The organism is Vibrio sp. S457-15 (assembly GCF_000960545.1).
GTDB classification, from domain to species: Bacteria; Pseudomonadota; Gammaproteobacteria; order Enterobacterales; family Vibrionaceae; genus Vibrio; species Vibrio parahaemolyticus.
Genome location: NZ_JYOQ01000177.1, coordinates 57672 through 115342 on the forward strand (window position 1 = coordinate 57672; position 57671 = coordinate 115342).

55 protein-coding genes (2 of these 55 cut by a window edge) are annotated in these 57671 nt (G+C 46.9%); 37 read left to right on the plus strand and 18 right to left on the minus strand.

Annotated features, from left to right (window positions below; all coding sequences use genetic code 11):
- Window positions 1-79, minus strand: the beginning of a protein-coding gene (locus UF05_RS19865; RefSeq protein ID WP_045544775.1) for a hypothetical protein. Its footprint begins 320 nt before the window's first position; only the first 79 of its 399 coding nucleotides appear in the window; its start codon is at window positions 77-79; the stop codon falls past the left edge of the window.
- Between the two features lie 116 nt (window positions 80-195).
- Window positions 196-627 (minus strand): ferritin-like domain-containing protein, encoded by a 432-nt coding sequence (locus UF05_RS19870; protein ID WP_005466482.1) that lies wholly within the window; start codon window positions 625-627, stop codon window positions 196-198.
- A gap of 445 nt (window positions 628-1072) precedes the next feature.
- Between UF05_RS19870 and UF05_RS26385 the strand changes: the two genes are divergently transcribed.
- Genes UF05_RS26385 through UF05_RS19890 form a run of 4 tightly spaced genes read left to right on the plus strand, consistent with a single transcriptional unit; the run spans window position 1073 to window position 3210 of the window.
- Window positions 1073-1321: a hypothetical protein gene (locus UF05_RS26385; RefSeq protein WP_005466481.1), complete on the plus strand. Its 249-nt coding sequence runs from the start codon at window positions 1073-1075 to the stop codon at window positions 1319-1321.
- A gap of 43 nt (window positions 1322-1364) precedes the next feature.
- Window positions 1365-1877 carry a phage holin family protein gene (locus UF05_RS19880; RefSeq protein ID WP_045544776.1) on the plus strand — a complete coding sequence of 171 codons (513 nt, stop codon included), beginning with the start codon at window positions 1365-1367 and terminating at the stop codon, window positions 1875-1877.
- Window positions 1822-2172, plus strand: coding sequence for a hypothetical protein (locus tag UF05_RS19885; protein ID WP_075111088.1), 351 nt, complete (start codon window positions 1822-1824; stop codon window positions 2170-2172). The genes UF05_RS19880 and UF05_RS19885 overlap by 56 nt, the downstream gene beginning before the upstream one ends.
- Before the next feature lie 9 nt (window positions 2173-2181).
- Window positions 2182-3210, plus strand: a complete 1029-nt coding sequence (locus UF05_RS19890) for an AI-2E family transporter (protein ID WP_031849955.1) — start codon at window positions 2182-2184, stop codon at window positions 3208-3210.
- 32 nt (window positions 3211-3242) lie between these two features.
- Here UF05_RS19890 and UF05_RS19895 read toward each other — a convergent pair whose 3' ends face one another.
- Complete coding sequence (locus UF05_RS19895; RefSeq protein ID WP_045544777.1) at window positions 3243-5678, minus strand: sensor domain-containing protein; 2436 nt, start codon at window positions 5676-5678, stop codon at window positions 3243-3245.
- A gap of 213 nt (window positions 5679-5891) precedes the next feature.
- A complete protein-coding gene (locus UF05_RS19900; protein ID WP_045544778.1) occupies window positions 5892-6800 on the minus strand; it encodes a DMT family transporter in 909 nt (302 codons plus the stop codon).
- A gap of 169 nt (window positions 6801-6969) precedes the next feature.
- On the opposite strand from UF05_RS19900, the gene rmuC reads away from it, so the two are divergent.
- The 7 genes from rmuC to tatC all read left to right on the plus strand — a co-directional run bounded on the left by rmuC (window position 6970) and on the right by tatC (window position 13155).
- A complete protein-coding gene (gene rmuC / locus UF05_RS19905) occupies window positions 6970-8514 on the plus strand; it encodes a DNA recombination protein RmuC (RefSeq protein ID WP_005487477.1) in 1545 nt (514 codons plus the stop codon).
- A gap of 78 nt (window positions 8515-8592) precedes the next feature.
- Complete coding sequence (gene ubiE / locus UF05_RS19910; protein WP_005456853.1) at window positions 8593-9372, plus strand: bifunctional demethylmenaquinone methyltransferase/2-methoxy-6-polyprenyl-1,4-benzoquinol methylase UbiE; 780 nt, start codon at window positions 8593-8595, stop codon at window positions 9370-9372.
- Window positions 9373-9383: 11 nt separating this feature from the next.
- A complete protein-coding gene (locus UF05_RS19915; RefSeq protein WP_045544779.1) occupies window positions 9384-10019 on the plus strand; it encodes a ubiquinone biosynthesis accessory factor UbiJ in 636 nt (211 codons plus the stop codon).
- A complete protein-coding gene (ubiB, locus tag UF05_RS19920) occupies window positions 10016-11650 on the plus strand; it encodes a ubiquinone biosynthesis regulatory protein kinase UbiB (RefSeq protein ID WP_015296064.1) in 1635 nt (544 codons plus the stop codon). The genes UF05_RS19915 and ubiB overlap by 4 nt, the downstream gene beginning before the upstream one ends.
- Window positions 11651-11698: 48 nt before the next feature.
- Window positions 11699-11944 carry a Sec-independent protein translocase subunit TatA gene (gene tatA, locus UF05_RS19925; RefSeq protein WP_005456852.1) on the plus strand — a complete coding sequence of 82 codons (246 nt, stop codon included), beginning with the start codon at window positions 11699-11701 and terminating at the stop codon, window positions 11942-11944.
- A 3-nt stretch (window positions 11945-11947) separates the two neighbouring features.
- Window positions 11948-12346: a Sec-independent protein translocase protein TatB gene (gene tatB, locus UF05_RS19930; protein WP_025633132.1), complete on the plus strand. Its 399-nt coding sequence runs from the start codon at window positions 11948-11950 to the stop codon at window positions 12344-12346.
- Window positions 12347-12414: 68 nt separating this feature from the next.
- Window positions 12415-13155 (plus strand): twin-arginine translocase subunit TatC, encoded by a 741-nt coding sequence (gene tatC, locus UF05_RS19935; protein WP_005459771.1) that lies wholly within the window; start codon window positions 12415-12417, stop codon window positions 13153-13155.
- Between the two features lie 78 nt (window positions 13156-13233).
- On the opposite strand, the gene UF05_RS26690 is transcribed toward tatC, so the two are convergent.
- Window positions 13234-13368, minus strand: a complete 135-nt coding sequence (locus UF05_RS26690; RefSeq protein WP_005478679.1) for a hypothetical protein — start codon at window positions 13366-13368, stop codon at window positions 13234-13236.
- A 254-nt stretch (window positions 13369-13622) separates the two neighbouring features.
- The gene (locus tag UF05_RS19940; RefSeq protein WP_045544780.1) at window positions 13623-14384 is read right to left on the minus strand and encodes a TatD family hydrolase; all 762 of its coding nucleotides are present in this window, start codon (window positions 14382-14384) and stop codon (window positions 13623-13625) included.
- Between the two features lie 181 nt (window positions 14385-14565).
- On the opposite strand from UF05_RS19940, the gene hemB reads away from it, so the two are divergent.
- The 4 genes from hemB to UF05_RS26845 all read left to right on the plus strand — a co-directional run bounded on the left by hemB (window position 14566) and on the right by UF05_RS26845 (window position 19853).
- Window positions 14566-15627, plus strand: a complete 1062-nt coding sequence (gene hemB / locus UF05_RS19945; RefSeq protein ID WP_005489689.1) for a porphobilinogen synthase — start codon at window positions 14566-14568, stop codon at window positions 15625-15627.
- 141 nt (window positions 15628-15768) lie between these two features.
- A complete protein-coding gene (locus tag UF05_RS19950) occupies window positions 15769-16203 on the plus strand; it encodes a GNAT family N-acetyltransferase (protein ID WP_005459779.1) in 435 nt (144 codons plus the stop codon).
- A gap of 616 nt (window positions 16204-16819) precedes the next feature.
- Window positions 16820-19612 (plus strand): DNA polymerase I, encoded by a 2793-nt coding sequence (polA, locus tag UF05_RS19955; RefSeq protein ID WP_020904383.1) that lies wholly within the window; start codon window positions 16820-16822, stop codon window positions 19610-19612.
- A 193-nt stretch (window positions 19613-19805) separates the two neighbouring features.
- Window positions 19806-19853 (plus strand): hypothetical protein, encoded by a 48-nt coding sequence (locus tag UF05_RS26845; protein WP_438356636.1) that lies wholly within the window; start codon window positions 19806-19808, stop codon window positions 19851-19853.
- A gap of 516 nt (window positions 19854-20369) precedes the next feature.
- Here the strand turns inward: UF05_RS26845 and yihA are convergent.
- The gene (yihA, locus tag UF05_RS19960) at window positions 20370-21029 is read right to left on the minus strand and encodes a ribosome biogenesis GTP-binding protein YihA/YsxC (protein WP_005456829.1); all 660 of its coding nucleotides are present in this window, start codon (window positions 21027-21029) and stop codon (window positions 20370-20372) included.
- 159 nt (window positions 21030-21188) lie between these two features.
- Between yihA and UF05_RS19965 the strand changes: the two genes are divergently transcribed.
- The 5 genes from UF05_RS19965 (at window position 21189) to hemN (ending at window position 25858) form a co-directional block, all read left to right on the plus strand.
- Window positions 21189-21806, plus strand: a complete 618-nt coding sequence (locus UF05_RS19965; protein ID WP_005478649.1) for a c-type cytochrome — start codon at window positions 21189-21191, stop codon at window positions 21804-21806.
- A 798-nt stretch (window positions 21807-22604) separates the two neighbouring features.
- Entirely contained in the window at window positions 22605-23243 is a 639-nt protein-coding gene (locus UF05_RS19975; RefSeq protein ID WP_005456816.1) for a class I SAM-dependent methyltransferase, read from the plus strand.
- Window positions 23243-23785, plus strand: a complete 543-nt coding sequence (gene yihI / locus UF05_RS19980) for a Der GTPase-activating protein YihI (RefSeq protein ID WP_005496687.1) — start codon at window positions 23243-23245, stop codon at window positions 23783-23785. Before UF05_RS19975 ends, yihI begins: the two co-directional genes overlap by 1 nt.
- Before the next feature lie 7 nt (window positions 23786-23792).
- A complete protein-coding gene (locus tag UF05_RS19985; RefSeq protein ID WP_005456843.1) occupies window positions 23793-24281 on the plus strand; it encodes a DUF2489 domain-containing protein in 489 nt (162 codons plus the stop codon).
- A 185-nt stretch (window positions 24282-24466) separates the two neighbouring features.
- Window positions 24467-25858, plus strand: coding sequence for an oxygen-independent coproporphyrinogen III oxidase (hemN, locus tag UF05_RS19990; protein WP_020839924.1), 1392 nt, complete (start codon window positions 24467-24469; stop codon window positions 25856-25858).
- A 69-nt stretch (window positions 25859-25927) separates the two neighbouring features.
- On the opposite strand, the gene add is transcribed toward hemN, so the two are convergent.
- From add to glnA, 6 genes are all read right to left on the minus strand, one after another.
- The gene (gene add / locus UF05_RS19995) at window positions 25928-26932 is read right to left on the minus strand and encodes an adenosine deaminase (RefSeq protein WP_015296070.1); all 1005 of its coding nucleotides are present in this window, start codon (window positions 26930-26932) and stop codon (window positions 25928-25930) included.
- A 147-nt stretch (window positions 26933-27079) separates the two neighbouring features.
- Window positions 27080-29626, minus strand: coding sequence for a bifunctional diguanylate cyclase/phosphodiesterase (locus UF05_RS20000; RefSeq protein ID WP_045544781.1), 2547 nt, complete (start codon window positions 29624-29626; stop codon window positions 27080-27082).
- 101 nt (window positions 29627-29727) lie between these two features.
- The gene (gene glnG / locus UF05_RS20005) at window positions 29728-31131 is read right to left on the minus strand and encodes a nitrogen regulation protein NR(I) (RefSeq protein ID WP_015296072.1); all 1404 of its coding nucleotides are present in this window, start codon (window positions 31129-31131) and stop codon (window positions 29728-29730) included.
- Between the two features lie 58 nt (window positions 31132-31189).
- Window positions 31190-32269: a nitrogen regulation protein NR(II) gene (gene glnL / locus UF05_RS20010; RefSeq protein WP_031779598.1), complete on the minus strand. Its 1080-nt coding sequence runs from the start codon at window positions 32267-32269 to the stop codon at window positions 31190-31192.
- A gap of 98 nt (window positions 32270-32367) precedes the next feature.
- Complete coding sequence (locus UF05_RS20015; protein WP_020904379.1) at window positions 32368-32949, minus strand: DUF4124 domain-containing protein; 582 nt, start codon at window positions 32947-32949, stop codon at window positions 32368-32370.
- Window positions 32950-33147: 198 nt separating this feature from the next.
- Complete coding sequence (glnA, locus tag UF05_RS20020) at window positions 33148-34557, minus strand: glutamate--ammonia ligase (RefSeq protein ID WP_005456818.1); 1410 nt, start codon at window positions 34555-34557, stop codon at window positions 33148-33150.
- Window positions 34558-35086: 529 nt separating this feature from the next.
- Here glnA and typA point away from each other — a divergent pair.
- Both typA and UF05_RS20030 read left to right on the plus strand, forming a co-directional pair.
- Window positions 35087-36916 carry a translational GTPase TypA gene (typA, locus tag UF05_RS20025; protein WP_005456840.1) on the plus strand — a complete coding sequence of 610 codons (1830 nt, stop codon included), beginning with the start codon at window positions 35087-35089 and terminating at the stop codon, window positions 36914-36916.
- 72 nt (window positions 36917-36988) lie between these two features.
- On the plus strand, window positions 36989-37531 hold the full coding sequence (locus UF05_RS20030) for an AAA family ATPase (protein WP_045544782.1): 543 nt from the start codon (window positions 36989-36991) through the stop codon (window positions 37529-37531).
- A gap of 31 nt (window positions 37532-37562) precedes the next feature.
- Here UF05_RS20030 and UF05_RS20035 read toward each other — a convergent pair whose 3' ends face one another.
- Window positions 37563-38204 (minus strand): DUF2959 domain-containing protein, encoded by a 642-nt coding sequence (locus UF05_RS20035; protein WP_005456820.1) that lies wholly within the window; start codon window positions 38202-38204, stop codon window positions 37563-37565.
- A gap of 34 nt (window positions 38205-38238) precedes the next feature.
- On the opposite strand from UF05_RS20035, the gene UF05_RS20040 reads away from it, so the two are divergent.
- The 3 genes from UF05_RS20040 (at window position 38239) to UF05_RS20050 (ending at window position 40615) form a co-directional block, all read left to right on the plus strand.
- On the plus strand, window positions 38239-39183 hold the full coding sequence (locus tag UF05_RS20040) for a virulence factor BrkB family protein (RefSeq protein WP_005456793.1): 945 nt from the start codon (window positions 38239-38241) through the stop codon (window positions 39181-39183).
- Window positions 39155-39589 carry a D-aminoacyl-tRNA deacylase gene (gene dtd, locus UF05_RS20045; protein WP_020839930.1) on the plus strand — a complete coding sequence of 145 codons (435 nt, stop codon included), beginning with the start codon at window positions 39155-39157 and terminating at the stop codon, window positions 39587-39589. The genes UF05_RS20040 and dtd overlap by 29 nt, the downstream gene beginning before the upstream one ends.
- A gap of 108 nt (window positions 39590-39697) precedes the next feature.
- Window positions 39698-40615, plus strand: coding sequence for a bifunctional GNAT family N-acetyltransferase/hotdog fold thioesterase (locus UF05_RS20050; RefSeq protein WP_005456791.1), 918 nt, complete (start codon window positions 39698-39700; stop codon window positions 40613-40615).
- Here UF05_RS20050 and UF05_RS20055 read toward each other — a convergent pair.
- From UF05_RS20055 to hslR, 4 genes are all read right to left on the minus strand, one after another.
- Window positions 40601-42655 (minus strand): AsmA family protein, encoded by a 2055-nt coding sequence (locus UF05_RS20055; RefSeq protein WP_045544783.1) that lies wholly within the window; start codon window positions 42653-42655, stop codon window positions 40601-40603. The genes UF05_RS20050 and UF05_RS20055 overlap by 15 nt on opposite strands.
- A 195-nt stretch (window positions 42656-42850) precedes the next feature.
- Window positions 42851-44479, minus strand: coding sequence for a phosphoenolpyruvate carboxykinase (ATP) (gene pckA / locus UF05_RS20060; protein ID WP_045544784.1), 1629 nt, complete (start codon window positions 44477-44479; stop codon window positions 42851-42853).
- Window positions 44480-44815: 336 nt separating this feature from the next.
- Window positions 44816-45691, minus strand: a complete 876-nt coding sequence (gene hslO, locus UF05_RS20065; protein ID WP_005465326.1) for an Hsp33 family molecular chaperone HslO — start codon at window positions 45689-45691, stop codon at window positions 44816-44818.
- A gap of 31 nt (window positions 45692-45722) precedes the next feature.
- Window positions 45723-46109, minus strand: a complete 387-nt coding sequence (hslR, locus tag UF05_RS20070; RefSeq protein ID WP_005465328.1) for a ribosome-associated heat shock protein Hsp15 — start codon at window positions 46107-46109, stop codon at window positions 45723-45725.
- 255 nt (window positions 46110-46364) lie between these two features.
- Between hslR and gspC the strand changes: the two genes are divergently transcribed.
- The 12 genes from gspC to UF05_RS20130 all read left to right on the plus strand — a co-directional run.
- The gene (gene gspC / locus UF05_RS20075; protein ID WP_005465330.1) at window positions 46365-47288 is read left to right on the plus strand and encodes a type II secretion system protein GspC; all 924 of its coding nucleotides are present in this window, start codon (window positions 46365-46367) and stop codon (window positions 47286-47288) included.
- A 36-nt stretch (window positions 47289-47324) separates the two neighbouring features.
- Window positions 47325-49349: a type II secretion system secretin GspD gene (gene gspD, locus UF05_RS20080; RefSeq protein WP_020839932.1), complete on the plus strand. Its 2025-nt coding sequence runs from the start codon at window positions 47325-47327 to the stop codon at window positions 49347-49349.
- On the plus strand, window positions 49349-50851 hold the full coding sequence (gspE, locus tag UF05_RS20085) for a type II secretion system ATPase GspE (protein WP_005478662.1): 1503 nt from the start codon (window positions 49349-49351) through the stop codon (window positions 50849-50851). Before gspD ends, gspE begins: the two co-directional genes overlap by 1 nt.
- Window positions 50851-52068, plus strand: coding sequence for a type II secretion system inner membrane protein GspF (gene gspF, locus UF05_RS20090; protein WP_005465194.1), 1218 nt, complete (start codon window positions 50851-50853; stop codon window positions 52066-52068). The genes gspE and gspF overlap by 1 nt, the downstream gene beginning before the upstream one ends.
- Before the next feature lie 61 nt (window positions 52069-52129).
- Complete coding sequence (gene gspG, locus UF05_RS20095) at window positions 52130-52573, plus strand: type II secretion system major pseudopilin GspG (protein ID WP_005465191.1); 444 nt, start codon at window positions 52130-52132, stop codon at window positions 52571-52573.
- Between the two features lie 30 nt (window positions 52574-52603).
- Complete coding sequence (gspH, locus tag UF05_RS20100) at window positions 52604-53200, plus strand: type II secretion system minor pseudopilin GspH (RefSeq protein ID WP_023624183.1); 597 nt, start codon at window positions 52604-52606, stop codon at window positions 53198-53200.
- Window positions 53187-53576, plus strand: coding sequence for a type II secretion system minor pseudopilin GspI (gspI, locus tag UF05_RS20105; protein WP_025622193.1), 390 nt, complete (start codon window positions 53187-53189; stop codon window positions 53574-53576). The genes gspH and gspI overlap by 14 nt, the downstream gene beginning before the upstream one ends.
- Window positions 53563-54246 (plus strand): type II secretion system minor pseudopilin GspJ, encoded by a 684-nt coding sequence (gene gspJ, locus UF05_RS20110; protein WP_020839934.1) that lies wholly within the window; start codon window positions 53563-53565, stop codon window positions 54244-54246. Before gspI ends, gspJ begins: the two co-directional genes overlap by 14 nt.
- Window positions 54239-55249: a type II secretion system minor pseudopilin GspK gene (gspK, locus tag UF05_RS20115; protein WP_045544785.1), complete on the plus strand. Its 1011-nt coding sequence runs from the start codon at window positions 54239-54241 to the stop codon at window positions 55247-55249. Before gspJ ends, gspK begins: the two co-directional genes overlap by 8 nt.
- Entirely contained in the window at window positions 55218-56420 is a 1203-nt protein-coding gene (gene gspL, locus UF05_RS20120) for a type II secretion system protein GspL (protein ID WP_025523023.1), read from the plus strand. The genes gspK and gspL overlap by 32 nt, the downstream gene beginning before the upstream one ends.
- A 7-nt stretch (window positions 56421-56427) precedes the next feature.
- Complete coding sequence (locus tag UF05_RS20125) at window positions 56428-56919, plus strand: type II secretion system protein M (RefSeq protein ID WP_005458943.1); 492 nt, start codon at window positions 56428-56430, stop codon at window positions 56917-56919.
- Window position 56920: 1 nt separating this feature from the next.
- Window positions 56921-57671, plus strand: the 5' portion of a protein-coding gene (locus UF05_RS20130) for a type II secretion system protein N (RefSeq protein WP_021486905.1). 11 nt of this gene lie beyond the right edge of the window; 751 of the gene's 762 nt are visible here — the first part of the coding sequence; it begins with the start codon at window positions 56921-56923; the stop codon falls past the right edge of the window.

Below are 57671 nucleotides of genomic sequence, written 5' to 3' on the forward strand. Positions count from 1 at the left end.
CGACAAGCGGTAAACACGTTTGGCGATGGTGCTCCATTTTAATGAGTAATTCCCTTACTCGCGTATTATTCAATGTCATACTGACCTCTTTTTCAGTATTTCAGCATTATGCTTTGGTATGTGTGAATATTCATCAATGGTTCTGAATAAGAATGGCCAATAATGTTGACCATTCTTTTTAGGGTTATTTATCGATTAGCTGATCAGGCTAATATTGCTGAGTTTTTCTTTACAGCTTTTGATGTCACTGCGCACTTTGAGTAGCACGGCGTTATCTGCTTGCTCTGGCTGCGCGGTGATGACGTTTTCGATCTCTTTCAATACCTTACTTTCCACGCCTTCGAGCTGTTCCAAGTACATCGATTCTTTGTCTGACGACACTTCTTTCATTACATCACTGTACACTTCGCGTGCCTTGATGGTGTAAGACACGGGCGTGTCGTCGGCAGTTTGAGGATTCGCAATCGCATAAGGTTTCAACTCTAATGCGGCGTGTTCTCGTACATGAACCAGATCCTGCAATACATGGTTTAGCGATGTGTTGTCGATGTTATCAATCGCTTTCTTGTAAATATCATTACCGCTGTGAATAAGCTCAATGATTGAGGCGATGTTTTCATTTCTCATATCTTCTCCTTTATTTTACTGCGGTTACTTTATTGCAGTGCTTAAGCGCAACTTATATTGCGATGCCTTAGCCATTAAATATGAACAATATTTTTCATGTGGCATTTTATATCTAGCATTTTGTATGCCATGAATATTGAGTGTGAGAGATGCCAGATAATATAAGGAGTAAGCATGGTGGTGGTTATTAATTGCGCGTGATTGCTTGTGGGGAATAAGAAAAAATTACAAATAAGAATCCATTCAAAGGAAATAATTACAGGTCATTTTGCAACGATTGGAGCTATTTAAATTCTATTTCAATAAAAACAATGACTTATTAAGTTGGCACAGTAATCGCAATACCACTCACGAGGAAACGAAAAGAATTCACTTTTATCAGATTACTTCTCAGCGGAATCACAACCGTTTAATCCAAGGTAATCTCAATCAACGGAGGCTAGTTATGGCTAATACAAAAGAAAGCGCAGTTAAACCTCAAGAGCAATTTGAAGAGGCGTACCACCTTGCAGAGCAAGCCACTTCAGAAGCGGTTGGCGCCATGAAAGAACATGCCAAAGAGAAGCTGGAAGTCGGCGCAGAGAACATTCAGCAAGCGACCAAATCCGCAGAAAACGTCATTAAAGAGCGCCCGCTGTTGAGTATCGGTTGTGCATTCCTGGCAGGTTGGGCGGTCTCTAAGCTCATCAAATAAGCCTGTTCCTTACATTTCGCTCTAATCATGAAGGAAGAGTTTTATGAATGACTCCGAGCATACCATCAATGAGCGCCAAGGCTCGGCTACTGCAGACAGTAGCCGAGCCCTAAATGGGGCTAAAAATCAGGAAGTTGAACAAGCCATTAATGGGCTGCGAGCCATTTTGTCGCAGATTGACGACCTTTCGACGTCATTGCGAACGTGGTCGGGCTCGACGTTGGATTTGTTTCTGCTAGAGATGAAAGTCAACGTAGCGGCTGCGCGCCAAATCGTGATGTTCAGTATCATTTTTACGCTGCTGTCGGTGCTGTTTATCTTCAGTGTGTGCTTGGTTGCGGGTGTAGTGACGTACCACTTTACCGCTCAACTACTGCTAAGTGTTAGCGTGTTTATTGTGTCGTTAGGTCTAGCGTTAGTTGGGTTAGCGTGGTGGCAGAAGCGGCTGACACACTTCCTTGGTTTCAAAAATACAACCGACCAATTGCAGGAGGGCTGGCATGCGTTCTCTAACCAAACTCGACCGAGCCATGCAGATAAAACGCATCGAGGGTAAAGCGGCTTTGGAGCAATGCTTGCTGGATAAGCAAACCCTCAAATTTACCTCGAACCGATTCGTGCAAGAAAACCCGTGGACTGCGCTTGGGTTGAGCGCTTTTGCCGCGATTGCTGTTGCGAAAGCTGGGCGACTTTCTCGCGTCACGTCATCTCTCTCCTCCATCAGTTTGCTGCTCAATGGCGCGATGGATTTGAGTGGCCAGCTAGCCAAATCTTCTTCATCGTCTGCTGTATCCTCAAAAGAAGCAGGTGAAGAAGCGGCTCAACCATCCGATTTACCACCCCATCAGTAGAGGACGCGCATGAATGGAAAATTAAACCTTCCCATCAATACCGTGATTGGTGCATCTCTGCTGGTGTTATTGCTTGTTCCTGCGCTCTACTTCGCCAAACCGGTGCTGTTACCTATGGTGATAAGTACGTTCGTGGCACTGCTGTTTAGCCCGCTGATCAATTATTTTGAAGATAAAGGCCTGCCACGCACGATAACCGTGGTGGTGACGTTGACGTTATTGGTGAGTGTTTCAATACTCGGTTTAGCGGCGATATCAGAACCCGCGAAACAATGGTGGGCTGAGTTGCCAAGCATCGTCCAAAACGTTTCGCAAGAAGTGAATGAAGTGACCAAAGCGTCGTCAGAGCACATGAGCGCGCCGCTTGAGATCGCCAGTGACATGAACATTGACGAGATGGGCAACAACACGGTGTTTTCTCTGCTGAAAGCGCTCGCGACCACTACACCAACGCTGTTAACTCAGGCGATGATTGTGCTGTTTATGGTGTATTTCATGCTTAATCATGGTCGAAGTCTGTTTCGTAAATCGGTATCGCGTTTGCGTGGTTTTTCGAAACAACGTCAGGCGGTGGAGTTGGTGCAGGCTCTGCAGAAAGATTTATCGCGCTACATCGGCACCATTACTTTGGTCAATGCGGGTTTAGGCTTGTGTGTTGGATTGGTGTTTTTTGTCCTCGGCCTTGAAGACCCATTTCTATGGGGTGCGTTTGCTGGGGTAATGAATTTCGCACCGTATTTGGGGCCAGTGATTTCGATGGTGAGCTTTGGTTTTGTCGCGTATCTGCAGTTAGATTCGGTCAGTTTTATGCTGACAGTGGTGTCGATATATCTGTTGCTGAATTTAATCGAGAGTCAGTTTGTCACCCCAACTTTGCTAGGGAGGCGGTTTAACCTCAACCCGTTAGTTATCTTTATGTGGCTGGTCTTTTGGGGTTGGTTGTGGGGCGGAATGGGGCTGTTGATTGGCGTGCCGCTGTTGGTGTGCATCAACATTTTAGCGGATCGTTTGGCGCTTTGCGGTTCGACGAACATCTAACCGCAAAGTTGCCTGTGTATTGAACGTTGTGCTTAGTTAAATAACTTTTCCGCCGCAACGGGTGGGCTGAATAAATATCCCTGACCGTAGATACAACCTTTGTCGACCAAGTAAGCCACTTGTTCTGGCGTTTCGATGCCTTCCGCTACGACTTTGAGTGAAAGCGTCGTGCCCATCGCAATGATGGCGTTCACTATGGCGTTGCTGTCGTTGTCGTTAGGCACATCACTGACAAACGAGCGGTCGATTTTCAGTTTGTTGATTGGCAAACCTTTGAGGTACGACAGCGAAGAATAGCCTGTGCCGAAGTCATCCAACGAAATCTCGATTCCGAGTTCACACAGCTGATTTAGCGATGCGATGGCCAGTTTTGGATCGATAAGCAAAAAGCTTTCGGTAATTTCCAGCTCCAAGTGATGCGCCGGGAATCCCGTTTCACGAAGGATGGTTTTGAGCTTGTTGATGAAGCGTGACTGTTGCAGTTGAAGTGCCGATACATTGACTGCAATTTTGCCAAATTGAACGCCTCTCGCCAGCCAGTCAGTCCCTTGTAAACAGGCGTCTTTGAGTACCCATTCGCCGATGCTTTGAATCAAGCCAGTCTTCTCTGCGATAGGAATAAAATCCGCAGGTGGCACTAAGCCAAATTCTGGGTGTTCCCAACGTACCAAGGCTTCCACACCAATAATTGCGTTTTGCGCGAGGTTGTATTGCGGCTGATACACCAAATGCAGTTGTTCTTTTTCTATTGCTTCATGCAGCGCAGATTGAATACGGACGTGCGATACCGATTTGTCAGTTAAATCCGGAGAGTAGAACGCGTAGCCGTTACGGCCATTTTTCTTCGCCAGATACATTGCGGTGTCGGCGTTTTTTAGCAGCGTTTCACTGTCTTGACCGTCGTTCGGGTAGAGTGCGATACCGATGCTGGTGGAGATCCGCAGCGAATCGTGATTTGCCAGATCGAACGGGCGGCGGAACACACCCAAAATTGAGCCTAACGTTTCGAGTAACGGAGAATCGCCGTCAATGTCTGGCAGTACGATGACAAATTCATCGCCACCGATGCGAGCCACATGCGCGTTCAGGTGCAAAATGTCTTGCAGGCGAACCGCCAGTTTCGACAACAGTTGGTCACCACAGAAATGGCCCATGCTGTCGTTAATGTGCTTAAAGTGGTCGATATCAAGAAACAACGTAGCAAAAGGTTGTTCCATCTCGATGTGCTGTTCCAGCAAGCTGATCAAATGGGTTCGGTTGGGCAAGTTGGTCAGCGGATCATAAAACGCCATGCGTTGCAGTTTCTCTTCGTGCGCTTTGCGCACTGAGATGTCCTCAAACACACAGATGTAGTTAATTAGGTGGTTTTTGTCATCCATTACCGCGCTAATAGTGGCTAATTGCGGGTAAATGCTGCCATCACGTTTGCGGTTGATAAACTCGCCTTTCCATTGGCCTTTGGTTTCAAGCTGCTGCCAAAGTTGTTGGTAAAAAGCATCATCATGGTGCCCAGAGCGGAGAATGTTGGGGTTCTTCCCAATCACTTCTTCGGCGCTGAATCCGGTGATCTGTGAGAACGCGTTGTTGACATCAATGATATTGGCATTGCTGTCGGTAATGACCATGCCTTCTTGCGAGTTGTTGAAGATTTTCGACGCTAACGACAATTGCGTTTCCACCATCTTGCGACGGGTGATGTTGCGCGTCATGCCCAAAATGCCGATCAGGTCGCCGGCCTGATTTCGTACCGGTGATTTGATGGTTTCCAGCCAAGTTGGGTTGTTGTTTTCATCAATTTGGCGACACTCTTCAACGATGTTCTGTGTGCCAGTAGCGACCACTAATCGGTCGGCATCAATGAATTTTTCCGCGCGTTCGGCGCTGAAAAGGTCAAAGTCGTTCTTCCCGACGATGTCATCGTTAGACTTTTTCCACGCCTGTTCCACGCTGCGGTTAGTCATGGCGTACAGACCATCGGTGGTTTTGATCCAGATGTGGTCATCCAGACAATCGATGAATTCTTGCAGTGTTGGTAGTGGCTTGTTGGCGTGTGAGTGATGACGTTTGAGCTCTTGATGATAATGCTGGCTAACATCAAAACTGATGCGGCCTGCCAGTGCGCTCAGCCACGCAGAAACGGTTTGCTTTTGCTGCGTTGAGTGCGTCAACGTCACAACGGCAAACAGCTCCTCATTCGGTAGCCATACTGGGCAAAGACTCAGGTTTTCATCATCAAATTGTGAGCAAACTACGTCAAAGTACGGCGCGGAAAATTGCGCGCAGTTTTGCTCAATCATCGCCACGATGGCGCGGTGATTTTGTGGCGAGGTGGATACCTCACTGGATAGCCATTGTTTGGTGTAGCTCAGGGTATAAAGTTGTCCCTGAGCTTGAGTGGCATCACAGCATTGCTGCAGAGCGTGTTGCCAGTCAGTCATCAACGGTGAAGGAATAGCGAAGCGAAACATAATTAGTAAAGTATCCTGAAGTGCCCACAAATATTTATAGGAATGTCGCCGTGTTAGGCGGCTGGGCTTTGGTTATATCGTATCCAACGCTTGAACAATTCCAAGCGACTGAAGGCACTTTCGAACAATAAAATGTTAGCGAGCTCTCTTTTTTATCCAACTCGTTTCATTTCTCCGTTTTCATATTGTCCTAGGTTTTTCGGGCATGACCAACTATTGCGACGCGTTCGCCGCCTTGGCTTTTTGACCCCAAGTCACCTGTTGGATGACCAAACCACTGATGATTAAGACAAGTCCAATCAACGTCGATGGGTGGATTTTTTCACCAATAATGGTGGCCAGTAACATCAACGAGATAAATGGCGAAGCAAATATCAGGTTGCTGATGCGCGCCGTGTTTTGGGTTAACTTTAAGGCGCTCAACCACAGCACAAACGTCACTCCCATCTCAAACAAGCCGACGTATGTCACCGCCGCCCAGCCTTTGATGGAGATAGATTGCCAGCTTGCGCCTTCGTACCAACTCAATGCGATAGTGAATGGGATGGCAACCAAAAAGCCCAGCAAAACACCCACCACCGGATCGGCTTTGTTTTTGGTGTTGAGAATCCAGTAACCCGCCCAAAGTAACGTCGACAGCAGTGCCAAGCCAACGCCAAGCGGACTCTCAAACTGCATGCCAAGCACATTGCCTTGCGTTGCAATCACGATCACGCCGAGGTAACTGAATCCACACGCTATCCAATCTTTGCCACGAATCTTTTGCCCCAAAAACACCGCTGCCATCAGGGTGAGCGTAATGGCCCAGCTGTAGTTGATGGCCTGCGCTTGAGAAGCGGGCAGCAAATCGTACGCTTTAAATAGGATCAAGTAATACGCCAACGGGTTGATCAAACCAAGCAGCAAGTAGTACCAAGGATTAGAGAGAAAAGTAGCACTTAGCTGGTTTAATTTACCTTGCACACCGCACACAATCGTAAGCGCGATGGCAGAAACCATACTGGCGATACACAGCATTTGGATCGGCGTAAATTCCGCTAATGTCAGTTTAAATGCGGTTGCAACCGTTGACCAAAGTAATACTGCTGAGAGCCCAAATCCTAGGGCACGACGCTCGTTCATGATGCCTCTGTGTGATGATGTGCCGCTCTTTGCTGAAAGAGTGAGCGGGAGTGAGTATGTTGTACGGAGTGCCTAGTGTATGCGAGGATTTTTCATCCAACAAACTGGACATTTATCCAGTGTCTAAATACCATTGATAAAGATATAAAACATAGGCTAACTCGCTATTATGCAATGGATTCTTGAGCATCAATCTCTCATTCTTTCTTCTCTTTTTGCCGCGACAGCGAGCGGTGTCGCCGTGGGTTGGTGGGTAAAGCAGCGCTTTATTACCCAGACTCAACTACTCGAACAGCAGTTGGTGTCAGAAAAACAGCTTCACCAACAACAGCTTGAACAAGTAAAGCAAAGCCTTGCCGATGCGCAGCAAGAGTTGGATGAACTCGACAACGAGCGCGATAAAGCGGCCTTTGAAGTGCGACAATCGCACGGCAAGTTGATGGCGGCCATGGAGAAATTGCGTTACTTCGAAGCCGTCAAACAAGAACGTCAGCAGTACTTTGATGAGCTGGGCCAAATGCGTGAACAAAAATCCCGTTTGGAAACGCAGCTTCGTGAGCAGCAGGCGCGCCACGAGCAAATGAATCAGGCTAATGCGGAAAAACTGCAAATTCTAGAGCAGGCCGAAGTGCGTCTGAAACAACAGTTTGAGCACCTTGCCAATCAACTGTTTGAAGAGAAAACCGCGAAAGTCGATTTGCAAAACCGTCAAAGTTTAGAAGGGTTGTTGTCACCGTTAAAAGAGCAGTTAGAAGGTTTCAAAAAGCAAGTCAACGACAGCTTTAGCCAAGAAGCTAAAGAGCGTCATACGCTGGTGCATGAGCTGAAAAATCTGCAACGCCTTAATGAACAAATGACTCGAGAAGCCGTGAACCTGACCCAAGCGCTCAAAGGCGATAACAAACAGCAAGGTAACTGGGGTGAAGTGGTGTTGGCGCGCGTTTTAGCCGAATCGGGGCTGCGCGAAGGGCATGAGTACGAAACGCAAGTGAACCTACAGAGCGAAGCGGGTAAGCGTTACCAACCGGATGTGATTGTGCATTTGCCACAAAACAAGCAAGTGGTGGTCGATTCGAAAATGGCATTGGTGGCGTACGAGCGCTACTTCAATGCCGAAACGGATGCTGAACGCGACCGCGCGTTAAGTGCTCACCTCACCGCACTGCGTGCGCACATCAAAGGTTTGAGCATGAAGGATTACCACAAGCTCAAAGGCATCCAAAGTCTCGATTATGTGCTGATGTTTATTCCGGTAGAGCCGGCGTTCCAAGTGGCGATTCAAGCTGATCCAAGCTTGATCAAAGACGCGATGGAGCAAAACATTATCTTGGTTAGCCCAACCACGTTGTTGGTGGCACTGCGCACCATCGACAATTTATGGCGCAACGAACGTCAGAATGAAAACGCCAAACTGATCGCCCAGCGCGCCACCAAACTGTACGACAAGCTGCGTTTATTCATCGATGACATGGAAGGGTTGGGCGGCGCATTAGACCGAGCGAACCAAACCTATCAAGGCGCTATGAACAAGCTGGCGACAGGTCGTGGCAACGTGATTCGTCAAGCAGAAAGCTTTAGGCAGTTGGGGGTTGAAATCAAACGACCGATTTCTTCTGACCTTGCGCAGTTGGCGCAAAGTGATGCATTTTCAGAAAATGAATCACCAAATGAATCGTTAGTAGAAAGACATCCGGCTGAGGATAAAGTAAACTAATCGCCCGCAGTACAGAGGGCGACTTTCATTGTCAGCAAACGCCCTGTAGTGAACAAGTGCTGCCCAAGAGGAATTAGAATGACGGACACAAGCTTGCAATCCAATACAGCGTTAGAGAACGAAACGACCCACTTTGGTTTCACCACAGTGGCGAAAGAAGAAAAAGTGACCAAAGTTGCCGAAGTTTTCCACTCAGTGGCAGCGAAATACGACATCATGAACGACCTGATGTCAGGTGGTATTCACCGCCTTTGGAAGCGTTTTACGATCGATTGCAGTGGCGCTCGTCCTGGTCAGCGCATTCTGGATCTAGGTGGTGGTACGGGAGACCTAACCGCGAAATTCTCGCGTATTGTGGGTGACCAAGGCCACGTTGTTCTGGCAGATATTAACAACTCAATGCTGAATGTTGGCCGCGACAAACTGCGCGATAACGGCATTGTGGGTAATGTACACTACGTACAAGCTAACGCAGAAGAACTGCCTTTCCCAGATGATTACTTCGATGTGATCACCATCAGCTTCTGTCTTCGTAACGTAACCGACAAAGACAAAGCACTGCGTTCAATGTTCCGCGTCCTCAAGCCAGGTGGTCGTCTATTGGTTTTGGAATTCTCTAAACCAGTTCTCGAACCACTATCAAAAGTGTACGACGCGTACTCATTCCACCTATTGCCAAAAATGGGCGAATTGGTCGCGAATGACGCAGAAAGCTACCGCTACCTTGCTGAATCTATTCGCATGCACCCAGACCAAGAAACACTGGAAGGCATGATGCAAGACGCTGGCTTCGAAAACACCAAATACTACAACCTAACGGGTGGTATTGTGGCGTTGCACCGCGGTTACAAATTCTAAGGGTTAACGGCATGCCATTTGAACCTCTTATCACTGCTGTCATTGAAACTTCGCTGAACACACTGATTAAAGACGATCCTGAATTGGGTCGTCGTTTAGCGCGTCTCAAGGGCCAAGTTATCCAAGTTCACCTCAAAGAAATCGACAAGACGCTGACGTTTGTTTTCAGTCAGCAGATTGATGTGCTGGGTAACTACGAAGGTCAGCCTGACTGCTATCTCTCGTTGAACTTGAGCGCGCTGCCTGAGCTGCGTGACCAAGCCAACATCACTCGCTTGATTAAGCAAGACAAGCTTGAGCTTGAAGGTGATATTCAACTGGCGCAGAAATTTTCTCAGTTGATGACCGATTGCAAACCGGACATTGAAGAGTGGCTATCTCGCGTAACAGGCGATGTAGTTGCACACACTTTGGTACAAGGCACCAAAAACGTGGGTGGTTTCTTCGTTTCTCAAGCGGAAAAACATCAGCGTCACCTTGCTCAAGTGGTCACAGAAGAGTGGAAATTGGCACCCGCACCATTGGAAGTCGCGTATTTTTGCGATCAAGTGGATGAGGTACGCAGCCAAGCTTCTCGCGTTGAAGCGCGTCTCAATGCTCTATTGAGCAAAGTTGGTTCGGATAAGCCAGCGCTGGAGAAACCATGACGCCAGCAGAATTAAAGCGCTTATACCACATCATCAAAGTGCAGCTGGAATACGGCTTGGATGAGTTGTTGCCCGATCATCAACTGACCAAAGCGCCATTATTGATGCGCAAGAGCCTATTCTGGATAAAGAACCAACACCCAGAAAAACCGCTTGGCGAACGCTTACGTCTTGCGCTGCAAGAGCTTGGCCCTGTGTGGATTAAGTTCGGTCAGATGATGTCAACGCGCCGCGACTTATTTCCTCCGCATATCGCCGATCCACTGGCGCTGTTGCAAGACCAAGTTGCACCGTTTGACGGCGAGCTGGCCAAGCAGCAGATGGAAAAAGCGTTAGGCGGGCCGTTAGAGAACTGGTTTACCGAGTTTGACATCAAACCGCTGGCGTCAGCGTCCATCGCGCAGGTGCATACTGCGCGATTAAAAGACACTAACCAAGAAGTGGTATTAAAGGTTATCCGTCCAGATATTCGCCCGGTCATTGATTCAGATCTAAAACTGATGCACCGAATGGCGCGTATAGTCGCCGGAGCGATGCCTGAAGCACGTCGTTTAAAACCCGTTGAAGTCGTACGCGAGTACGAAAAAACCTTGCTCGACGAGCTCGATTTACGTCGTGAAGCGGCGAATGCCATTCAACTGCGTCGTAACTTCGAAGGCAGTGAAGAATTGTATGTTCCTGAAGTTTTTCCTGACTTCAGTAATGAAACTGTCATGGTTTCTGAGCGAATATATGGCATCCAAGTCTCTGATATTGAAGGCTTGGAAGCAAATGGCACCAATATGAAGTTGCTGGCGGAACGTGGTGTGAGTGTGTTCTTCACTCAGGTGTTCCGAGACAGTTTCTTTCATGCCGATATGCATCCCGGGAATGTGTTCGTTAAACCTGAACACCCAGAGAACCCAATGTGGATCGGGCTAGATTGCGGGATCGTTGGTACACTTAATAGTGAAGACAAGCGTTATCTGGCGGAAAACTTCCTCGCGTTTTTCAATCGTGACTATCGCCGAGTAGCGGAGTTGCACGTTGATTCAGGCTGGGTTCCGGCAGATACCAATGTCGATGAATTTGAGTTCGCGATTCGCATTGTGTGTGAGCCAATTTTTGCTAAGCCACTGTGTGAGATCTCCTTTGGCCATGTGCTGTTGAACCTGTTCAACACCGCACGTCGCTTTAATATGGAAGTGCAACCTCAATTAGTGCTGCTGCAAAAAACGCTGCTGTACGTTGAGGGGCTTGGTAGACAATTATATCCGCAGCTCGATTTGTGGGAGACCGCAAAGCCATTCCTTGAAGAATGGATGATGAATCAAGTGGGCCCGCAAGCTTTGGTTAATTCAATCAAAGATCGCGCGCCATTTTGGGCGGAGAAATTGCCGGAACTGCCGGAGCTACTTTACGATAGCCTCAAACAGGGTAAAGCGATGAACCAGCGTATGGATCAGCTTTATCAAGGTTATCGCCAAAGTAAGCGCCAGCAGGCGACAGGAAAGTTTTTATTTGGCGTTGGCGCCACTTTAGTCGTATGCTCGGCAATATTGGTGGATAACGCTTATGAGCAGCTTTCGATGGCCAGCGGTATCGCAGGTGTCACATTTTGGCTGCTTAGTTGGCGAGCTTATCGTCAATAGACGTTAAACTCTTGAAATAATTTTGTTTAAAGACCCGAGGTAAAAAGAATGGGTGGTATCAGTGTTTGGCAACTTCTAATCATTGCTGTAATTGTTGTATTGCTATTCGGAACTAAGAAACTACGTGGCATCGGTGGCGATCTAGGTAGTGCCGTTAAGGGCTTCAAAAAAGCAATGAGCGATGAAGATTCTGCGAAAAATGAAAAAGACGCAGACTTCGAGCCAAAAAGTTTAGAAAAACAGCAGCAAAAAGAAGCTGCACCTGAAACTAAAAAAGACAAAGAGCAGGCATAAAACGTGTTTGATATCGGTTTTTGGGAACTGGTATTAATATCTGTTGTTGGTCTGGTCGTTCTTGGACCGGAGCGTTTGCCTCATGCTATTCGAAGCGTGTCTCGCTTTATCGGTGCTGCTAAGAATATGGCAAATAGCGTTAAAGACGAATTGTCGCACGAGCTAAAAGTCCAAGAGCTGCAAGAAAACTTGCGCAAAGCTGAGCAAATGGGGATGGAAGATTTATCTCCTGAGCTCAAATCTTCGGTCGAAGAACTGAAGAAAGCGGCGCAATCTGTAAACCGCCCTTACGCTGATAAGGCGCAATCAGAAACGGAAACTGCAAAAGCAGAACCAGTGGCTGAAAGTGCAGAAAAAGTGGAAGAGATTAAGGTTTCAGCGGCAGATAAGAAAGCCGAATAGTCTCATTAGGAGGAGCTACTAGTGACTGGTAGCTCCTTTTTGATCTGATTTTTAATAAGAGGTTTGCCATGTCTACCGTCGAGCAGACACAGCCTTTAATTAGTCATTTGTTGGAGCTTCGCAACCGACTACTGCGTTCAATTTTGGCAGTGTTGGTGGTGTTTGTCGGGCTAATTTATTTCTCTAACCACATTTATGAGTTTATCTCCGCACCTTTGGTTGAACGTTTACCAGAAGGCGCGACGATGATCGCAACCGATGTGGCATCACCATTTTTCACCCCTCTAAAACTGACGCTTATCGCTTCAGTATTTGTTGCGGTGCCGTTTATTTTGTATCAGGTTTGGGCTTTTGTTGCGCCAGGTCTGTACAAGCACGAACGTCGTTTGATCATGCCATTGCTGTTTTCTAGCTCGTTGCTGTTTTACTGTGGCGTGGCCTTTGCGTATTATGTGGTATTTCCACTGGTATTTGGCTTCTTTACTGCGATTTCTCTCGGTGGGGTTGAGTTTGCGACCGATATTTCGAGCTACCTAGATTTTGTGCTGGCGCTGTTTATGGCGTTTGGTATTGCGTTCGAAGTGCCAGTGGCGATTATCCTACTTTGTTGGACTGGGGCGACCACGCCGCAAGACCTAAAAGAAAAGCGTCCATACATTATTGTGGCTGCGTTCGTTGTCGGCATGCTGCTGACGCCGCCAGACATGATTTCGCAGACGTTACTTGCGATCCCAATGTGTTTACTGTTTGAGGTTGGTCTGTTCTTTGCTCGTTTTTACACTCGTAAAGATGAGGAAGAAGAGGAGTAATCCTTCAGTTTTTAGACAGTAAAAAGCGGCTCAAATGAGCCGCTTTTTTGTTGCGGTTGGTTTGCTATTTTGGGCTAACTACTTAACTTTCAACACGTAACCACATTTAGTACAAACATAAACTTCTTTGATGCCTAGCAGCTTTTGAAAAAAGTTGCGTGGTACGCGTTGCAAGTAAGCACCATGTGTACACATTTCAATATCCGTATTCATGTTGTTTTACACCTGTGCTAAGACGTAGGCGAATAGCAGTATAAGAAAAGAATGTGTCGAGTTGTCGACAGTCACAAGAAGCGTACTGATGGAATACGCATGATGCGAAGTGAGTAGGGTTACAAGTTAATAGTTATGTCTATCAACACTACAGTATTGCTGGTTGAGTCGTTTCAGGTTTGGTCTGTTCACCCAACCATTTAGGCAATAAAAAAGCGACCTAGTGTGGCCGCTTGTTGCGTTTGTTGTCTTGCTTAAATCTTGAATAAGTTTTTTGCATTTTCCGTGGTGATAGCATCTATGATGGCGACCTCTTCACCACGCAAGTCTGCCACTCGCTGCGCGACGAGCGACGTGTAAGCAGGTTCATTGCGTTTACCGCGATGCGGCACTGGCGCCAAATATGGGCAGTCTGTTTCTAAGATGATCCATTGCATGTCTAAGTGTGGAATGACTTGGTCCATGCCGCCGTTTTTAAATGTCGATACACCGCCTAAACCAAGGTGGAAGCCCAACTCGTTAATTGCTCGCGCCTCTTCTAAGCTGCCACCAAAACAATGGAACACGCCACGCAGGCGACCGTCTTGCTCTTGACGAAGCAGAGTCAGCGTTTCTTCGGTGGAATCACGGGTGTGGATCACCACAGGTAAATCCATCTCTTTTGCCCAATTGAGTTGGGTTACGAAAGCCATCTCTTGCTCTGCTTGGTGGGTTTTATCCCAATACAGGTCGATGCCGATTTCGCCTACGGCGATAAAGTTGTGTTTTTCGAACCAGCCTCGGATAATTTCTAGCGTTTGATCAACGTTGCTATCAACGTAACATGGGTGCAAACCCATCATTGAGTGGCACACTTCCGGATACGCTGCTTCGGTCTGCAGCATCGGTTCAATCGAGTCCAGATCGATATTCGGCAGCAAAATTTTAGTGATGCCTTGAGTTAAGGCGCGCTCAACCACTTCATCGCGGTCGTTATCAAATTCGCTCGCGTATATGTGCGCGTGGGTATCGATCATGGTCTTTCTCTGTACTTTGTCCGTTTGGTACGAGAAGTATACTTGAGTGTGAGTGCTGGGTCATTTTCAGTTTTTTTCATCGCCTTTTTCCAGATTGTCACTCGCAAGGTGCATCAAGAGTGATATGATTTTGTTCACCAGATGATTTGATCATCATAACCGTCCAGACAAGGAGAAAATGGTGTCTGTATCAATTCAAGGTCCATTCCCTGCACGCCGTATGCGTCGTTTACGTAAACACGATTTTAGTCGTCGTTTGATGGCTGAGAACCAACTTTCCGTGAATGATCTGATTTACCCAATGTTCATCCTTATGGGTAAAGATCGTCGTGAGAGCGTGGAATCCATGCCGGGTGTAGAGCGTTTGTCGATTGATTTAATGCTAGAAGAAGCACAATACCTCGCAAATCTAGGCGTTCCTGCCATCGCGCTTTTCCCTGTCGTAAACCAAGACGCTAAAAGCTTATGCGCTACCGAAGCTTACAATCCAGAAGGTTTGGTTCAGCGCGCAGTACGTGCACTAAAAGAGCACGTGCCTCAAATTGGTGTGATTACAGACGTCGCACTAGATCCGTTCACCACACATGGCCAAGACGGCATCATTGATGAAGATGGCTATGTGATGAACGATGAAACCACCGAAGTGCTAGTTAAGCAGGCATTGTCTCATGCCGAAGCGGGCGCAGATGTGGTTGCACCATCAGACATGATGGATGGTCGTATCGGTGCAATCCGAGTTGCGCTAGAAGAAGCGGGCTACATTCATACTCAAATCATGGCTTACTCGGCTAAATACGCATCAAACTACTACGGCCCATTCCGAGATGCCGTCGGTTCTTCGTCTAATCTAAAAGGTGGTAACAAGAAAAACTACCAAATGGACCCAGCAAACATTGATGAAGCAATGCATGAAGTCGCAATGGACATCAATGAAGGGGCAGACATGGTGATGGTTAAGCCAGGTATGCCATACTTAGATGTAGTTCGCCGAGTGAAAACCGAGCTGCAAGTTCCGACATTTGCTTACCAAGTATCGGGCGAGTACGCGATGCACAAAGCGGCGATTCTTAATGGCTGGTTAAAAGAGCGCGAGACAGTAATGGAATCACTACTGTGCTTTAAGCGTGCGGGCGCCGATGGCATCCTGACTTACTTTGCAAAAGACGTAGCAGAGTGGTTAGCGGAAGAGAATGCACAAGCCGCTCAGCACCTAAAGATGGCTCGAGAAGCGACAGAAGAGTAATTATCGCTCAGTGAGAAAAACCAGACCGACAATAGTTGTTCGTCTGCATATACCCAAGTAACCTCAGGCGGATTACAAAAGGCTTGTATATCCCAAAAAATCCAAGGTGCTTGGGTATATTTATTTCTGGAGAAGAGAACAATGACAATGCTGATTCGTGAAGGCACGTTGGAAGAGGCACTTCAAGTGGTCACTCGAGTGAAAGAGTTTGCCAACGGAGAAACCTTAGATTCGATGTCACAGCGTCTTGGAGACAAAAACAGCCTAATCCTAGTGGCTGAGAAAAACGGTGCTATTGTCGGTTTTAAAATCGGCTACGAACTGGATGAAGACACCTTCTATAGTTGGTTTGGTGGTGTTGCGCCGCAAGCTCGAAATGAGGGAGTCGCGCAGATGTTGTTAGAGGCTCAAGAAGAATGGGTCGCAGAACAAGGCTATAAAACACTAAAAGTGAAATCTCGAAACCAATTTCCTGCCATGCTCAGATTGTTGTTGAGGAATGGGTATCTTATTGAAAAGTTTGAAGAAAAAATAAATCTTCGTGAATCGAGAGTGCATTTCATTAAAGCAATGTGAAAATAAATGAGATTTTTTCTCATTTAACTGTTGACTGTTAAATGAGAATCATTATTATTAATCCTGTCTTAGGGAATGAGGAAAGTTCACAAGGACGTTGAATTACTGATTAACAGAAGTTGATTAACTGGTGTTGAGAAGGTGATGAAACATTTATCCAAGAACTTGCACGAATTCTTTTTGACACGACATTGCTCACATTGCTTCCAGTGTAATTTATAGCTTCTTGGTTAAGCTGCCATGATATGGAACTGGCTTTACCACTTCTGCTAGGCGACCCAATTGGGTCGCTTTTTTCTTTTCTACGATTTCCATTTGACGTCACTATCCGTAACTTTTCCACATGACATGATCATTTTAAGATCGTTGATCTTCTCGCCTTGTTTAAAAATAATCCTTTAAAAACAATAATATAGATTTGTATTTTTTTGTCTTTTCTATCATTGCACAATCTGTGGATAAGTTATATAAACAGAGTTATCCACAGGTGGTGGTGGTTTTCTTGAATAAATCGGAAAATTTCCGCGATCTGGATCGAACGAACAAGATAGATTCGGATCAGCAGTCATGGCATCCTAGGCAGATCTATTAAGTACTGATTTGGATACAGACAATTATGGCAAGTATTCCTGAAAATCCGCTGATTCTTATCGACGGTTCTTCTTACCTATATCGCGCTTTTCACGCTTACCCGGGCACGATGAGTAATGGTGAAATCCCAACCAACGCAGTTTACGGTGTGGTGAACATGCTACGCAGTATGATGCGTCAATTTGCGTCTGAACGTATTGCGGTGGTGTTTGATGCGAAGGGTAAAACCTTCCGTGATGAGATGTATTCAGAATACAAAGCGAATCGTCCACCAATGCCGGACGATCTGCGTTGCCAAATTGAACCTTTGCACAACGTTATTCGTGCGATGGGGTTGCCGTTGATCTGCGTTCCTGGCGTGGAAGCAGATGACGTCATCGGTACGTTGGCTTACCAAGCCTCGCAACAAGGCATGCCTGTTTTAATCAGTACTGGCGATAAAGATATGGCTCAGCTGGTGGATGACAACATTACCTTGATCAACACCATGACGAACGTCGTGATGGATCGTGAAGGGGTGGTGGAAAAATTTGGTATTCCGCCAGAGTTGATCATCGACTATCTAGCGTTGATGGGCGATAAAGTCGATAACATCCCTGGTGTTCCGGGTGTGGGCGACAAAACGGCGACTGCTTTGCTGCAGGGCATTGGTGGCCTTACTAAGTTGTACGAAAATCTGGATGATATCGCGGCACTTGGTTTCCGCGGTTCGAAAACCATGGCGAAGAAGCTGGTCGACAACAAAGACAACGCTATGCTGTCTTATGAGCTGGCTACCATCAAGCTGGATGTGGAACTGGAAGAAACACCAGAGTCGCTACTGAAAGCAGAGCCAAACAAAGACGAATTGATCAAACTGTATGGTCAGTTGACGTTTAAGTCTTGGCTGAACGAATTGCTTGAAGGCGGCTCAGGCACTGTCGAAGCGGTTGAGCTTGCAGGCTCTGCGCAAGCATCATCATCTTCTTCGCATGCTGAAATGGAAACCTCAGCGGTAACGATTGATCGCAGTCAGTACGAAACCATTTTGGACGAAGCTTCTTTCAATGCGTGGCTAGAAAAACTCAAAGCGGCAGAGCTGTTTGCCTTTGATACCGAAACGGACAGCCTTGATTACATGGTGGCGAATCTCGTCGGTTTGTCATTTGCCATCGATGAAGGTATGGCGGCTTATGTTCCTGTCGCACACGATTATTTGGATGCGCCAGAGCAACTGGATCGCGATTGGGTTCTTGAGCAGCTGAAACCGATTCTTGAAGACGACGCTCAAGCGAAAGTCGGTCAGAACCTAAAATACGACGCGTCTGTGCTGGCACGTTACGGCATCGAGATGAAAGGCATCAAATACGACACCATGTTGGCGTCTTACGTTTACAACAGCGTAGGCGGCAAACACGACATGGACAGCTTGGCACTTCGTTTCCTGCAACACAGCTGCATTTCATTCGAGCAAATCGCGGGTAAAGGTAAAAACCAACTGACCTTCAACCAAATCGAGCTTGAGCAAGCATCGCCATACGCAGCTGAAGATGCAGACGTCACGCTTCGTCTGCACAATCGTCTGTTTGCTAACATCGAACAAGATGAAAAGCTAAAATCGGTTTACGAAGAAATCGAAATGCCGCTAGTCCCTGTTTTGTCTCGCATTGAGCGCACTGGTGTTCTGATTGATGACATGAAGCTGAGCGCTCAATCGGTAGAAATCGCGGCCCGTTTAGAAGAGCTTGAACAAAAAGCTTACGAAATCGCAGAACAAGAGTTCAACATGAACTCGCCGAAGCAGCTGCAAGCTATCCTATTTGAAAAAATGGGCCTACCTGTTGTGAAGAAGACACCATCTGGCACACCTTCAACCAATGAAGAGGTGTTGCAAGAGCTTGCGTTGGATTACCCACTGCCAAAACTGATCCTAGAATACCGTGGTTTAGCGAAGCTGAAGTCGACATACACAGACAAGCTGCCGAAGATGATCAACCCTTCAACTGGTCGTGTACACACCTCTTACCATCAAGCGGTGACTGCGACAGGTCGTTTGTCGTCTACCGATCCAAACTTGCAGAACATTCCAATCCGTAACGAAGAAGGTCGTCGTATTCGTCAGGCGTTTGTAGCTCCTGCTGGTTACAAGGTTCTGGCTGTCGACTACTCGCAAATCGAGCTGCGTATTATGGCGCACCTTTCTGGCGACCAAGCGCTGCTTGATGCCTTCCGTGACGGTAAAGACATTCACGCCGCAACCGCAGCAGAAATCATGGGAGTGTCTATTGATCAGGTATCAAGTGAGCAGCGTCGCCGTGCAAAAGCGGTGAACTTTGGTCTGATTTACGGCATGAGCGCATTCGGCTTGGCAAAACAGCTGGGCATTCCTCGTGGTGAAGCGCAAGCTTACATGGACAAATACTTCGAGCGTTACCCAGGTGTAATGCAGTACATGGAAGACACGCGCAGCGCAGCAGCTGATAAAGGTTATGTAGAAACCATTTTTGGTCGACGTTTGCATCTGCCAGAAATCAAATCGCGTAATGGTATGCGTCGTAAAGCAGCAGAACGAGCGGCGATCAATGCGCCAATGCAAGGCACTGCAGCGGACATTATTAAGAAAGCGATGCTGCTAGTGGATCAATGGATTCAAGAAGAAGGCAATGGTCGCGTAAAACTTTTGATGCAAGTACACGATGAACTGGTATTTGAAGTCGAAGAGTCGTCTTTGTCCGAAATTGAAAGTAAAGTACAAAAATTGATGGAATCTGCAGCAGAGTTGAAAGTGCCTTTAGTGGCAGAAGCTGGTCACGGTGACAACTGGGATCAAGCACACTAATCATTTTTAAATCAATTTGGTCGATTTAGTATGAGCCAGCGCACAAACGCTGGCTTTTTTGTGTCATTAAAAAAGCAACTTGGATTTGAAAATTAATGTTGCTTAATAAAACTTTCATGAAAAAAAACTACAAAAAATCTTTGCAATTCTGACCAATTGTTGTACATTAGATCGCGTAGGGTACAGAGGTAAGATGTTCTATCTTTCAGACCTTTTGTTTCACGTTATTGGATTAGGCTGATTCAGCCGCCCCAGTCAGTTTTTGACTGGGGCGTTTTTTATTGGGCGAAAGAAAAATTCCTTTTAACTCAGTTTCTTATCCATTTTAGCACCATCCTCGCAATCCTCTCTCGCTAACTACTTACTTCCACTGATTTTTTGTCGTTATTTCTTCGACTCATTCATCCTGTAAATTTACGCCATTCACACTATTATTTTTTCTCGAAAGAAAGTAAGTCGGCCTTTCTGATGGTTGAAACTTATCTAACTTATTGAATTTAATTTTCTTTATTAATGTTTGGTAAACGAAAAAACTCAAGATTAGAAAAGCAGATGACTTTTTGAACTATTGAAATCATTCGATAGTTCAGTAATGCTTTGCAACATAACAATAATTACCAATTTTTCTCTCCCGTTATCCCTGCCAGGAAGGTGGGGATTTTTATTGCCTGAAATTCCGGTTTTTGCTTTGTCTAGATAAACAAAAGCCCCACCAAATGGCAGGGCTGTGTCGAAAAAATTTAACAAATATTGTTAATTATTCTTCGTTGCTCTCTGGCATCTCTAGATCGTCTTCTTCAATCAGGTGAGCCAGTGCTGGTGCAAACCAGGTATCCAGTTTCGCGCGCAGTTGATCGACCCCTAATCCTTTTAGAGAAGAGAAAACATCAACCGAAACGTCACCACCGAAAGTTTCCACTTGTTTGCGAATTTTCAGAAGTGTCTGTTTACGTGCGCCACTTTTTAGCTTATCAGCTTTAGTTAGCAACACTTGTACTGGAATACGGCTATCGATAGCCCAGAAAATCATTTGCTGGTCGAGATCTTTCATTGGGTGACGAATGTCCATCAGAACCACTAGGCCTTTTAGGCACTCGCGTTTCTGTAGGTATTCACCTAAAGATTTCTGCCATTTGTTTTTCATCTCTACCGGTACTTGAGCAAAACCATATCCCGGTAGATCGACAATGTGACAACCTTCTTCTACTTTGAATAGGTTGATCAATTGGGTACGACCAGGTGTTTTGGATGTCTTGGCTAAGCTTTTTTGATTAGTTAGACGGTTAAGTGCACTCGATTTACCAGCGTTTGAGCGTCCTGCAAACGCAATTTCGACACCTTCGTCCTCCGGTAAGTGGCGAATATCGGGCGCGCTGGTGATGAAATGCGTATTTTGGTAATGAATTTTTACGCTCACTGTTAACTCCATCTCGACTTTGTGTAGTCGATTGATTACTTTTTTGTGAAATTGTGTAAAATAACCGTGCTCGGCATAAGGTCGCCTATTGTACCATGAGTGTACGCGGTATGTTCACATTCCGTGGTACTGGAAGCTTGATAATTATAATGGAATGTCATGAAGAAATTAGCGCTAATTTTGAGTCTTTTAGCCAGTTGCTCAGTATGGGCCCAAGGTAATATTGAGGCTGGTAAAGCAAAATCACAAACCTGTGTCGCCTGTCACGGAGCAGATGGCAACAGTGCAATCGCAATGTACCCTAAACTAGCAGGCCAACACGCTAAGTATCTTGAGAAGCAGTTAAAAGATCTTAAGCTAGGTATGACAAGTGGTGGTAAACAAGGTCGTTACGATCCTGTAATGAGTGGCATGGCAATGCCGCTAAGCGATGAAGACATCGCAGATCTTGCAGCATACTACTCTTCTCTACCAACTTCAGAAAGCTCGACACCTGAAGATGTGGTAGCAAAAGGTAAAGTGCTTTACACCGCGGGTGATGCAGAGCGTGGTCTAACGGCATGTATGGCATGTCACGGTCCGCGTGGTAACGGTACTGAGCTTTCAGGTTTCCCTAAAATTTCTGGTCAGCACGCTGACTACATCAAAGCTCAGTTAGAAAAATTCCGTGATGGTAACCGTGGCAACGATATGAATGCCATGATGCGTGACATCGCGAAGAAAATGACAGATGAAGATATCGAAGTTCTGTCGAAATACGTTGGCGGTCTGCACTGATACCCCTACATAGTTCGAGCAAAGTTGTACAAAAATGCCCCAGCGATTTCGCTGGGGCATTTTTGTTGGTGATGTGGCTCACACGTGATTTTTGAGGATGTCATCGATATCTGCTCGAAAGCTTGTAAGACATTTGCCATACCTTCGATTGCGAATGTCTTCTTCTTATTTTTAACCTTTTGATTAATTGATGTTTTTAATTTTTGCGAAAAAATCATCGCTAATATTTCCTACTGCTAACTTGTGAGTGCGTCGGGATTACGTAAAGTAGAAAGCGTTCACAGGGGGTGAATTGCAGGATTTCAGACCACGGATTCAAGGTCTTCATGGACGCAAGCTAGGATAGCTTGGTGATCGGAAAACGGAATTAGGTAGGCAAGGAGCCTACTCGATACGGATGGTCATCTCGTCTTATGGTTAAGACAGTGGAAAGGATCAGGCACAGGAAGTTGCTCAGAAGACAGGAAGTAAAGGGATAGCCAAAACTCATCAGGAAGATGAAAAACAACACTTTTTGGCAAGGAAAGCACGAAAAACAAAAGGATTCTTGGTGCACTAAATGCGTGCAACACAGTTTCGCCACTTGATGGCACTTAGAAAGCGACAGTTTGACTGTCGCTTTTTTTATGCCGTTTTTTCTCGGCAACCACCAATCTGAAGAGGGATTACTACACTGATGCCTTTCGATGGGTTCTTAAACAAAGTTTTTTAACAAAAACTGCTGAAAAAGTATTCAGTGCCTCTCCAATCTGAGTCCACTTTCTGGTATGTTTCGCATCCCTGTTTGAGGAAGTCAGCATGCATACCTGTCCTTTATGCCACAATCAGCATACTCGTCACTATTTTGAAGATAAGCATCGCGAATATCTTCAATGTGAGCAGTGCTACTTGGTATTCGTTAATCCAGACCAACGTTTGGATGCGGAAACTGAAAAAGCTCACTATGATTTGCATGAGAACAACCCAGAAGATATGGGCTATCGACGTTTTTTGTCGCGTATTGCTGACCCAATCACAGAGCGAATTTCACCACAATCGAACGGAATCGACTTTGGTTGTGGTCCGGGCCCGACGCTTTCCTTAATGCTAGAAGAAGCAGGGCACAACATGGCGTTGTACGATATTTACTATCACCCAGATACTGCGGTGCTAGAAAAGCAGTATGATTTCATGACAGCGACAGAGGTGATAGAGCACCTCTACCATCCCGATGTGGTGTGGAAGCAATGGTTGAATTTAGTTAAGCCAGGGGGCTGGATTGGCCTGATGACGAAAATGGTCATCGACGTGGAGGCTTTTAAATCATGGCACTATAAGAATGACCCAACTCACGTGGTGTTCTTTAGCCGTGATACCTTCCAGTTCCTTGCTGAGCGGGATAAGCTCGAACTCGAATTTATTGGTAATGATGTAATTTTACTGAGGAAGACCCAGTAATGAGCCGTAAAAAGAAATCTAGAAAGCCGGGTGCCGCTGGCGCACCTGAGTTTGTTGTAACTCGTAACCGTACCGAATCTGACGTTGAAGGCCGTCTACGCAAGCGCGCGAAAAAGCGTAAAGGCTTGAAGACAGGTAGCCGCAACTCAGAAGTTAACGAACAGAAAAAGCAATCTTCTGCGCAAAATCGTGACCCACGTTTAGGCAGCAAGAAGAAGATCCCTCTGATTGTTGAACCAGTGAAGAAGATGACAAAGCAAGAGCGTCGTCTATCTGCGGAACAAGAGCTAGAAATGCTAGAAAATGACGCGCAATTGAACGTGTTGTTGGATCGCATTGAAGCGGGTGAAAACCTAGGTACAGGTCTACAAAAATACGTGGATGAGAAGCTTGATCGTATTGAAAAGCTAATGGACCAACTTGGTCTGCTAGAACCTGAAGAAGAGGAAGATTTTACCGTTTCTTCTGCGAAAGGTTCTCGTAATGACGATGATTTATTAGCGGATTTCGACGATATTAACTTCGAAGACTACAAAGGATAATTAAGCCATGAATGTAACCTTATTAGCTATTGCGGGTGCAGTGATCATTATCGCGCTGGCTTCTTATGCAGGTTACCTTCTGCTTCAATTGAAAAAGCAAAAGGAATTGCAGCTGAAGCATCAAAAGTTGGCGATCGATAAACGTAATGCCAACATTTTTGAGAATGTGCATACCTTGTGTCAGGCAGGCATTCAAGGCCAGTGCGATTTGTCGGAAATCAGTATTCGCGTGTACTGCATCATGGATTATGTTCAAGGTGAGAATCGTGTGAACTTCGACGAAGTGTACCCTGCAATTTCCGAGCTTTACCATATCGTAAAAGATATGGCGCGCGGTGAAGATCGTCAGCAACTTGCCAAGAAAGAACGTATGCAACAGAACCTGACGCGTCAGAAAGCGGAAAGCCGCTTAACAGATGCGATCATCGAGGAACTCAAAGTGTTGCAGAAAAACGTCCAGCCACTGAATAATCAAATCAATATTCAGATGCTTTAACGATAATCCCCATTGGTTTGTTTTATGACCATTGGGGCTATCGTGATCACGCTAGCACTTCTTTGGATTTATAATTAAAAAGCCATCAGGTGTTGCCACGGTTGCCATCGTCGTATGGCAAAATAGCGATTCTGAATATCGGGTGACGGCTTTCGTTGCCCTAGCATTTAACGGAAAGTACCACCATGTCGAATCAACACACTGAATCGAAACAGCAAATCGTCTGGGATCAAGCGGTATTGGATAAGTACAACTATTCCGGTCCTCGCTACACGTCGTACCCAACGGCGCTGGAGTTTCATGAAGCGTTTACCATCTCAGACTATGATATGGCATGCACTCAGTACCCAGAGCGTCCATTATCGCTGTACGTACACATTCCGTTTTGCCATAAGCTTTGCTACTACTGTGGTTGTAATAAAGTCATTACACGCCACTCGCACAAAGCGGATGAATACCTCGACGTGCTTGAACACGAAATTCGTCAACGTGCTGCATTGCTCGTTGGTCGCACTGTGACGCAATTGCACTTTGGTGGTGGTACACCGACGTTCCTATCTGAAAAGCAAATCACTCGCGTGATGAACTTGCTACGCCAAGAATTTACATTCAGTGATGACGCAGAAATCAGCATTGAAGTAGACCCGCGTGAAATTCAGATCACCATGTTGGATCATCTTCGCAGTGAAGGCTTCAACCGCTTGAGCATCGGCGTTCAGGACTTCAACAAAGAAGTGCAAAAATTGGTTAACCGTGAGCAAGATGAAGAATTCATCTTTGCGATGGTGGCACGTGCGAAAGAGTTGGGTTTCCGTTCGACCAACCTCGATTTGATCTACGGTTTGCCGAAGCAGACCAAAGCCTCTTTTGCGAAGACGTTAGAACAAGTGCTGGAAATGCAGCCGGGTCGTCTGTCGGTCTTTAACTACGCACACATGCCGCAATTGTTTGCTGCGCAGCGTAAGATTAAAGACGAAGATTTGCCAAAAGCAGAAGAGAAAATGGCAATTCTCCAAGACACGATCGCAACTTTGACGGGTGCTGGCTACCAGTTTATCGGCATGGACCATTTTGCGATGCCTGACGACGAACTCGCCGTTGCGCAGCGCGAAGGTGTGTTGCATCGCAACTTCCAAGGTTACACCACTCAAGGAGAGTGTGACTTGGTGGGCTTTGGTGTTTCTGCCATTTCAATGATTGGTGATGCGTACGCGCAAAACCAAAAAGAGCTCAAGAAGTACTACGCTCAAGTAAATGACCTTCGCCACGCATTGTGGAAAGGTGTCTCACTCGATTCGGATGACTTGCTCCGTCGTGAAGTCATTAAGCAGCTGATTTGTAACTTTAAGCTTGATAAAAAAGCGATCGAATCTGAATTCAGAGTGAAATTTAATCAGTACTTCAAAGAAGACCTGCAATTGCTGCAAACGTTCATCAATGATGAGTTGGTGGAAGTGGATGACAATGAAATTCGAGTAACACTGCGTGGTCGCCTGCTTATTCGTAACATCTGTATGAGCTTCGATAAATATCTGCGAGCAAAAGCGCGTCAGCAGCAATTCTCTCGCGTGATTTGATCATCGCTTGCCGATTCCAAATACAAAAAATGCCAGCAAATGCTGGCATTTTTTATAATTTTGCTCTGATTAAACGCGATCTTTAACTTTTTCTTTCAGTTCTGCTTTTTCTGCATCAGAAATGAAAGCAAGCTCAAGGCCATTGATTTGCGCTTGGCGAATCTGCTCTTGGCTCAGGCCGGCTGCTGGCGCCGCCACTTCGTATTCGTAAGGTAGCTCAATACCTTCTACCGCTGGGTCATCCGTATTTAGACACGCTAGAACGCCGTGGTCTAGGAACTGTTTCAGTGGGTGATTTGCTAGAGAATCGACCGTACTGGTTTGGAAGTTCGACGTCAGGCACGATTCGATACCGATACGGTTTTCCGCTAGGTAATCCATCAGTTTTGGATCGTGAATCGCTTTCACACCGTGGCCGATACGCGTTGCACCAAGCTCTTGAATGGCTTGCCACATGCTTTCAGCGCCCGCCGCTTCACCAGCGTGAACTGTCACGTTTAGGCCTGCATCACGCACTTGTTTGAAGTGAGAGACAAAGCGATCGCCTGGTTGGCCAAGCTCATCACCTGCAAGGTCTACTGCTACGATGTGGTCTTTCTGGCTTAGAATGGCATCCAGTTCTTGCTGACATGCATCTGTGCCAAATGTGCGGCTCATGATACCGATAAGGTTCGCTTTGATGCCAAAGTCTCGCATGCCTGCTTGTACGCCATCGACAACCGCTTCAACCACGCCAGCGACTGGCAGTTTGTGTTTCATCGCCATGTAGTATGGTGAGAAACGCAGTTCGGCGTAATCAATTTGTGCGTTTAGCGCATCTTCAACGTTTTCATAAGCAACGCGACGACAAGCGTCAAGATCGCCCAGTACTGCTACGCCCCAGTCAAGCTTGGAAAGGAAAGCAACAAGAGATGGTTCCGCTTCGACAATTTGAACGTGTGGAGTGAGAGACTCAATATCGTACGCTGGCAGAGCAATGCCAAATTTTTGGCCAAGCTCAAGGATAGTCTTAGTACGAATGTTACCGTCAAGGTGGCGGTGCAAATCAGTTAGAGGAAGATTCTTAGTTATCATTATGTCGATCCGGATAGTTATGAACTGGAACAGGGCCCAAACATTATCTGTGACAATACATGGGTAAGATTTGCAGTTAAGTATAAATAACAGTTAGGTAGATTGTCAGTAGAGGATGACTAGGAATTCAACGATTCTCGCTCTTTTCTACTTCATGTTAACCAAATGTGTTGGCCATTCATCCAGAGGAATTGGGCGACTGTAATAGAAACCTTGGACTTGATGGCAGCCCAGAGAACGCAACAGTTGCGCTTGCGTGCTGTCTTCTACACCTTCTGCCACGACATTGGTTTTTAATCCTGCGGTGATATTGATCACTGCGGCTACTACTGAGCTGTCGAGGTTCTCTTTGGTGAGTTGATTGATGAACGTGCGATCGATCTTCAAGCAAGTGAACGGCAGTGAATGCAGATAACCAAGAGAAGAGTAACCCGTACCAAAATCATCAATGGCGATGCCAATGCCCATATCACGCAACTTCGTCATGTTTTCCAGAGTCGTTGGTGCGCTATCAATAATGCGCGACTCGGTGATCTCTAACGTGAGGTTTTTGGCGGGCAGCTTGGTGACATCCAGCACTCGTGTCACGGTGTCGACAAACGCCGGACAGGAGAGCTGATTGACCGAAATGTTCACGTGCAATTGGAAGTCTGACGGCCACTGTTTATTCTCGATGGCTTTGTATGTGTCTCGGCACGCTTGCAGCAAGATTTGTTGGCCAATGGCTTTGATCATGCCGCTTTCTTCCGCGATTGGGATGAAATCTAATGGTGAGATCATACCGCTTTCGCTATTCCAGCGAGCTAGGGCTTCGGCGCCACATACGTTACCACTCGCGAGATCGATGATCGGCTGATAGTGAGGCACAAATTCGCGCTTGTCGATGCCCGTTTGCATCTTCGTGAGCAGCTGAGTACGAAACTTCGATGCGCTCGCGAGTTCTGGGCTGTAGTAACAAATGCCCGTCAGTGGATCTTGCTTCGCGTAGCTCAGAGCAATGCTGGCATTGCGTAGCCAAAGCGGCATGTTCTCACCATGCTTGGTTTGCACAATCCCTAGTGAGATCTTCATCACCACGCTTTCACCTTCAACCATAAATGGTGCTGCGAACAGTTGTTGTAGGCGACGTTCTGTTAAACGGATGTCTTCGTCTTTATCCATATCTGGCATAAACAGCGCAAATTCATCGCCACCAATTCGGGCCAGCATGGTGTTGTCTGGGAATTGTTGCTTCAGCCTTTCTGCGATGCTAACCAACAGCTGATCACCATTGTGGTGTCCCACGCTGTCGTTGATATCTCTAAATTTGTTGATCCCCAATAAGAACAAACTACCGTGACACAGATTGGGTTTGTTTTCGCAGATTTCGATTAATCCTTGGCGGCTGTAGAGTCGAGTCAATGAGTCATACACCAGCTGATCGCGCAGCGCCTTAAATGAGGCTTTGAGGTTGCTGGCCATTTCATTAAAGGCTTTTGCGAGCACGGTCGTTTCGTACACACGGCCAGGTTGGGGCATTGAGCTATCCCAATCGCCATTTGCTAGGTGTTGAGCTGCATCGGCAGTGGCGTTGATTGGTCGAGTAACGCGTTCAAAGATAATCCAACTAAAGCCGATGCCAAACAAGCTGACGACGATACCAACAATCCAGCTTTTCTCTTGGCTTTTCGGTAAGAGGCCAAGCAAATCAGATTCCGAGATAGAAGTGCCGATGAACCAAGTTAGACCGTTTGGATCGTAGTAGGGCGTGATGCGGCTAAAAATACGTTGGCCGCTGTGGTCAAACTCAAACGTGTACGGTTGGTCTGTATGGTACAAGTCAAAGCCACGCACGCGGGAGGCGCTGATTTTGATGATCGGGTCTGCGCTTTCAGAGGCGAACAAGCGTTGGCCTTTATCCGAAAACTTCGTGCCCCAAGACACCACGCTGCCTGGGCCAGAATGTGCCACTAATCGGTGTTCTTGGTCCATGATAAAGACCGATGCTTTGGTGTTCTTCTTGATGACGCGTAGAAACTCATTGAAGGTATTGATACGAATGTCTGTCACCAATACGCCCGCAAATTCTTGGTGTTCGTACACCGGTGTCATAGCAGATAAGGTGATGTCTTGGCGCTCATCCGCATTGGTGTAGATTTTTGACCACGTCGGTTTTTCGTCTTTGGCGACCGGTTGATACCAAGGACGAGTTCTTGGGTCGTAAGGCGTGATGACAGTACGAATATCGTTACTGACATGATCTGTGCCGTAGATGATTAACTTACCATCGGTGTATTTATCTTGAACCATCAACGTGTAATCGTCGGAGATCTCGCGACGAAAACCGGCGAAATCGCCAGTTTCCGAACCAAAAGCGATCACATCCAGCTGCGGAATAGAACGGTATAGGTTTTGAAACGCGCTCAATAAGTAGGCTTGGACATCTCGCGTATCATGGGGATGGTACAGGTTGTGATAACTCACGTTGTGAGCAAGCGTCATCACCGCCGTAAACGGTTTTCGCAGATAACTATTGAGGTGGTCGTAGACACTTTCGGTCAACACCGACAGCTGTTTATCGCTGATGTCGGTCACCACCTCTTCATAGCTTTGTTTTTGGACGTAGACAATCACACCGATAGCCAGTAAGAAAATCATCACAAAAGGGATGAGTACAGCAGTACGTAGTGTAATTTGAGTCTTTGCAGTAGACATTGCCTAGTCACATTAGGGATGGTTCACCTTAATTGTACTGACATTTTTGTTAATATCGAGCGATAAGCACTCTCATTGTTAACTCACTGCTTAAGTGACGGTCAGTACAACTCTTTTAACTTTCTGGTTAGCGTATTGCGTCCCCAGCCTAATACTTTAGCGGCATCTTGCTTGTGACCTTTAGTGTGCTCCAATGCAGCTTCTAATAAAATGCGCTCAAATTCTGGTAATGCGAAAGAAAGTAGTTCTTTATCCCCCGCAGCGAGCGATTGACGTGCCCAGTCCGCCAATTGTTCTTGCCAGCTGCCTTTGGTTGAATCCGAAATGGTCTTCTTCTCTTCCAAAAGCTCTGAAGGCAAATCGTTCGGTAATACTTCACTGCCACTCGCCATCACGGTTAACCAGCGACAAATGTTTTCTAGCTGACGTACGTTGCCCGGCCAATTGAGTCGATTGAGAATTTCGACCGTCGACGGGTGCAAGGTTTTGGTTTCCACTCCAAGCTCATCTGCGGCGCGTACCAGAAAGTGTTGTGTGAGCTTTTCAATGTCTTGTTTGCGTTCACGAAGCGCAGGAATTTGTACGCGAATGACGTTCAAGCGGTGGAACAAGTCTTCACGAAAATCGCCTTGGTGTACCAGTTTTTCGAGGTTTTGGTGCGTGGCGGCGACAATACGCACATCGACACGAATCGGAGAGTGACCACCAACACGGTAGAACTGGCCATCCGCCAACACGCGCAGTAAACGTGTCTGGATATCCAGCGGCATGTCACCGATTTCGTCCAAAAAGAGCGTGCCTCCGTTGGCTTGCTCGAAGCGGCCTTGACGAACACTGTTCGCGCCCGTAAATGCGCCTTTTTCGTGACCGAACAACTCAGACTCAATCAAGTCTTTTGGAATCGCGGCCATATTGAGAGCGATAAAAGGTTTGTTGGCGCGAGGGCTATGGCGGTGAAGGGCATGAGCAACCAGCTCTTTACCCGTACCGGACTCACCGTTGATCAGAACGGAAATCGACGAGCGAGAAAGGCGGCCAATAGCGCGGAACACTTCCTGCATTGCTGGCGCTTCACCGATGATCTCTGGCGTGTCGGCTGGGGCATCTTCTGAAGACAATTGCTCGCGTTTGTTTTCATGGCTGTGGGCAATCGCACGTTCGACCAGCGTTAAGGTTTCATCGATATCAAACGGTTTTGGCAGATACTCGAACGCGCCTTTTTGATAGGCGTTAACGGCGGCATCTAAGTCGGAATGCGCGGTCATGATGATCACGGGCAAATCAGGGTAATCACGTTGCACTTGCTTGAGCAGTTCTAATCCGTCGATACCGGGCATGCGAATATCAGACACCAGTACGTCTGGCACTTCGCGCTCAAGCGCCATCAAAACGCTTTCCCCGTCAGCGTAGGTTTCGCACTTTATGTTGGCTGAAGAGAGGGTTTTTTCCATCACCCAGCGAATTGAACTGTCGTCATCGACGACCCAAACATATCCTTTACTCATGTACTAATCCTTGCAGCAAAAACCGTAAATTGGCGCTCAACGAAATCCATTCGTGAGGTCAAATCGGCAAATAAATTGTAAAAGTGGTGTGGCCAGGCCAGCTTTCAACGTCGATTTTTCCGTTGTGCTGGTCGATCAAATTTTGTGAGATGGACAACCCGAGTCCGGTGCCGCCTTCGCGCCCGCTGACCATGGGATAAAACAAGGTGTCCTGTAATTCAGGTGGAATGCCCGGCCCGTTATCGGTGATCTCGACGCGCGCCGCTAATTTGCAGCGTTTGCCATGAATGTTGGCTTGATGCACCGTTCTGGTGCGAATGGTGATGTTGCCGTGCTCTTGATGAGCAAGAATTTGTGCCGCGTTGCTGACGATGTTCAGCATCGCTTGTTCTATTTGATCTGCATCCATCAAAATCTCAGGCAAGCTCGGGTCGTAGTCGCGTTCGATGATGATCGAGTTTTGAGATTCTAACTCGACCAATTGGCGTACTTTCTCCAGAATTTGGTGCAGATTTTCTTGTGTCTTTTTGCCCGGTTTCTGTGGGCCAAGTAGGCGGTCGACTAATGCTCTTAGTCGATCGGCTTGCTCGATAATGATGTGGGTGTATTCAGTTAACGATGGGTTGGGCAACATTTTTTCCAGCAGCTGCGCCGCACCGCGTAATCCGCCAAGTGGATTTTTGATCTCATGAGCTAAACCGCGCACGAGCAGTTTGGCGGCTTGTTGTTGTGCGTGTTGGTTGAGCTCTTGAGTGAGGCGTCGTTGTTGATCTATTTTGCGCATTTCAACCAACAGCATGAGCTGTCGTTGCCAAGTGATTGGACTTACCGTGACTTCCAGCATTAGCGGACGACCATCGACGACAAACGTCACGTCACTGTCGGTAATGCTTTGGCCACTTTGCAATGGCTGAGTCAGTAAGGCCAAGTCCAACGATGCATGCTGAATCAGTTGAGAAAGCGATTGTTCGACAATGCGCTTAGCGCTTTGCGAAAACAACAACTCAGCGGCTGGATTGGCATAGCGGATGGCCAATCCATCATCAAGAATCAGCGTTGCTGTGACCATGTTGTTGAGTATGGCACTAGGGAGACTGGTATCCACATTACGTCCTTGTTTGCGTTGAGATTGTGCAATGCACAATAATGGTGCAATAGAACGTTAAGTATGGCGAAGAAAGCTCAGAAGAAAAAGTAAAAAGCCTCATTGTGATGCGACTTTTTTACTCCGATTTTCTATTTTGCCCCTTTTGCGGTCGGCTTAACGCTTGCTCTATGTAAATGCACCGTTATAGGGCTAGTAGATGCAATAAGCTTGCCGCTTCGTTTAGCATGAACCGCGATAGTATGTGTGCCGCGATCGATGTTGTTTAATTGCCAAGTGAGCTGCGTTTGAGGTGCGCCATAAGGTTTCCCATCGAAGAACAGTTGCAGTTGTTCACCAATGCCCAGCTTACGATTGGCTTCCAGCTGGATATTGATCAAGCCACGATTACTACGAATGGTTTCATTGTGTTGAGGTGTGAGCATCGCCAGCTGCAAAGGTTGAGGCTTATCCGATTTCTTTTCTAGCTCTTCTTCTGGCTCGGGGGCTGCTTTGGCTTGTGGCGCAAGTGATTCGGTGCTCTCGACTTCTGGTGCTGGTGCACTGGCTTCAAGATTGGGCAATGCGATGGTCTTCGCGCCTTGGTTTGGGGTGTCACTGAAGTGCACTACGCCGTTTTCGTCTACCCAAGTATAAGCGACCTGAGCCGAGGCTACAGAGGCCAGTAGCGTGCCGCTGAGTATACATAGCGATGGAATAAGCTGAACTTTCATGGCTCACCTTCTTTTGATCGATGATTTCACGTTTCAATGGCTTAGGCCTTTGACCTACAAGGTAAAAATAGCCCAAGCGTATTTTTATTATCCCCTCATGTTAAACGGCGAATCTTGACTGACGAATACAAAAAAGGCCCGCCTGCGAGGCGAGCCTAATATTTTGTTACTGTGTTTACATTTTACACAGTTTGAACCTTATACAGAGTAGTAAAGTTCGAACTCAAGTGGGTGAGTTGCCATGTTGATGCGCTCAACGTCTTTTGACTTAAGTGCGATGTAAGAATCGATAAAGTCGTCAGAGAATACGCCGCCCGCTGTTAAGAACTCACGGTCTTCGTTTAGTGCATTTAGAGCCACTTCTAGAGACTCAGCCACTTTAGGAATCTCAGCTGCTTCTTCTGCTGGTAGATCGTAAAGGTCTTTGTCCATCGCTTCGCCTGGGTGGATCTTGTTCTTGATACCGTCAAGACCAGCCATCAGTAGACAAGCAAACGCTAGGTATGGGTTTGCTGCTGGATCTGGGAAGCGAGCTTCGATACGACGTGCTTTCGGGCTTGGTACCACTGGGATACGGATAGAAGCACTGCGGTTACGTGCAGAGTAAGCAAGCATAACTGGTGCTTCAAATCCAGGTACAAGACGCTTGTACGAGTTTGTTGATGGGTTAGCAAACGCGTTGATTGCACGAGCGTGTTTGATGATACCGCCGATGTAGTAAAGCGCTGTTTCAGATAGACCGCCGTACTTGTCGCCAGCAAACAGGTTAACACCGTCTTTTGCTAGAGATTGGTGAACGTGCATGCCAGAGCCGTTGTCGCCAACGAGTGGTTTAGGCATGAATGTCGCTGTTTTACCAAATGCGTGAGCAACGTTATGTACTACGTATTTGTAAATTTGGATTTCGTCAGCTTTCGTTGTTAGCGTATTAAAACGAGTTGCGATTTCGTTTTGACCCGCAGTCGCTACTTCGTGGTGGTGCGCTTCAACAACTAGGCCCATTTCTTCCATGATTAGACACATTGCAGAGCGGATGTCTTGAGAAGAGTCAACAGGAGCTACTGGGAAGTAACCGCCTTTAACGCCTGGACGGTGGCCTTTGTTACCGCCTTCGATGTCGCTGCCTGTGTTCCATGCTGCTTCGATGTCGTCAATCTTGAAGAAAGAACCTGACATGTCGTTAGAGAACTTCACGTCATCGAATAGGAAGAATTCTGGCTCAGGACCAACAAGCACTGTATCTGCGATACCTGTTGAGCGCATGTAGTCTTCAGCGCGCTTTGCGATAGAGCGTGGGTCACGGTCGTAACCTTGCATTGTTGCAGGTTCTAGGATGTCACAACGGATGTTTAGCGTTGCATCTTCCGTGAATGGGTCAAGCACAGCTGAAGATGCGTCTGGCATCATTACCATGTCTGACTCGTTGATGCCTTTCCAGCCAGCAACTGATGAACCATCGAACATTTTACCTTCTTCGAAGAAGTCTGCATCGATTTGGTGAGCAGGAATCGAAATGTGCTGCTCTTTACCTTTTGTATCAGTGAAGCGTAGGTCAACAAACTTTACTTCGTTTTCTTGGATCAGCGATAGAACGTTTTCTACTGACATCTTGGATAACCTCCAGTGTTAATAAGCGGTAAAAGCTCGATTTATGAAATATTCATGAACCCGGCATTGATTAATCTTTTTGACTTTTCATTAATCGATGCTGTGTTTACTGAAGCCAAAACCGTGCCAAAAAAAATATTCCATTAATTTCAATGAATTGTGTTTTTAGATGCTAGTTTGGTGCAAATGATTGCACCAAAATGATCTACGCTTGCACTAAAGTGGTGCGCATTAAGATTGTTGCACCACAATGTGACAGCAACATTGCTTATTCAGCCCAGTTTTTGAGCAAGAGTCAATTTGTATTGTGCAACGATTAGAATAAAGTTGTGTTTTATCAATTCGTTCAGCGGAAGAAAGTGGGCATTAAGCGTAAAATTCACAGAAATGCTCGGGAGTAGATCACATATTTCTAGGCTTTTTGCTAAAATCTGGTACATTATGGCCGTTTTTTTAATCAGCAAATGTCACCAGAGAGCACCCGTTCTCAGCGTGGGGGCATTTCATCTATCTAAGTGAATCAATATCCATGGCTACTCCACAGATTGATAAATTAAGAAATATCGCGATTATCGCGCACGTTGACCACGGTAAAACAACGTTGGTTGACAAGCTGCTACAACAATCAGGCACGCTAGAGTCTCGCGGTGAAGCTGAAGAGCGAGTCATGGACTCGAACGACATCGAGAAAGAGCGCGGTATTACAATCCTTGCTAAAAACACAGCAATTAACTGGAACGATTACCGTATCAACATCGTAGATACTCCGGGACACGCGGACTTCGGTGGTGAAGTAGAACGTATCATGTCGATGGTAGACTCTGTACTACTTATCGTTGACGCGGTTGACGGCCCAATGCCACAAACGCGCTTCGTAACGCAAAAAGCATTTGCGCACGGTCTTAAGCCAATCGTTGTAATCAACAAGATTGACCGCCCAGGCGCTCGTCCTGATTGGGTTATGGACCAAGTGTTCGACCTATTCGACAATCTAGGTGCAACTGATGACCAGCTAGACTTTAAAGTGGTTTACGCATCAGCACTTAACGGTTGGGCTTCTCTAGAAGAAGGCGAAACTGGCGAGAACATGGAACCACTATTCCAAACTATCGTTGACGTTGTTGACGCACCAAATGTTGACCTTGATGGTCCACTACAGATGCAAGTTTCTCAGCTAGACTACAGCTCTTACGTTGGTGTTATCGGTGTTGCTCGTGTAACTCGTGGTAGCGTTAAAGCAAACCAACAAGTAACCATCATTGGTGCTGACGGTAAAACTCGTAACGGTAAAGTTGGCACGGTAATGGGCTACCTAGGCCTAGAGCGTCACGAAGTTGAGCAAGCTAACGCAGGTGATATCATTGCGATCACTGGTCTTGGCGAGCTAAAAATCTCTGACACTATCTGTGCACAAAACGCAGTAGAAGCACTACCTGCACTGTCTGTTGATGAACCAACAGTAACGATGACGTTCCAAGTAAACACGTCTCCATTCGCTGGTAAAGAAGGTAAGTTCGTAACTTCACGTAACATCCTTGAGCGTCTAGAGAAAGAACTGGTACACAACGTTGCACTACGCGTTGAGCAAACAGACGATCCAGACAAATTCCGCGTTTCAGGCCGTGGTGAACTTCACCTATCTATCCTGATCGAAAACATGCGTCGTGAAGGCTTCGAGCTTGCAGTATCTCGTCCAGAAGTAATCATCAAAGAAGAAGATGGTCAGCTAATGGAGCCGTTCGAAACCGTAACTATCGACGTTATGGAAGAGCACCAAGGCGGTATCATGGAGAACATCGGCCTACGTAAAGGTGAGCTAAAAGATATGGCTCCAGACGGCAAAGGCCGTGTACGTATGGACTTCATCATGCCATCTCGTGGTCTGATCGGTTTCCAAACGGAATTCATGACACTAACTTCTGGTTCTGGTCTTCTTTACCATACGTTCGATCATTACGGCCCTCACAAAGGCGGTAACATCGGTCAACGTGTTAACGGTGTACTTATCGCGAACGCAGCTGGTAAAGCACTAACGAACGCACTGTTCAACCTTCAAGAGCGTGGTCGTCTATTCATCGGTCACGGTGTAGAAGTTTACGAAGGCATGGTTATCGGTATTCACAGCCGCGACAATGACCTAACAGTAAACGCACTGAAAGGTAAGCAGCTAACCAACGTTCGTGCATCTGGTACAGACGACGCACAGGTTCTTACTCCGCCAATCGTTATGACTCTAGAACAAGCTCTAGAATTCATCGATGACGACGAACTAGTAGAAGTAACTCCTGAAAGCATCCGTATCCGTAAGAAATTCCTAACGGAAAGCGACCGTAAGCGTGCTTCACGTTCAGCAAAATAATTTGCTGTAGCGGATTAGCTTAAATACAAGCCCCGAGTTAAGCTCGGGGCTTGTTGTTTTTAGGGAGATAACATGAAGCCGATTGTGATTACCGGTGGTCCCGGAGCGGGCAAAACAACGTTACTCAACGCATTAGGTAAACAAGGCTACGCCACGTTTGCTGAAGGCTCACGCTCGTTGATAGAGCAGCAAAGTGCATTGGACAATGGCATTTTGCCGTGGACCAATCTGCCTGAGTTTGCCAAATTGTGTCTGAACCTAATGAGTGAGCAAAAGCGTGAAGCGTTGAATACTAATGTGGCTTTTGTTGATCGCGCGATTCCAGATATTGTTGCTTATCTACAAGTCGGTGGTTGTCACGTTGACCAAGCTTTCTTAACTGAAAGTGCTGGGTACCATAGTCAGGTGCTTACTTGTCGACCTGAAACGTCTATTTACGTACAAGATGAAGTGCGTCCGCACAGCTTTGAAGAAGCGCTGAAAATCCATCAAACCCTAATCAATACTTATGTTGAGCTCGGATATCAAGTGGTGGAAGTGCCATGGGGTAGTGTTGAAGATCGCGTGGGTTTTGTTCGAAGAGTAATAGGCTTAGTCGGCGAGGTAGCAGACTAAAACCTCCTCGCGAGGAGGAGGCCTGAATGATTTACTTTTGATTAAGCTTTTGCAGGAACTTATCCGATTCAGCGATCGCTTCGTTCATTTGTTTGATGGCAAATTGAATGTCTTTCTCTAAGCTAGAGAACTCGCCTTGCAAAGAACCAATCGCACTCGCGTTGAGGTTGTGTTTTAGATACAGCGTGTTATCACGCAGTGTGTTCAGCACAGGCGTCATCTTTTTCTCTGCGCGCTTCATTGCGCTGAGCATGGTTTTATAAGAGGCTTTGGTTTCACGCAGTTTTTGTTCGCTTGAGCGGCGCAGTTTCGCACTGGTGTACAAGTCCAACTCGCCTTGCCATTCTTCAAACAGTGCATCAGAGACATCTTCGATTGCAGCAATACGGTCACGCACATCTTGAGCGGCTTTTTCGCTGTCTTCGTATTTGTCATTGATGTTGTTGTAAACGCTTTCTAATTCACCACCGTCAAAATTGGTTAGTGCTGATAAGGCTTCAAGTGCGCTAGTGAATTCTTCTTGTGCTTCTTGTTGTGATTCTTTGGCATCTTCCACTCGGTCAACCATAATATCTCGTTTATGGTAGCCCACTTGCTCCATCGCAGAGTAATACGCAGATTGACACCCTGTTAAAGTGAAAATTGATAGTACAATTGCTAATAAATAAGGCATTCTTATGTCCTCGACGCTAATTATGGGATGAACTATGAACCAGTTATCAGAGAGTTACAAGGCGAGATTGAGCAATCTACTGCCAAGTTGCGTCGCGTTTTTTAAGTATCTTCTTAAGCGTTTGACGCATGATCGCGTTAATGTAAATGCTGGCTACCTTGCCTATATTACCTTGCTATCCATCGTGCCAATGTTAACGGTACTGTTATCAATATTGTCGAAGTTCCCTGTTTTCGCGAACGTTGGCGAAGTGCTGCAAGGCTACATCATCGAAAACTTTGTACCGGCATCTGGTGAGGCGGTGCACACGGCACTGCAAGAGTTTGTGGCGAATACTGGCAAAATGAGTGCCGTCGGTGGTGGCTTCTTGTTTATTGCTGCGCTGATGCTGATCTCCAACATCGATAAAAATCTAAACTACATCTGGCGAGTCAAAGACAAGCGCCGTTTGGTGTTCTCATTTTCGATGTATTGGATGGTATTAACGCTGGGGCCGATTTTAGTCGGCGCGAGTATTGCAGCAACGTCTTATGTCACGTCGTTACAAATCTTAGAAAATGAAACGCTGTCTGGCGCCTTCAATTTGTTCTTACGCTGGTTGCCGCTCTTGCTGTCATTTTTTGCATTTTTAGGTTTGTACATTCTGGTGCCAAACAAAAAAGTGCATTTAGCGCATGGTGCTGTAGGCGCCGCCGTTGCGGCGATACTGTTTGAATTAAGTAAGAAAGGCTTTGCCCTCTATATCACTCAGTTCCCGTCTTACCAGCTGATTTACGGCGCTTTAGCCGCAATTCCTATCTTGTTTGTCTGGGTTTACTTGTGCTGGATGATCGTCTTGCTGGGGGCAGAAGTCACCGCAGCATTGGGTGAGCAAGAGCACTGGAGTGAAGATCTAGACATGATACACTCGTCGGCTGAATCTCAGTTAGCAAATGAAGGAAGCGAGAGTAGTGATAGCGCTAATTCAACGAGTCAGTGAAGCGGCCGTTCGTGTAGACGGTGAAGTGGTTGGGGAAATCAATACAGGTCTTCTTGTCCTACTTGGTGTTGAGAAGGACGACGATGAAGCCAAAGCAAAACGTTTGATGGAACGTGTGACCACCTACCGAGTCTTTGAAGACAATGAAGGAAAAATGAACCTAAACGTCAAACAAGTGAACGGTAAGGTTTTGGTGGTGTCTCAATTTACGTTACCGGCAGATACTAAGAAAGGCACACGTGCAGGCTTTTCTCGTGGTGCGCATCCAGCCGACGCTGAACGTCTGTATGACTACTTTTCTGACTTGTGCGAGCAGGAATTGCCAACCGAGCGTGGTCGCTTCGCGGCCGATATGAAAGTGTCATTAATTAATGACGGCCCAGTGACTTTTTGGCTACAGGTCTAATCTGGCGTGGATACACCCATGGTCTAAGCTATATACCCAAGTGATTTGATTTTACTTGGGTATTTTCTCCCCAAGATTCTTACTGATTTGCACTTTCAAAGGATTGATATGTTCAAACTCATAACTCCAACAACCGAAAATCAACTTAACAAGTACTATCAATTTCGTTGGCAAATGCTTCGAGAGCCATGGCGCATGCCAGTGGGCTCTGAACGTGATGAATATGATGTGGTGAGCCATCACCGCATGATTGTGGATAGCCGTGGTCGTCCAATGGCGATCGGACGTTTGTACATTACTCCGGATAACGATGGCCAAATCCGTTATATGGCGGTGAAAGGCAATCGTCGCAGCAAAGGCATGGGCTCACTGGTGTTGGTCGCATTGGAATCGCTTGCACGCCAAGAAGGTGCGAAACGTTTGGTATGTAATGCCCGTGAAGACGCGATTGCGTTTTATGAAAAAAATGGTTTTGAACGTCGTGGTGAGTTGACCGATGAACGCGGTCCGGTGCGTCACCAACAAATGGTTAAGCCGCTTGATCCGATGGCGAATGTGTTACGTCGCCCAGAATGGTGCACGGAATTGCAGCAGCGCTGGGAAGCGCAGATCCCAATTGCGGACAAAATGGGCATCAAAATCAACCAATACACCGGTTATCAGTTCGAATGCAGTGCCCAGCTCAATCCGAATTTGAACCCGCACAATACGATGTTTGCTGGTTCGGCATTTACGTTGGCAACGCTGACGGGATGGGGAATGACGTGGTTACTGCTCAAAGAGCGCGGTTTGCATGGCGATATTGTTCTGGCAGACAGCTCGATTCGTTATCGTCATCCGGTGGAGCAAAATCCGGTGGCGAGTACCTCGCTTGATGGCATTAGTGGTGATTTGGATCGCTTGGCGTCAGGGCGCAAGGCGCGCATTGTCATCCATGTGGTGATTTACAGCGGCGATACGCCTGCGGTTGATTTCGTTGGCACGTACATGCTGTTGCCCAACTATTCGCAGCTACTCAGTTGCTAGTTCTTCTTCGGCTACGATCTCGTTCGTAGCCGGCTCTAACTCTTCTGTTATCTCCTCAACCAGCTCTTCTTCCGGTTGCTCTAGATTCGCCTCTGCAATGCCATGAAAGCTCGATTCCTCCAGCTGAGCATCGTTCGTTGGTACGTTCGGCGTTAAGTGGTCTGGCTGTTGTGGTGAGTCGCAGTCATTACGTGATATTTCACCATCGAGCAGATCGCCTATGATTATGCCGCATTGATCCTTGAGCTGGAATGTCAAACCGCTGAGTGGGTTGTTGGCCATGTCAAACTCGCCGCGAATCTGACCGGATATGACATTGCCGGAGATGGTTACAGGCTTGAGCGATACTGCGCCCCGCTGCGCGTGCACTCGAATAGGGGAAAACGTGATGCTCTTAAGCGACTTATCGGCTTGTGAGCGTAGTGTCGTTTCTCGTAGGTTTGCTTCCACTTGCCCCGTTAAGCTGTACGCCAACATGTTGTTGTCACCAGATAGACCTTGCAGGTCGAGATTGAGGTCAGAAAATCCATCTACCGCGAATACATCGGGCAGGTATGGGTGAAGCAGTTTGAGTGGAATGCCATCCGCACTCAGATTAAGCGCCCAAGGTTGGCTTGCCGTACTTAGATCAAGTTGACCAAAGCCTTCAATGTAACCTTGTTCTAGTGGGGCAAACAGACGTGAGAGTTGCCACAACCCTTGCTCACTTTGTGTCGAAATCGCAGCATGAGAAGACAGAACTTGGTCGTAGCTCGCATTCACGACACTCGCGTCGAGACTGCCATGCCATACGCTCCAAAAACGGTGCTGGCGCTTTAACTTTAGCGCTTTTCCTTCGACGTTTAAGCCAGAGAGTTGCCAGAATGGTTCGTGCGCTAATTGGATTATCTGACTACGTTCAATATCAAGTTTTTGGATATCCACTTCTTGTAATGCGCTAGTGGCGGCCTTCCACCAATCCTTGTTGCCATCAGACTGGATAGCCCATTTCAATCCTTGAATAGAAGCCGTGTCGAGTTGCCAGTGCGTCGGTTTGAATTGACCAGAAACCTGTACGCGGCCTTGCTGCCAATCTAGGCTCAGTTCTTGGAGCTGGATATTCTCGGGCGTGAAAATGGCGTTCAAGCGTGGCTCTATTGCGGTTTGCTCTTGGAAACGAACACTGTCAGCTTGTAAAGACACTTTGGCAGTGGCATTCCATAGAGACGCAGGCAGTGAGGCATCTTCAATGGACAGTTCAAGGTTTTGCCAGTGCCATTCCCCCCATTCAATATCGGCGTTAAGCAAGTCGAGGCTATTGATGTGGTTAATGGTGAACGGCAATTCTTGCCACGGTTTAGAGAGTAAAGATTGTCGCTGTGCATTGGTGATTGCCAACTTATCAATCGTGACATTGACCAAAGACCAGCCTTGCGGATATTGCTCACCTTGCCCTGAGATTTGGCTATTTCGCCATTTAAAAGACGTGCCATAGAGGGTGCTGTTTTGGGCTTGATAATCCACATCAACCAGTACTTTTTGTATCGCCTCACCGTGCCAATACATTTGCTCCGCAGAGGCCTGAATAGCGCCGTAAGGCCATAATTGTTGAGCGTTTAGCCAAGTAGGATCTTGGATTTGGATACTCAATCCAGTTACGGAAAAGCGCGCATCCGCGTAATCAATATTTTTCAGCGCAATCTGGTGGAACTGGATCGACTCTAAGTTAGGCCGTGTCGGTATGCCTTTTTTTAGACTCACCCCATCGATCAGCAAGCTATCGATAATCCATTTCCCATCTCGTCGTATGTCAGGGTTCAGCCACACGTCGACTTGTTCAATATAAGGCAGTTGAGCATCTTGGGAGCGAACGTTTTGCAGCGAAAGGTGGTAAGGGAAATCGTAATGAACGCGCTCCGCTTGGATCGGTAAGCCAAGGTAGGGTGAAACCCATTGCCATGTAGAATTGGCGTATGAGGTGGTTAACAGCGCAATAATGGTCGCCGGAAGGGCAATCAATACCACCAGTAAGAGAATTAGAATTCGACGCGCTGTTTTCATCCCTGCCAGAACCTGTAAGTGAAGTGTCGGAAAACTGATGAGGTCAGTTATACAAATAACCCAGTTAGGCTTTAGCTTGTATCAATCTGGTGTGGGATTCAATAAAAAGCCCCTCAAAAGAGGGGCTTGAAGAGCATTTTTGTAACTAAGTCACTGTTGTCATCAAATCACAGGTCACTCAGTTTTGCTTCGGTATTAGTCCAGTTGAGGACCAGCCGCAACCAGTGCTTTACCTTCCGCGGTGTCTGTGTACTTATCAAAGTTATTGATAAAGCGCTCAGCCAAGTCTTTCGCTTTGCTTTCCCATTGTAGTGGGTCAACGTACGTGTCACGAGGGTCAAGGATGCTTGGATCCACACCTGGTAGTGAAGTCGGTACTTCAAGGTTGAAGATTGGAATGTGCTTAGTTGGCGCATCTTCAATCGAGCCATCTAGGATCGCATCAATGATGCCGCGCGTATCTTGGATAGAGATACGTTTACCTGTGCCGTTCCAGCCGGTGTTCACTAGGTATGCTTCTGCACCTGCGGCTTCCATACGTTTTACCAGTACTTCTGCGTATTTAGTTGGGTGAAGTGTTAGGAACGCTGCGCCAAAACATGCAGAGAATGTTGGTGTTGGCTCAGTAATGCCTCGCTCTGTGCCAGCCAGTTTTGCAGTAAAGCCAGATAGGAAGTGGTATTTGGTTTGCTCTGGAGTCAACTTAGACACTGGCGGTAGCACGCCAAATGCGTCTGCCGATAGGAAGATCACTTTGTTTGCGTGACCGCCTTTTGATACTGGCTTAACGATGTTTTCGATGTGGTAGATAGGGTAAGAAACACGTGTGTTTTCTGTCTTAGAGCCGTCATCAAAATCGATAGAGCCATCGCTACGAACCGTTACGTTTTCTAACAGCGCATCACGGCGGATCGCGTTGTAGATGTCTGGCTCCGCTTCTTTCGATAGCTTGATGGTTTTTGCGTAACAACCGCCTTCGAAGTTGAAGACACCATCGTCATCCCAGCCGTGCTCATCATCACCAATTAGAGCGCGTTTAGGGTCGGTAGAGAGTGTTGTTTTACCTGTACCAGATAGGCCGAAGAATACTGCTACGTCGCCGTCTTTGCCCATGTTGGCACTACAGTGCATCGAAGCGATGTCTTTCAGAGGAAGGAAGTAGTTCATCATCGCGAACATACCTTTCTTCATCTCGCCGCCGTACCACGTACCACCGATCAGTTGTGTACGCTCAGTAAGGTTGAAGACCGTGAAGTTTTCAGAGTTCAGACCTTGCTCTTCCCATTTCGGGTTGGTGCATTTCGCGCCGTTCATTACTACGAAGTCAGGTTCAAACGTTGCAAGTTCTTCTTCGGTAGGACGAATGAACATGTTTTTTACGAAGTGTGCTTGCCATGCTACTTCTGTGATCACACGAATGCTCAAGCGAGTATCTGGGTTAGCACCACAGTAACCGTCAACGACAAATAGGCGTTTGCCAGACAACTGGTTAGTCACCAACTCTTTTAGGTCGTTCCACACTTCCTGAGTGATTGGCTTGTTGTCATTTTTTACGGTGTCAGAAGTCCACCACATATGTTCTTCTGTCGTCGCATCTTTAACGATGTATTTATCTTTTGGTGAGCGACCAGTAAAGATGCCTGTATCAACAGCAACCGCACCTAATTCAGTAACCACACCGCGTTCGTAACCAGTTAGGTCAGCGCGCGTTTCTTCCTCATACAGCAATTCGTAGCTTGGGTTGCGAACAACCTCTTTAACGTTATGCAGTCCGTGTTTGGTTAGATCAAGTGTTGCAGCCTTTGTATGTTCCATAACGGTCATAGGTGCTCCTTATAAGGATTTTTGTAGGGATTTTGTAAGAATGTTTTAATTTTTATCTGCTCACCATGCTAGCAACGGGGCGGGGAGAAAACAGGGAGATAGTTCAAAAATTGCCCATGATTTCATTAAGGTTTTAGGTAACCCGTCACATATTGGTGCGAATAGTTTATCGTGCGCGCAATCCTTTGCGCTAGGGCAAAACGATTATTAATTACTTAAAATTAAGCAGTTGTTTTATTACGTGGAAAGCTAGGTGTTACGGGGGGTAGATCACAAAAAGGCCAGCATAGTACTGGCCTTTTGTGGGTAAATTACGTGCTTGATAAGCTATAAAAATTAATGCAGCGTTTTATTGCCGCCTGAAGCTTGCGTATACAGTTCGGTAACTTCTGTTTCATCGAATGTATATGTTGTGCCACAGTAATCACAGTGTAAAGAAACCGATCCTACTTCAGCCAAAATGTCGTAAATTTCAGCTTTCTCAACGGTAATGATTGCCGCGCCGCTGCGCTCACGTGAACAGCCACAGTGGAACGCTACTGGTTGAGGTTCGTACACGCGTACTTTGTCTTGGTTGTATAGACGGTATAGTAGATCGTTCGCTTCTAGGCCAAACAGTTCTTCGTCTTTTACGGTGTTAGTCAGTTGCTCTAGGTGCTCGAAGTCATCTGGAGAACCAGTGCCATCAGGAATAACCTGAATAAGCATACCCGCCGCGTGCGGTTTACCTTCGAATTCGCCAGTGCGGATCCAAAGACGCGTTTTTAGCTGCTCAGAGTTAGCGAAGTAACCTTCTAGCACTTCCGTCAGGTTTTCACCTTCTAGACCAACCACACCTTGGTAGCGCTCGCCTTTTTTCGGCTCGATAGTGATAACTAGGTAACCTTTACCCATCATTTCGTGCAGGCTAGCGTCATCAGCGATGTCACCTTCCCAGCGCGCCACGCCACGAACTTGTTGGTTGTGGTCGCCATTGATTACTGCAAGAGAAACAGGGCCGTCACCTTGAAGTTGGATTGTGATTGAGCCTTCGAATTTAAGAGTTGCAGTCAAAAGAGTCGTTGAAACGAGTAGCTCACCCAACAGTTTTTGTACTGCTGCCGGATATTCCTTGCTGGAGATAATACGTTGGTACGCTTCATCCAATTGTACCAACTCGCCACGCACTGAAAGATCTTCGAATAGGTAGCGGTTTAAAACATTATTTGCCATGGAGTGCTTTCCTCGTCGGTAATTCCGGCTTTTATTGGTGTTTGAACTTAATGATGTCTCGGCGCTGCTTTTTATCTGGGCGGCGTTCCGGACTAGGGTTGTGGGCGTTAAGTTTGCGTTGTGTCGCGTGTTCCTCACGTTTCGCTATACTTTCATTAGTTTCGCGATACAGGGTCTGTGCGACAGGGGCGCCTCGTCGTTGATCAGAAATCTTTTCGATAATGACGGTTTTTTCTTCGTTGCCTTGACGAAGTCTGATCTCAGCGCCCAACTCAACGATTTTACTCGGCTTGCTTCGTTGGCCATTATAGTGGACTTTACCACCATCGACCATATTACGAGCGATAGAGCGGGTTTTATAAAATCTTGCGGCCCATAGCCATTTATCTAGCCTAACGGCTTCATTTAGGGAACTCATAGAACACTACGCTATCTAATCACTGCCCGAATGTGGCAATGAGTGCTGGATTATTCACCTACAGATGGAGTCAAGGCGTATTTTTTTCAAGGGAGTTGGCAAAAACTGCATAAGAAAAAGGTATGAAAAGGAAGTTGTGATATAGTTCACTGCTCTTTGTTGAGTAATAATTTTATTGCAAATTTAGCAATTTAGAGTCGATAGTTATATTTTTATAGCCCAATTGACTAACGTTAGAATAAAGGAATCAATTCAGTGAAGCGTTTAGAGCTAAGTGCAGGATTATCAAGCAGACCGCTACTGGCTCAGATCAAGTCCAACCACCACGCAATTCAAGCGAAGCTCAGTTTGCTACTTACTTGCCTATTTATTGCGATAACTGGGTGGATACTCGGTAAAGTGGTGTGGTTAGCAATCCCTCAAACGTCTGATGTGCCAAAATGGAGGCCGTCGGCGGGTAATGTTATTGCCAGCAATAAATCGAATACGATTGATTTCAATGCCCTTCAAAGCGCCAACTTATTTGGCAAATACACCGAACAAAAGCCTGTGGTCGTTGAGCAACCTGTTGTGAAAGACGCCCCAAAAACACGCCTGAATCTTACCCTTGTTGGCGCCGTTGCTAGCAGCAATCCTCAAACCAGCTTAGCGGTGATCGCTAACCGTGGTAAGCAAGCGACCTACGGAATTAGCGAAGAAATTGAAGGTACGCGTGCCACACTAAAAGCGGTGTTGGTCGATCGCGTGATCATCGATAACGAAGGCCGAGATGAAACTCTAATGCTGGAAGGCGTTGAGTATAAAAAATTGTCAGAATCGCCGCAGGCTACTCGAGTGCAAGCTGCACAGAAAGAACCTGCGTCAGACGTGAGTGACAAACTAGAGCAAATCCGAGAGGAGATTGCGAAAGATCCACAGAGTGTCTTTAAATACATCACCATTTCTCCAGTGAAAAAAGACGACGCCATTATTGGCTACCGAGTTTCTCCGGGTCGTGATGCGGCGTTATTTAATGATGTGGGTCTAGAACCTGGTGATATTGCGGTGCAACTTAATGGGATCGATTTAAGTGATCCATCTTCTTCAGTACAACTGATGCAAGTGATGAGCGATCCGCAAGAACTGAATTTGACTGTTGAGCGAGATGGTCAGCAGTACGACATCTATATCCAATTGTAATACTTAGGCAACCAGCGTAAGTTCAGGGAGACATACGTGAAACATTGGTTTAGCAAAAGTGCTTGGTTACTGGCAGGGAGTCTACTCTGCGTTCCAGGCGCGATGGCAAATGAATTTAGTGCGAGTTTCAAAGGCACTGACATTCAAGAATTCATCAACATTGTTGGTCGTAACTTAGAAAAGACCATCATCGTTGACCCTTCGGTGCGCGGTAAAATCGACGTTCGCAGCTACGACGTGTTAAACGAAGAGCAATATTACAGCTTCTTCCTTAACGTGTTGGAAGTGTACGGCTATGCAGTCGTAGAAATGGACAACGGCGTACTCAAAGTCATCAAAGCAAAAGACTCTAAGACCTCTGCAATCCCTGTTATGGGGGATGGTAGCGCAAAAGGCGATAGCGTCATCACTCGCGTGGTTGCTGTGCGAAATGTCTCTGTTCGTGAATTGTCACCGCTATTGCGCCAGCTGATTGATAATGCCGGTGCGGGTAATGTGGTTCATTACGATCCAGCTAACATCATCCTGATCACCGGTCGTGCAGCGGTAGTAAACCGTCTAGCAGAAATCATCAAACGCGTTGACCAAGCTGGTGACAAAGAGATCGAGCTAGTAGAGCTTCGCAATGCCTCGGCTGCTGAAATGGTTCGTATCGTAGAAGCCCTGAACAAAACGACCAACCAAAAGAGCACGCCTGAGTTTCTTGAACCAAAAATCGTCGCGGATGAGCGTACGAACTCGATCCTGATTTCTGGCGATCCGAAAGTACGTGCACGCCTGAAACGTTTGATTCGTCAACTTGACGTAGAAATGGCAACGAAAGGTAACAACCGAGTGGTTTACCTTAAGTATGCAAAAGCAGAAGACCTAGTTGATGTACTGAAAGGTGTCTCTGACAACCTGCAAGCCGAAAAACAAGCGGGTCAAAAAGGTGCATCCAGTGCACAACGCGGTGAAGTCGTGATTGCGGCTCATGAAGCAACCAACTCACTTGTTCTGACTGCGCCGCCAGATATCATGATGGCTTTGCAAGACGTAATTTCTCAATTAGATATTCGCCGTGCTCAGGTTCTGATTGAAGCCTTGATTGTTGAAATGTCCGAAGGTGATGGTATTAACCTAGGCGTTCAGTGGGGGTCACTAGAAACGGGTGCCGTGATCCAGTACGGCAACACAGGTGCGCCAATCGGCCAAGTCATGGTTGGTTTGGAAGAAGCGAAAGACGTTACCAAAACGGAAAGCTACTGGAATAGTGACACGAACAAGTGGGAAAACCGTCAGTACACTGAAGAAGGTGACTACTCAACACTTGCATCTGCTCTTGGCGGCGTAAATGGTGCCGCAATGAGCATCGTGATGGGTGACTGGACGGCGCTAATTAGTGCGGTTGCTTCGGATTCCAACTCAAACATCCTGTCTTCTCCAAGTATCACTGTGATGGATAACGGCGAAGCCTCATTCATCGTGGGTGAGGAAGTGCCTGTTATTACTGGCTCGACTGCTGGTTCAAACAACGACAACCCATTCCAAACCGTTGATCGTAAAGAAGTCGGTATCAAGCTAAAAGTTGTACCGCAGATCAACGAAGGTGACTCTGTTCAGCTAAATATTGAACAAGAAGTCTCTAACGTATTGGGTGCTAATGGTGCCGTTGACGTTCGTTTCGCTAAGCGCCAGCTTAACACTTCCGTGATGATCCAAGATGGCCAGATGCTGGTGCTAGGTGGCTTGGTTGATGAACGTGCACTAGAAAGTGAATCGAAAGTGCCACTGCTTGGTGATATTCCAGTATTGGGTCACTTGTTCAAATCAACCAGTACACAAACTCAGAAGCGCAATTTGATGGTCTTCATTAAGCCAACCATCATCCGTGATGGTATGACCGCAGACGGTATCACTCAACGTAAATACAACTTTATTCGTGCCGAGCAACTGTACAAGGCTGATCAAGGTTTGAAGTTAATGTCGGACGATAAAATTCCTGTAATGCCTGCATTTGGCCAAGATCGTAAGCATCCTGCTGAAATCCAAGCGTTTATCGATCAAATGGAAAAGAACTAATGGTAGATATGTTAGACACTGCGCCAAGTATGCGTCGTCTGCCATTCAGTTTTGCCAATCGCTTTAAACTGGTTTTGGAGACAGAGCATCCTGAGCGTCCTCCAATTCTTTACTACGTGGAGCCGCTAAATCCAGCGGCTCTGGTTGAAGTACGTCGCGTGCTTAAGCGCAGTTTCGTGCCTCAAGCCATCGATAAAGAATCCTTCGATAAAAAGCTGACTGAAGCGTATCAACGTGATTCATCAGAAGCTCGTCAATTGATGGAAGATATCGGTGCCGACAGTGACGATTTCTTCTCGTTGGCAGAAGAGCTACCGCATGACGAGGATTTGTTAGAGTCGGAAGACGATGCGCCAATCATCAAATTGATCAATGCCATGTTGGGTGAAGCGATCAAAGAAGGTGCGTCCGATATCCATATCGAAACGTTTGAAAAGACGCTTTCTATCCGCTTCCGTGTCGACGGCGTTCTGCGCGAGGTCTTGACGCCAAGTCGTAAGCTTGCGCCGTTATTGGTGTCTCGTGTGAAAGTTATGGCGAAGCTCGATATTGCTGAAAAGCGTGTGCCTCAAGATGGTCGTATCTCACTACGTATTGGTGGCCGAGCGGTCGACGTGCGTGTTTCTACCATGCCATCCTCTCACGGTGAACGAGTGGTAATGCGTCTGTTAGATAAAAACGCAACGCGCCTTGACCTGCACAGTTTGGGCATGACTCCTTCGGTACACGACAACTTCCGTCACCTCATTGGTCGCCCACACGGCATCATCTTGGTGACCGGCCCTACGGGTTCTGGTAAATCGACCACTTTGTACGCCGGCTTGCAAGAAATCAACAGCAACGAGCGCAACATTCTGACGGTGGAAGACCCAATCGAATTTGATATCGATGGCATTGGCCAGACTCAAGTTAACCCGAAAGTCGACATGACATTTGCGCGTGGTCTACGTGCGATCTTACGTCAGGACCCGGATGTGGTGATGGTGGGTGAGATCCGTGACTTAGAAACCGCGCAAATTGCGGTGCAAGCGTCTTTGACTGGTCACCTGGTAATGTCGACGCTGCATACCAACACCGCTGTTGGTGCGATCACGCGTCTGCGTGATATGGGTATTGAACCATTTTTGATCTCCTCTTCACTGCTTGGTGTGCTAGCGCAGCGTCTGGTTCGTACGCTCTGTTCTGACTGTAAAGAACCTTACGAAGCGGACAGCGAACAGAAAAAATTGTTTGGCATGGCAGAAAGTGAATCGCTCATTCTACATCGTGCGAAAGGCTGTGAAGCGTGTAACCAAAAAGGTTATCGCGGACGTACCGGCATTCATGAATTAGTGCTTGTCGATGAAACGGTTCAAGAGCTGATTCACCGCGAAGCAGGTGAGCAAGAAGTGGAAAAAGCCGTTCGTAATCATACGCCAAGTATTCGCAGTGATGGTCTAAGCAAAGTACGTTGTGGTATTACGTCACTTGAAGAAGTGATGCGAGTGACGAAGGAAGCGTAATGGCTGCATTTGAATACAAAGCGCTGGATGCAAAAGGCAAACAAAAAAAAGGCACGATTGAAGGGGATAATGCTCGTCAAGTGCGCCAACGACTGAAAGAACAAGGGATGATCCCTGTTGAGGTCGTGGAAGCCAAAGCAAAGGCGGCTAAGTCTTCAGGCTCAGTGGGCTTCAAACGTGGTATCAAAACGGCTGAACTGGCTTTGATCACGCGTCAACTATCCACACTTGTTCAATCAGGTATGCCTCTTGAAGAGTGTCTTCGAGCTGTTTCTGAACAAGCAGAAAAGCCACGAATTCGCACCATGATCGCTGCAGTTCGCTCCAAAGTCACCGAAGGTTACCCATTGGCAGATAGCCTAGGTGATTATCCACACGTCTTTGACGAACTGTTTCGCTCTATGGTCGCCGCGGGTGAAAAATCTGGACACCTTGATACGGTTTTAGAGCGCTTGGCGGAGTACGTCGAAAACCGTCAGAAAATGCGTTCTAAGCTGTTGCAAGCGATGATCTACCCTGTCGTGTTAGTGGTGTTTGCGGTGGCGATTGTCTCGTTCTTGTTGGCGACCGTGGTACCCAAAATCATCGAGCCGATCATTCAAATGGGGCAAGAGTTACCACAGTCAACGCAATTTTTGCTGGCGGCTAGTGAGTTCGTCCAAGAGTGGGGGCTGATTATCTTTGCCGTGCTAGTAGTTTGTTTTTATGGCTTAAAACTGGCATTGCAAAAACCAGATTTTCGCTTGTCTTGGGACAGAAAAATCATCAGCTTGCCGCTCGTTGGTAAGATTTCTAAAGGTCTCAATACCGCTCGTTTCGCTCGTACCTTGTCGATTTGTACTTCAAGTGCGATCCCAATTCTTGAAGGGATGCGAGTGGCAGTTGATGTGATGTCGAACCGTTACGTAAAGCAGCAAGTGTTGATTGCTGCAGACAACGTCCGTGAAGGGGCAAGCTTGCGTAAAGCTCTGGATCAAACCCGTCTATTCCCACCGATGATGCTGCATATGATCGCTAGTGGTGAGCAGAGTGGTGAGTTAGAAAGCATGCTGACGCGTGCGGCGGACAACCAAGACCAAAACTTTGAATCTACGGTCAATATTGCGTTGGGAGTGTTCACTCCTGCCTTGATCGCATTAATGGCTGGATTGGTGTTATTCATTGTCATGGCGACCTTGATGCCGATGCTAGAAATGAATAACTTGATGAGCGGATAATATTCGAATTAAGGCGTGTCTAAATTAAGACGTGGCTTGAATCTAACTTTCGGAGAAAAAAATGAAATTTAAGCGTAGTAAGCAACACGGTTTCACACTGTTAGAAGTGATGGTAGTTGTTGTTATCTTGGGTATTTTGGCAAGTTTTGTTGTTCCAAACTTGCTAGGCAACAAAGAAAAGGCAGACCAACAAAAAGCGATCACTGACATTGTGGCGTTAGAGAATGCGTTGGATATGTACAAACTAGACAACAGCGTGTACCCAACGACAGACCAAGGTCTAGACGCATTGGTTACTAAGCCTTCTAACCCAGAACCGCGCAACTACCGTGATGGTGGTTACATCAAGCGTCTTCCAAATGACCCTTGGGGTAATGCATACCAATACCTAAGCCCTGGTGACAACGGCACGATTGATATCTTCACTCTAGGTGCGGATGGTCAAGAGGGCGGTGAAGGTCCAGCAGCGGATATTGGCAACTGGAACATGCAAGACTTCCAATAAAATGAGCGCAAGCCAGCACTAATGAAACAAATGCGAAAACATAACGGTTTTACATTAATAGAAATCCTATTGGTGCTGGTTTTGCTATCTCTTACCGCGGTGGCGGTGATCACTACGTTGCCTACCAGTCAAAAAGACCTCTCTAAACAATACGCGCAAAGTTTCTTTCAGCGTTTGCAGTTGCTTAACGAAGAAGCCGTACTCAGCGGTAAAGATTTTGGTGTGCGTGTCGACGATACCAAAAAGACCTACACCCTGCTTAGCTTGACCGCTGAAGGCTGGAAGCCGCTAGAAATGAAGCAAATTCCAAGCAAAACCAAATTAGAAGATGACATTGCATTGCAATTGGATCTAGGTGGCGGTGCTTGGGATAAAGACGATCGTTTGTTTGAGCCGGGTTCACTGTTTGAAGACATGTTTGCCGACGAAACTGAAGAAAAGAAAGTGAAACCACCGCAAGTCTTCATTTTCTCGAGCGCAGAAGTCACGCCGTTTACCTTGTCTTTTTTCCCACAAAAAGGCGATGCGTTTAACGATGGTTGGCGAGTGATCGGAAAAGAGAGTGGGCAAATTCTGTTGGTAGCGCCAGGTGAAGAAGTGGAAGAGGATGCGAATGCGCAATTTTAAGCAAACTCAACCAAACTTAAACCATCGTCGAGTGCGAGGGATGACGTTGCTTGAAGTGTTGGTTGCACTGGCTATTTTTGCCACCGCAGCGATCAGTGTGATTCGCTCAGTGAGTCAACACATCAACACAGTCAGCTACTTAGAAGAAAAGATGTTTGCAGCAATGGTTGTGGATAACCAAATGGCGAATGTGATGCTAGATACTGGCGCGCTGAAAGCCAAGAATGGTACCGAAGAGCTAGCAGGGCGTACATGGTATTGGAAAGTCACGCCTGTAGCCACCACGCAGCCATTGCTGAAAGCATTTGATGTAAGTGTCGCGACCGCGAAAAACGCGAGTCCAGTTGTTACGGTAAGAAGCTATGTGGCGCAGTAAACCCAATCGCGCAAATAAGCGCCGCGCAGCAAAAGGTTTTACACTCATTGAAGTGCTGGTGTCGATAGCGATCTTTGCCAGTTTGAGCGTGGCGGCATACCAAGTGGTGTCGCAAGTTCAGCGCAGTAATGAGTTGTCGCAAGAGCGAACTCAGCGTTTGAATGAACTGCAACGCGCCATGGTGATGATGGATAACGACTTCCGCCAAATGGCATTGCGTCAAACGCGTACCAACGGCGAAGACCCTGCCGGGCAACTGATCTTTTGGTCGGATTATTTACTCGATTCCGACGCGAAAGGCCTAATGTTTGCACGTGTGGGTTGGCATAACCCGCAGCAACAGTTCCCGCGTGGTGAAGTGACTAAAGTGGGCTATCGCGTTAAAGAAGAAACCTTGCAGCGTGTTTGGTGGCGTTATCCAGATACCCCTGTTGGGCAGGAAGGCATTGTCACTCCGTTGCTGACGCAGGTGGAATCTTTCGACATGCGTTTTTATGACGGTAAACAGTGGAAGAAAGAGTGGGACAGCAATAAAGAGTTGCCGAAAGCTGTCTCAGTTGTCTTGAAGTTGAAGGATTACGGTGAAATTGCGCGCACGTATCTAACGCCAGATGGCAAGCTTGCAGAAAGTGAAAGAAACAAAGCATCGGAGGGCAACAACAATGGCTAATCGTCAGCGTGGTGTTGCTTTGATTATTGTACTGATGTTGTTGGCTATTATGGCGACCATTGCTGCCACCATGTCTGAACGTTTGTTTTTGCAGTTTCAGCGCGGTTCAAACCAAATCCATTACCAGCAAGCATATTGGTACAGTGTTGGTGTTGAAGCCTTGGCTGAAGTGGGTATCGAGCAGAGCTACAAAGACAGCGATACCATCAACCTCAGCCAACCTTGGGCGATTAAAGAACAAGTGTACCCATTGGACTATGGTCAAGCTGCAGGACGTATTATGGATAAGCAAGCGTGCTTTAACCTCAATGTGTTAAGTCGAGTGCAGCCGACCGGACAACAAACCACTCGACCATATTTGGTTCAAGTGCTGCAGCATTTGTTGGAAGAATCGGATGTAGAGCCGTATCAAGCGGAAGTGATTGCCGATTCCACTTGGGAATACATTGATTCAGACAGCACAGTACGTTCAACCACTGGCGTGGAAGACAGCACCTACGAATCGATGAAACCTTCGTATTTAGCGGCTAATGGTTGGATGGCAGACAAAACTGAACTGCGCGCGGTATATCAAGTGAGTGGTGAAATTTATCAAAAGATTGAGCCCTTGGTATGTGCGATCCCAAGTGATGATTGGCGTTTAAACGTCAACACGATAGAGGTGGAACAAGCGCCGATTTTAGTCGCTATGTTTTCACCGAACTTGAGCAGCAGCGATGCGGTTCAACTGATAGAAAAGCGTCCCTTCGATGGTTGGGACAGCGTAGATGAATTTCTAGCGGAGTCAGAATTAACTGGCTTGAGCGATGATGTAAAGAAAAACGCCAAAGGTTATTTAGGAGTGGATAGCTCCTTCTTCGAATTGGATGCACAAGTGTTGGTGGATGATTCACGAGTACGTATCCGAAGCCTTTTGCAAAGTACAAATAGAGAAACGGTGACGGTCGTTCGCCGTCGTTTTGGAGGGATCAGTGAGCGAGTTTCTGACCGTTCGGCTGAGTAGCGAACAACAAAGTACCATTCCTTGGGTGGTGTGGTCGACAGAACAACAGGAAGTGATTGCCAGCGGTGAACTTGCCGGATGGGAACACTTGGATGAGTTGGTATCGTATGCCGGCCAGCGCCAAGTCATCGCTTTACTAGCGAGTAATGATGTGGTGTTAACTCAGGTGGACATTCCGCCTGGTGCCACACGTCAGTTCGACAGCATGTTGCCTTATTTGATTGAAGATGAAGTCGCGCAAGATGTGGATAGCTTGCACTTCACCGTATTGGGTAAGCAAGCGGATAAAGCACAAGTGTGTGCGGTCGAGCGCGCATGGGTACAAACCGTGCTACAGCGTTTTGCTAGCCAAGGGTTGACCATCAAACGCATCTTGCCAGATGTATTGGCATTGCCTGTCAGTGATGACAACAGCAGTGCGGCACTGATTGGTGAGCAATGGCTAATTCGTCACTCAGAGACGGAAGGCGCGGTGGTGGATTCGGCGTGGCTGGATCTTTACCTCTCTTCTTACCTGCAAAACCATGAAGGTTGGCAACTCGATTGCTACAGTTCCGTGCCAGAATCGACTGTTGAGAGTGTATGGGTTCCTAAGCCAGAAGAAATGACGATGGCGTTGCTCGCAAAAGGCGTCGCGAGTAGTAAAACGAACCTGTTAACTGGCGAGTTTAAGCCGAAGTCTTCTTGGGGTAAGTACTGGAAAGTTTGGCAAAAGGCGGCTATCGCTGCGGGCGTTTTGTTAGTGGTGGTCGTGGCTCAGCAACTTCTCGTCGTCCACAAGTACGAGGCGCAAGCACAAGCCTATCGTGAAGAAAGCGAACGTATTTTCCGTCAGGTTTTCCCAAACAAGAATCGAATTCCGACCGTAAGTTATTTAAAGCGTCAAATGACAGATGAAGAGCGCCGTTTATCTGGTGGCTCAACAGATGTTGCGATGTTGTCTTGGCTTGCTGCCTTGCCAGCAACGCTTGGTCAGGTGAAAGATCTAGAAATCACCAGCTTTAAGTATGACGGCCAACGTGGTGAAGTGCGCATTCACGCACGTAGCTCAGACTTCCAGCCTTTTGAGCAGGCACGTGTGAAGTTGGCTGAGAAGTTTAATGTTGAGCAAGGTCAGCTTAATCGCAGCGATAACGTTGTGATGGGTAGCTTTGTGTTGAAGCGTCAGTGAGGTGATGATGAAGAATTTAATTTCTCAAGCGCAAGCTTGGTGGAGTGGCATCTCTCAGCGTGAACAACGACTTGTGCTGGGCTGTGGTGCATTCGCCATCCTTGGCATTCTTTACTGGGGGCTGCTGCAGCCGATGAGCCAACGTGCAGAGTTGGCGCAATCTCGTATCCAAAGTGAAAAGCAATTGCTTACATGGGTACAAGACAAAGCTGATGACATTACCGCATTGAGAAAAAGCGGGGGTGTCAGTTTTTCCAATCAGCCACTTAACCAACTTGTCTCTTCATCAGCGCGCCGTTTTAAGGTGGAACTGATTCGTGTGCAACCACGCAACGACAGTGTGCAAGTGTGGATTAAACCGCTCGCATTCAACCAGTTGGTGGATTGGCTACGCTACTTGAAAGAGCAGCAAGGCATTGAAGTTGAATTTTTAGACATCGATCGTACAGACCAAGCGGGCATGATTGATGTGAACCGTCTGCAATTTAAGCGAGGTTAAGGTGAAGCGAGCAGTACTTTACGTTGTAATCTTTATCGTTTGTTTTTCTGTTAGCTTGATCATGGGGTTACCTGTTTCTTGGGTTCTCCAGCAAGCCCCCACTGTGAAAGGGCTCGACATACAAGGTGCTCACGGTTCCGTTTGGCAAGGTCAGGCTTCTAGCGTGCGTTGGCAGCGTCAAAACCTAGGGCAAGTGAATTGGGATTTCCAATGGTCTAGCTTGTTTACCGGCAAAGCCGAATTTTCGGTACGTTTTGGGCGCGGCAGCGATATGAACATTCGCGGTCGAGGTTTAGTTGGATACAGTCTCAGCGATGGCCCTTACGCGGAAAATTTGGTTGCGTCGATCCCGGCATCGAAAGCCGTCGAACAAGCGCGCCTGCCGGTGCCTGTTGGTGTTGATGGCCAGCTGGAGTTGAACATTCGTCATGCGACTTACGCAGCTCCGTGGTGTAAAACTGGTGAAGGCACATTGGTTTGGAGTGCCAGTGGCATCCAAAGTCCAGTGGGAAGCTTAGAGCTCGGCCCTGTTATTGCTGATTTGAAATGCCAAGATAGCGTGCTAACTGCATCAGGTGAGCAAACCAGTAAGCAAGTTTCCTCGGCGTTTTCAGCGGAGCTGATGCCGAATCAACGCTATTCAACGAAAGCGTGGTTTAAACCTGGCGCAGATTTCCCATCAAGCATGGGGGAGCAGTTGAAATGGCTTGGACAGCCAAACGCACAAGGCCAATACGAGTTTGACTACAAAG

Bases quoted from the DNA above. Each gene is read 5' to 3' on its own strand.
- UF05_RS19870 (WP_005466482.1), bottom strand. From the start codon at position 627: ATGAGAAATGAAAACATCGCCTCAATCATTGAGCTTATTCACAGCGGT.
- UF05_RS26385 (WP_005466481.1), top strand. From the start codon at position 1,073: ATGGCTAATACAAAAGAAAGCGCAGTTAAACCTCAAGAGCAATTTGAA.
- UF05_RS19880 (WP_045544776.1), top strand. From the start codon at position 1,365: ATGAATGACTCCGAGCATACCATCAATGAGCGCCAAGGCTCGGCTACT.
- UF05_RS19885 (WP_075111088.1), top strand. From the start codon at position 1,822: ATGCGTTCTCTAACCAAACTCGACCGAGCCATGCAGATAAAACGCATC.
- UF05_RS19890 (WP_031849955.1), top strand. From the start codon at position 2,182: ATGAATGGAAAATTAAACCTTCCCATCAATACCGTGATTGGTGCATCT.
- UF05_RS19895 (WP_045544777.1), bottom strand. From the start codon at position 5,678: ATGTTTCGCTTCGCTATTCCTTCACCGTTGATGACTGACTGGCAACAC.
- UF05_RS19900 (WP_045544778.1), bottom strand. From the start codon at position 6,800: ATGAACGAGCGTCGTGCCCTAGGATTTGGGCTCTCAGCAGTATTACTT.
- rmuC (WP_005487477.1), top strand. From the start codon at position 6,970: ATGCAATGGATTCTTGAGCATCAATCTCTCATTCTTTCTTCTCTTTTT.
- ubiE (WP_005456853.1), top strand. From the start codon at position 8,593: ATGACGGACACAAGCTTGCAATCCAATACAGCGTTAGAGAACGAAACG.
- UF05_RS19915 (WP_045544779.1), top strand. From the start codon at position 9,384: ATGCCATTTGAACCTCTTATCACTGCTGTCATTGAAACTTCGCTGAAC.
- ubiB (WP_015296064.1), top strand. From the start codon at position 10,016: ATGACGCCAGCAGAATTAAAGCGCTTATACCACATCATCAAAGTGCAG.
- tatA (WP_005456852.1), top strand. From the start codon at position 11,699: ATGGGTGGTATCAGTGTTTGGCAACTTCTAATCATTGCTGTAATTGTT.
- tatC (WP_005459771.1), top strand. From the start codon at position 12,415: ATGTCTACCGTCGAGCAGACACAGCCTTTAATTAGTCATTTGTTGGAG.
- UF05_RS26690 (WP_005478679.1), bottom strand. From the start codon at position 13,368: ATGAATACGGATATTGAAATGTGTACACATGGTGCTTACTTGCAACGC.
- UF05_RS19940 (WP_045544780.1), bottom strand. From the start codon at position 14,384: ATGATCGATACCCACGCGCACATATACGCGAGCGAATTTGATAACGAC.
- UF05_RS19950 (WP_005459779.1), top strand. From the start codon at position 15,769: ATGACAATGCTGATTCGTGAAGGCACGTTGGAAGAGGCACTTCAAGTG.
- polA (WP_020904383.1), top strand. From the start codon at position 16,820: ATGGCAAGTATTCCTGAAAATCCGCTGATTCTTATCGACGGTTCTTCT.
- UF05_RS19965 (WP_005478649.1), top strand. From the start codon at position 21,189: ATGAAGAAATTAGCGCTAATTTTGAGTCTTTTAGCCAGTTGCTCAGTA.
- UF05_RS19975 (WP_005456816.1), top strand. From the start codon at position 22,605: ATGCATACCTGTCCTTTATGCCACAATCAGCATACTCGTCACTATTTT.
- yihI (WP_005496687.1), top strand. From the start codon at position 23,243: ATGAGCCGTAAAAAGAAATCTAGAAAGCCGGGTGCCGCTGGCGCACCT.
- UF05_RS19985 (WP_005456843.1), top strand. From the start codon at position 23,793: ATGAATGTAACCTTATTAGCTATTGCGGGTGCAGTGATCATTATCGCG.
- hemN (WP_020839924.1), top strand. From the start codon at position 24,467: ATGTCGAATCAACACACTGAATCGAAACAGCAAATCGTCTGGGATCAA.
- add (WP_015296070.1), bottom strand. From the start codon at position 26,932: ATGATAACTAAGAATCTTCCTCTAACTGATTTGCACCGCCACCTTGAC.
- UF05_RS20000 (WP_045544781.1), bottom strand. From the start codon at position 29,626: ATGTCTACTGCAAAGACTCAAATTACACTACGTACTGCTGTACTCATC.
- glnG (WP_015296072.1), bottom strand. From the start codon at position 31,131: ATGAGTAAAGGATATGTTTGGGTCGTCGATGACGACAGTTCAATTCGC.
- UF05_RS20015 (WP_020904379.1), bottom strand. From the start codon at position 32,949: ATGAAAGTTCAGCTTATTCCATCGCTATGTATACTCAGCGGCACGCTA.
- glnA (WP_005456818.1), bottom strand. From the start codon at position 34,557: ATGTCAGTAGAAAACGTTCTATCGCTGATCCAAGAAAACGAAGTAAAG.
- typA (WP_005456840.1), top strand. From the start codon at position 35,087: ATGGCTACTCCACAGATTGATAAATTAAGAAATATCGCGATTATCGCG.
- UF05_RS20030 (WP_045544782.1), top strand. From the start codon at position 36,989: ATGAAGCCGATTGTGATTACCGGTGGTCCCGGAGCGGGCAAAACAACG.
- UF05_RS20035 (WP_005456820.1), bottom strand. From the start codon at position 38,204: ATGCCTTATTTATTAGCAATTGTACTATCAATTTTCACTTTAACAGGG.
- UF05_RS20040 (WP_005456793.1), top strand. From the start codon at position 38,239: ATGAACCAGTTATCAGAGAGTTACAAGGCGAGATTGAGCAATCTACTG.
- UF05_RS20050 (WP_005456791.1), top strand. From the start codon at position 39,698: ATGTTCAAACTCATAACTCCAACAACCGAAAATCAACTTAACAAGTAC.
- UF05_RS20055 (WP_045544783.1), bottom strand. From the start codon at position 42,655: ATGAAAACAGCGCGTCGAATTCTAATTCTCTTACTGGTGGTATTGATT.
- pckA (WP_045544784.1), bottom strand. From the start codon at position 44,479: ATGACCGTTATGGAACATACAAAGGCTGCAACACTTGATCTAACCAAA.
- hslO (WP_005465326.1), bottom strand. From the start codon at position 45,691: ATGGCAAATAATGTTTTAAACCGCTACCTATTCGAAGATCTTTCAGTG.
- hslR (WP_005465328.1), bottom strand. From the start codon at position 46,109: ATGAGTTCCCTAAATGAAGCCGTTAGGCTAGATAAATGGCTATGGGCC.
- gspE (WP_005478662.1), top strand. From the start codon at position 49,349: ATGGTAGATATGTTAGACACTGCGCCAAGTATGCGTCGTCTGCCATTC.
- gspF (WP_005465194.1), top strand. From the start codon at position 50,851: ATGGCTGCATTTGAATACAAAGCGCTGGATGCAAAAGGCAAACAAAAA.
- gspG (WP_005465191.1), top strand. From the start codon at position 52,130: ATGAAATTTAAGCGTAGTAAGCAACACGGTTTCACACTGTTAGAAGTG.
- gspH (WP_023624183.1), top strand. From the start codon at position 52,604: ATGCGAAAACATAACGGTTTTACATTAATAGAAATCCTATTGGTGCTG.
- gspI (WP_025622193.1), top strand. From the start codon at position 53,187: ATGCGCAATTTTAAGCAAACTCAACCAAACTTAAACCATCGTCGAGTG.
- gspJ (WP_020839934.1), top strand. From the start codon at position 53,563: ATGTGGCGCAGTAAACCCAATCGCGCAAATAAGCGCCGCGCAGCAAAA.
- gspK (WP_045544785.1), top strand. From the start codon at position 54,239: ATGGCTAATCGTCAGCGTGGTGTTGCTTTGATTATTGTACTGATGTTG.
- UF05_RS20125 (WP_005458943.1), top strand. From the start codon at position 56,428: ATGAAGAATTTAATTTCTCAAGCGCAAGCTTGGTGGAGTGGCATCTCT.